This is a genomic window from Streptomyces chattanoogensis, from assembly GCF_001294335.1.
Classification (GTDB): Bacteria; Actinomycetota; Actinomycetes; order Streptomycetales; family Streptomycetaceae; genus Streptomyces; species Streptomyces chattanoogensis.
In genome coordinates, this window is record NZ_LGKG01000113.1 from 55599 (window position 1) to 112069 (window position 56471).

Annotated in this window: 51 protein-coding genes and 1 riboswitch (2 of these 52 cut by a window edge); of the genes, 30 read left to right on the forward strand and 21 right to left on the reverse strand. The window is 72.2% G+C overall.

What is annotated here, in order from left to right:
• Nucleotides 1-660: the 5' portion of an alpha-ketoglutarate-dependent dioxygenase AlkB gene (locus ADL29_RS14470; protein ID WP_078970997.1), read on the reverse strand. Its footprint begins 9 nt before the window's first position; 660 of the gene's 669 nt are visible here — the first part of the coding sequence; the start codon lies at nucleotides 658-660; the stop codon falls past the left edge of the window.
• A gap of 118 nt (nucleotides 661-778) precedes the next feature.
• Between ADL29_RS14470 and ADL29_RS14475 the strand changes: the two genes are divergently transcribed.
• Nucleotides 779-1516, forward strand: a complete 738-nt coding sequence (locus ADL29_RS14475; RefSeq protein ID WP_053924071.1) for an SDR family NAD(P)-dependent oxidoreductase — start codon at nucleotides 779-781, stop codon at nucleotides 1514-1516.
• Between the two features lie 313 nt (nucleotides 1517-1829).
• Here the strand turns inward: ADL29_RS14475 and ADL29_RS14480 are convergent, their stop codons facing one another.
• Nucleotides 1830-2930: a calcium:cation antiporter gene (locus tag ADL29_RS14480; RefSeq protein WP_053924072.1), complete on the reverse strand. Its 1101-nt coding sequence runs from the start codon at nucleotides 2928-2930 to the stop codon at nucleotides 1830-1832.
• Nucleotides 2931-3009: 79 nt separating this feature from the next.
• Entirely contained in the window at nucleotides 3010-3753 is a 744-nt protein-coding gene (locus ADL29_RS14485; protein ID WP_046925286.1) for a hypothetical protein, read from the reverse strand.
• A gap of 158 nt (nucleotides 3754-3911) precedes the next feature.
• Between ADL29_RS14485 and ggt the strand changes: the two genes are divergently transcribed.
• The 3 genes from ggt (at nucleotide 3912) to ADL29_RS14500 (ending at nucleotide 7807) form a co-directional block, all read left to right on the forward strand.
• The gene (gene ggt, locus ADL29_RS14490; protein ID WP_053924073.1) at nucleotides 3912-5720 is read left to right on the forward strand and encodes a gamma-glutamyltransferase; all 1809 of its coding nucleotides are present in this window, start codon (nucleotides 3912-3914) and stop codon (nucleotides 5718-5720) included.
• 142 nt (nucleotides 5721-5862) lie between these two features.
• Nucleotides 5863-7323 (forward strand): amidase, encoded by a 1461-nt coding sequence (locus tag ADL29_RS14495; protein WP_053924074.1) that lies wholly within the window; start codon nucleotides 5863-5865, stop codon nucleotides 7321-7323.
• A gap of 37 nt (nucleotides 7324-7360) precedes the next feature.
• Nucleotides 7361-7807 (forward strand): ASCH domain-containing protein, encoded by a 447-nt coding sequence (locus tag ADL29_RS14500; RefSeq protein ID WP_053924075.1) that lies wholly within the window; start codon nucleotides 7361-7363, stop codon nucleotides 7805-7807.
• Nucleotides 7808-7874: 67 nt separating this feature from the next.
• Here ADL29_RS14500 and ADL29_RS14505 read toward each other — a convergent pair whose 3' ends face one another.
• Genes ADL29_RS14505 through ADL29_RS14515 form a run of 3 tightly spaced genes read right to left on the reverse strand, consistent with a single transcriptional unit; the run spans nucleotide 7875 to nucleotide 10368 of the window.
• Nucleotides 7875-8429: an isochorismatase family protein gene (locus tag ADL29_RS14505; protein ID WP_053924076.1), complete on the reverse strand. Its 555-nt coding sequence runs from the start codon at nucleotides 8427-8429 to the stop codon at nucleotides 7875-7877.
• Between the two features lie 47 nt (nucleotides 8430-8476).
• The gene (locus tag ADL29_RS14510) at nucleotides 8477-9940 is read right to left on the reverse strand and encodes an MFS transporter (protein ID WP_078970998.1); all 1464 of its coding nucleotides are present in this window, start codon (nucleotides 9938-9940) and stop codon (nucleotides 8477-8479) included.
• Nucleotides 9937-10368, reverse strand: a complete 432-nt coding sequence (locus ADL29_RS14515) for a MarR family winged helix-turn-helix transcriptional regulator (protein ID WP_053924077.1) — start codon at nucleotides 10366-10368, stop codon at nucleotides 9937-9939. The genes ADL29_RS14510 and ADL29_RS14515 overlap by 4 nt, the downstream gene beginning before the upstream one ends.
• A gap of 170 nt (nucleotides 10369-10538) precedes the next feature.
• On the opposite strand from ADL29_RS14515, the gene ADL29_RS14520 reads away from it, so the two are divergent.
• From ADL29_RS14520 to ADL29_RS14530, 3 genes are all read left to right on the forward strand, one after another.
• The gene (locus tag ADL29_RS14520; RefSeq protein ID WP_053924078.1) at nucleotides 10539-11876 is read left to right on the forward strand and encodes a hypothetical protein; all 1338 of its coding nucleotides are present in this window, start codon (nucleotides 10539-10541) and stop codon (nucleotides 11874-11876) included.
• A gap of 137 nt (nucleotides 11877-12013) precedes the next feature.
• Nucleotides 12014-12856: a nitrilase-related carbon-nitrogen hydrolase gene (locus ADL29_RS14525; protein ID WP_053924079.1), complete on the forward strand. Its 843-nt coding sequence runs from the start codon at nucleotides 12014-12016 to the stop codon at nucleotides 12854-12856.
• Nucleotides 12853-14166 carry an aspartate aminotransferase family protein gene (locus ADL29_RS14530; protein WP_053924080.1) on the forward strand — a complete coding sequence of 438 codons (1314 nt, stop codon included), beginning with the start codon at nucleotides 12853-12855 and terminating at the stop codon, nucleotides 14164-14166. Before ADL29_RS14525 ends, ADL29_RS14530 begins: the two co-directional genes overlap by 4 nt.
• Before the next feature lie 149 nt (nucleotides 14167-14315).
• On the opposite strand, the gene ADL29_RS14535 is transcribed toward ADL29_RS14530, so the two are convergent.
• Nucleotides 14316-15200: a substrate-binding domain-containing protein gene (locus ADL29_RS14535; protein ID WP_053924081.1), complete on the reverse strand. Its 885-nt coding sequence runs from the start codon at nucleotides 15198-15200 to the stop codon at nucleotides 14316-14318.
• Nucleotides 15201-15677: 477 nt separating this feature from the next.
• On the opposite strand from ADL29_RS14535, the gene hydA reads away from it, so the two are divergent.
• The 3 genes from hydA (at nucleotide 15678) to ADL29_RS14550 (ending at nucleotide 19929) form a co-directional block, all read left to right on the forward strand.
• A complete protein-coding gene (hydA, locus tag ADL29_RS14540) occupies nucleotides 15678-17087 on the forward strand; it encodes a dihydropyrimidinase (RefSeq protein ID WP_053924082.1) in 1410 nt (469 codons plus the stop codon).
• 90 nt (nucleotides 17088-17177) lie between these two features.
• Entirely contained in the window at nucleotides 17178-18197 is a 1020-nt protein-coding gene (locus tag ADL29_RS14545; RefSeq protein WP_053924083.1) for a TIGR03842 family LLM class F420-dependent oxidoreductase, read from the forward strand.
• 148 nt (nucleotides 18198-18345) lie between these two features.
• Nucleotides 18346-19929, forward strand: a complete 1584-nt coding sequence (locus ADL29_RS14550; RefSeq protein WP_053924084.1) for an NCS1 family nucleobase:cation symporter-1 — start codon at nucleotides 18346-18348, stop codon at nucleotides 19927-19929.
• Nucleotides 19930-19973: 44 nt separating this feature from the next.
• Here the strand turns inward: ADL29_RS14550 and ADL29_RS14555 are convergent, their stop codons facing one another.
• Complete coding sequence (locus tag ADL29_RS14555; RefSeq protein ID WP_053924085.1) at nucleotides 19974-20783, reverse strand: LysR family transcriptional regulator; 810 nt, start codon at nucleotides 20781-20783, stop codon at nucleotides 19974-19976.
• A gap of 67 nt (nucleotides 20784-20850) precedes the next feature.
• Between ADL29_RS14555 and ADL29_RS14560 the strand changes: the two genes are divergently transcribed.
• Entirely contained in the window at nucleotides 20851-21747 is an 897-nt protein-coding gene (locus ADL29_RS14560) for an NAD(P)H-binding protein (protein ID WP_053924086.1), read from the forward strand.
• Nucleotides 21744-22433 carry an SDR family oxidoreductase gene (locus tag ADL29_RS14565; RefSeq protein ID WP_053924087.1) on the forward strand — a complete coding sequence of 230 codons (690 nt, stop codon included), beginning with the start codon at nucleotides 21744-21746 and terminating at the stop codon, nucleotides 22431-22433. Before ADL29_RS14560 ends, ADL29_RS14565 begins: the two co-directional genes overlap by 4 nt.
• 158 nt (nucleotides 22434-22591) lie before the next feature.
• On the opposite strand, the gene ADL29_RS14570 is transcribed toward ADL29_RS14565, so the two are convergent.
• Entirely contained in the window at nucleotides 22592-22990 is a 399-nt protein-coding gene (locus tag ADL29_RS14570; protein WP_053924088.1) for a hypothetical protein, read from the reverse strand.
• Nucleotides 22991-23636: 646 nt separating this feature from the next.
• Between ADL29_RS14570 and ADL29_RS14575 the strand changes: the two genes are divergently transcribed.
• Together ADL29_RS14575 and ADL29_RS43480 are read left to right on the forward strand one after the other, a co-directional pair.
• Nucleotides 23637-25199 (forward strand): FAD/NAD(P)-binding protein, encoded by a 1563-nt coding sequence (locus ADL29_RS14575; protein ID WP_078970999.1) that lies wholly within the window; start codon nucleotides 23637-23639, stop codon nucleotides 25197-25199.
• On the forward strand, nucleotides 25196-26455 hold the full coding sequence (locus tag ADL29_RS43480) for an MFS transporter (protein WP_053924090.1): 1260 nt from the start codon (nucleotides 25196-25198) through the stop codon (nucleotides 26453-26455). Before ADL29_RS14575 ends, ADL29_RS43480 begins: the two co-directional genes overlap by 4 nt.
• A 107-nt stretch (nucleotides 26456-26562) precedes the next feature.
• Here ADL29_RS43480 and ADL29_RS14585 read toward each other — a convergent pair whose 3' ends face one another.
• A complete protein-coding gene (locus ADL29_RS14585; RefSeq protein WP_053924091.1) occupies nucleotides 26563-27807 on the reverse strand; it encodes a GNAT family N-acetyltransferase in 1245 nt (414 codons plus the stop codon).
• Nucleotides 27808-27877: 70 nt separating this feature from the next.
• Here ADL29_RS14585 and ADL29_RS43485 point away from each other — a divergent pair, with 70 nt between their 5' ends.
• Nucleotides 27878-28102: a hypothetical protein gene (locus ADL29_RS43485; RefSeq protein WP_157878493.1), complete on the forward strand. Its 225-nt coding sequence runs from the start codon at nucleotides 27878-27880 to the stop codon at nucleotides 28100-28102.
• A 161-nt stretch (nucleotides 28103-28263) separates the two neighbouring features.
• Nucleotides 28264-29550: an NAD(P)/FAD-dependent oxidoreductase gene (locus ADL29_RS14590; protein ID WP_053924092.1), complete on the forward strand. Its 1287-nt coding sequence runs from the start codon at nucleotides 28264-28266 to the stop codon at nucleotides 29548-29550.
• Nucleotides 29551-29589: 39 nt separating this feature from the next.
• Here the strand turns inward: ADL29_RS14590 and ADL29_RS14595 are convergent, their stop codons facing one another.
• Complete coding sequence (locus tag ADL29_RS14595; RefSeq protein WP_046925263.1) at nucleotides 29590-29964, reverse strand: hypothetical protein; 375 nt, start codon at nucleotides 29962-29964, stop codon at nucleotides 29590-29592.
• Between the two features lie 165 nt (nucleotides 29965-30129).
• A riboswitch (cobalamin riboswitch) is annotated at nucleotides 30130-30365 on the forward strand.
• 126 nt (nucleotides 30366-30491) lie between these two features.
• Here ADL29_RS14595 and ADL29_RS14600 point away from each other — a divergent pair.
• Complete coding sequence (locus ADL29_RS14600) at nucleotides 30492-30947, forward strand: acyl-CoA thioesterase (protein WP_053924093.1); 456 nt, start codon at nucleotides 30492-30494, stop codon at nucleotides 30945-30947.
• A 96-nt stretch (nucleotides 30948-31043) separates the two neighbouring features.
• Here ADL29_RS14600 and ADL29_RS14605 read toward each other — a convergent pair whose 3' ends face one another.
• Nucleotides 31044-31940 carry a LysR substrate-binding domain-containing protein gene (locus ADL29_RS14605; RefSeq protein WP_245689401.1) on the reverse strand — a complete coding sequence of 299 codons (897 nt, stop codon included), beginning with the start codon at nucleotides 31938-31940 and terminating at the stop codon, nucleotides 31044-31046.
• 134 nt (nucleotides 31941-32074) lie between these two features.
• Here ADL29_RS14605 and ADL29_RS14610 point away from each other — a divergent pair, with 134 nt between their 5' ends.
• The 4 genes from ADL29_RS14610 to ADL29_RS14625 all read left to right on the forward strand — a co-directional run bounded on the left by ADL29_RS14610 (nucleotide 32075) and on the right by ADL29_RS14625 (nucleotide 36508).
• Nucleotides 32075-32989: a 4-hydroxy-tetrahydrodipicolinate synthase family protein gene (locus ADL29_RS14610; protein ID WP_053924095.1), complete on the forward strand. Its 915-nt coding sequence runs from the start codon at nucleotides 32075-32077 to the stop codon at nucleotides 32987-32989.
• A 593-nt stretch (nucleotides 32990-33582) separates the two neighbouring features.
• Complete coding sequence (locus ADL29_RS14615) at nucleotides 33583-34353, forward strand: AfsR/SARP family transcriptional regulator (protein WP_245689403.1); 771 nt, start codon at nucleotides 33583-33585, stop codon at nucleotides 34351-34353.
• Between the two features lie 206 nt (nucleotides 34354-34559).
• Nucleotides 34560-35279, forward strand: coding sequence for a DUF5819 family protein (locus ADL29_RS14620; RefSeq protein ID WP_245689405.1), 720 nt, complete (start codon nucleotides 34560-34562; stop codon nucleotides 35277-35279).
• Nucleotides 35276-36508 (forward strand): HTTM domain-containing protein, encoded by a 1233-nt coding sequence (locus ADL29_RS14625; protein WP_053924097.1) that lies wholly within the window; start codon nucleotides 35276-35278, stop codon nucleotides 36506-36508. Before ADL29_RS14620 ends, ADL29_RS14625 begins: the two co-directional genes overlap by 4 nt.
• A 278-nt stretch (nucleotides 36509-36786) precedes the next feature.
• Here ADL29_RS14625 and ADL29_RS14630 read toward each other — a convergent pair whose 3' ends face one another.
• From ADL29_RS14630 to ADL29_RS14640, 3 genes are all read right to left on the reverse strand, one after another.
• Nucleotides 36787-37353, reverse strand: a complete 567-nt coding sequence (locus ADL29_RS14630) for a hypothetical protein (protein WP_053924098.1) — start codon at nucleotides 37351-37353, stop codon at nucleotides 36787-36789.
• Between the two features lie 271 nt (nucleotides 37354-37624).
• On the reverse strand, nucleotides 37625-38386 hold the full coding sequence (locus ADL29_RS14635; RefSeq protein WP_053924099.1) for an SIR2 family NAD-dependent protein deacylase: 762 nt from the start codon (nucleotides 38384-38386) through the stop codon (nucleotides 37625-37627).
• 37 nt (nucleotides 38387-38423) lie between these two features.
• Nucleotides 38424-39404, reverse strand: coding sequence for a hypothetical protein (locus tag ADL29_RS14640; protein ID WP_053924100.1), 981 nt, complete (start codon nucleotides 39402-39404; stop codon nucleotides 38424-38426).
• A gap of 53 nt (nucleotides 39405-39457) precedes the next feature.
• Here ADL29_RS14640 and ADL29_RS14645 point away from each other — a divergent pair, with 53 nt between their 5' ends.
• From ADL29_RS14645 to ADL29_RS14660, 4 genes are all read left to right on the forward strand, one after another.
• The gene (locus tag ADL29_RS14645) at nucleotides 39458-41326 is read left to right on the forward strand and encodes a gamma-glutamyltransferase family protein (protein ID WP_053924129.1); all 1869 of its coding nucleotides are present in this window, start codon (nucleotides 39458-39460) and stop codon (nucleotides 41324-41326) included.
• 81 nt (nucleotides 41327-41407) lie between these two features.
• Nucleotides 41408-42334, forward strand: coding sequence for an inositol monophosphatase family protein (locus ADL29_RS14650; RefSeq protein WP_078971002.1), 927 nt, complete (start codon nucleotides 41408-41410; stop codon nucleotides 42332-42334).
• A gap of 49 nt (nucleotides 42335-42383) precedes the next feature.
• The gene (locus ADL29_RS14655; RefSeq protein ID WP_078971003.1) at nucleotides 42384-43796 is read left to right on the forward strand and encodes a phytoene desaturase family protein; all 1413 of its coding nucleotides are present in this window, start codon (nucleotides 42384-42386) and stop codon (nucleotides 43794-43796) included.
• Nucleotides 43797-43914: 118 nt separating this feature from the next.
• Nucleotides 43915-44436 (forward strand): O-acetyl-ADP-ribose deacetylase, encoded by a 522-nt coding sequence (locus ADL29_RS14660; protein WP_053924132.1) that lies wholly within the window; start codon nucleotides 43915-43917, stop codon nucleotides 44434-44436.
• Nucleotides 44437-44611: 175 nt separating this feature from the next.
• Here the strand turns inward: ADL29_RS14660 and ADL29_RS14665 are convergent, their stop codons facing one another.
• Complete coding sequence (locus ADL29_RS14665) at nucleotides 44612-45256, reverse strand: TetR/AcrR family transcriptional regulator (protein ID WP_053924101.1); 645 nt, start codon at nucleotides 45254-45256, stop codon at nucleotides 44612-44614.
• A gap of 252 nt (nucleotides 45257-45508) precedes the next feature.
• Here ADL29_RS14665 and ADL29_RS14670 point away from each other — a divergent pair, with 252 nt between their 5' ends.
• From ADL29_RS14670 to ADL29_RS14680, 3 genes are all read left to right on the forward strand, one after another.
• Nucleotides 45509-46129 (forward strand): ABC transporter ATP-binding protein, encoded by a 621-nt coding sequence (locus ADL29_RS14670; protein ID WP_053924102.1) that lies wholly within the window; start codon nucleotides 45509-45511, stop codon nucleotides 46127-46129.
• A gap of 88 nt (nucleotides 46130-46217) precedes the next feature.
• Nucleotides 46218-47090 (forward strand): metal ABC transporter permease, encoded by an 873-nt coding sequence (locus ADL29_RS14675; protein WP_053924103.1) that lies wholly within the window; start codon nucleotides 46218-46220, stop codon nucleotides 47088-47090.
• Nucleotides 47039-47845, forward strand: coding sequence for a metal ABC transporter substrate-binding protein (locus ADL29_RS14680; RefSeq protein WP_053924104.1), 807 nt, complete (start codon nucleotides 47039-47041; stop codon nucleotides 47843-47845). Before ADL29_RS14675 ends, ADL29_RS14680 begins: the two co-directional genes overlap by 52 nt.
• Here the strand turns inward: ADL29_RS14680 and ADL29_RS14685 are convergent.
• From ADL29_RS14685 to ADL29_RS14695, 3 genes are read right to left on the reverse strand one after another with little or no spacing between them, the layout of a single operon-like run.
• A complete protein-coding gene (locus ADL29_RS14685) occupies nucleotides 47815-48453 on the reverse strand; it encodes a hypothetical protein (protein ID WP_063788474.1) in 639 nt (212 codons plus the stop codon). The genes ADL29_RS14680 and ADL29_RS14685 overlap by 31 nt on opposite strands.
• A 52-nt stretch (nucleotides 48454-48505) precedes the next feature.
• Entirely contained in the window at nucleotides 48506-50209 is a 1704-nt protein-coding gene (locus tag ADL29_RS14690) for a class I adenylate-forming enzyme family protein (RefSeq protein WP_053924105.1), read from the reverse strand.
• Nucleotides 50206-51957, reverse strand: coding sequence for a CoA transferase (locus ADL29_RS14695; RefSeq protein WP_078971005.1), 1752 nt, complete (start codon nucleotides 51955-51957; stop codon nucleotides 50206-50208). Before ADL29_RS14695 ends, ADL29_RS14690 begins: the two co-directional genes overlap by 4 nt.
• 260 nt (nucleotides 51958-52217) lie before the next feature.
• Between ADL29_RS14695 and ADL29_RS14700 the strand changes: the two genes are divergently transcribed.
• A complete protein-coding gene (locus tag ADL29_RS14700; RefSeq protein WP_245689409.1) occupies nucleotides 52218-53393 on the forward strand; it encodes an acyl-CoA dehydrogenase family protein in 1176 nt (391 codons plus the stop codon).
• Here the strand turns inward: ADL29_RS14700 and ADL29_RS14705 are convergent.
• The gene (locus ADL29_RS14705) at nucleotides 53383-54483 is read right to left on the reverse strand and encodes a hypothetical protein (RefSeq protein WP_053924106.1); all 1101 of its coding nucleotides are present in this window, start codon (nucleotides 54481-54483) and stop codon (nucleotides 53383-53385) included. The two genes, ADL29_RS14700 and ADL29_RS14705, sit on opposite strands and share 11 nt — an antisense overlap.
• Nucleotides 54480-55784 carry an MFS transporter gene (locus ADL29_RS14710; protein ID WP_245689407.1) on the reverse strand — a complete coding sequence of 435 codons (1305 nt, stop codon included), beginning with the start codon at nucleotides 55782-55784 and terminating at the stop codon, nucleotides 54480-54482. The genes ADL29_RS14705 and ADL29_RS14710 overlap by 4 nt, the downstream gene beginning before the upstream one ends.
• Nucleotides 55785-55949: 165 nt before the next feature.
• Between ADL29_RS14710 and ADL29_RS14715 the strand changes: the two genes are divergently transcribed.
• Nucleotides 55950-56471, forward strand: the 5' portion of a protein-coding gene (locus ADL29_RS14715; protein WP_053924107.1) for a hypothetical protein. 33 nt of this gene lie beyond the right edge of the window; 522 of the gene's 555 nt are visible here — the first part of the coding sequence; the start codon lies at nucleotides 55950-55952; the stop codon falls past the right edge of the window.

Genomic DNA, 56471 nt, shown 5'->3' on the forward strand with positions numbered 1-56471 from the left:
AGAGCCGGGCTCCCCCAGCGTACGGAACGTCACCGACACCCGCCGCTCCCGCGGCACCCGGCCGCCCGCCGGACCCGGGTCGCTCTTGCGCGCGGCGATGGCATGCCGCCAGGTGAACCGGGCCGGTCCCGTCATCACGCACAGACTGCCCGGGGCGAGCGGCACCGCCACCTTCGCGCCGGTCCCGGGATCGCTGAAGTCCATGACACACCGGGACCCCAGCGACACCGCCGCCACCACCGGACCGAAGCACGGCACACAGTCCACATGGGCACTGATGCCCTGCCCCGGCCGGTATTCGTTGACGATGACCTGATCCGCCTGACGGTCCATCACCTCTTCGCCGGCCAGCCGCGCGGCAAGGTCCCGCAGCCATGAGGGAACCGGCGGCGCGGCCGCGGCCCGCGCATCCGCCGCCACGCTGCGCCGCCCGTAGTCGTACCGCCGCCCGTAGTGCTGCACCCGCCGTTTCAGCTCCGTCGACCATGCGCCGGCGTCGATACGGGCGAGCAGCACACCGCACGCCTCCGGGGCGAGCCAGTCGGCGACATAGCGCAGGCCGGGGACGGGAACGGCAACCGTCCCCTCCGCGGCGACGGGGAGGGGGAGTTGGCCGACTCGGCCGAGTGGATCGGGTCCGAATTCCGGTTCCGCAGACATCCGTGCACAGTAGCCAGCCGCGCGGCCGCCCGCCCCTCGCCCGCCCCGGAAGCGGCCCCTGCCACTGCGTACGATTGCGGTGATCAAGCACGGGCGAGCAGGGTGAGGGTGAGCGCGCATGAGCCGGGCGGTGCTGGTGACGGGGGCCTCGCGGGGGATCGGCCGGGCGGTGGCGGAGCGGTTCGCCGCGGCCGGGGACCGGGTGGCGCTGCACTACGCATCGCGCCGGGAGGCGGCGGAGGAGGCCTTTGCGGCGCTGGCGGGGAGCGGGCACGTCCTGGTGCAGGGGGATGCGGCGACGCCGGACGGCGCGGCCGCGATCGTCGAGGCGGCGGTGGACGGGCTCGGCGGGATCGATGTGCTGGTCAACAATGCCGCGGCGAATGTGGCGCACCCGCTGGACCGGACGTCGTTCGAGGAGTGGCAGCGCGCCTGGCGGGAGATCGTGGACGTGAATCTGCTGGGGGCGGCGCACCTCTGCTACTGCGCGGCGCGGAACATGATCGAGCGGGAGGTGGCGGGCCGGATCGTCAACATCGGATCGCGGGGCGCGTTCCGGGGCGAGCCGGACCATCCGGCGTACGGGGCGTCCAAGGCGGCGCTGCATGCCATGGGTCAGTCGCTGGCGGTCCATCTGGCGCCGTACGGGATCGCCGTCGCCTCGGTGGCGCCCGGTTTCGTGGGCACCGAGCGGGTCGCGGACCGGATCACCGACGAGGTCCGGCAGCAGAGCCCGTTCGGCCGGGTCGCCACACCGCAGGACGTGGCCGCCGCCGTCCACTACCTCGCCTCGCCCGAGGCGGTCTGGTCCTCCGGCGCGGTGCTGGATGTCAACGGGGCATCGCACCTGAGGTGAGTGCTGGGGCGCGGCGCGCCCGTGTGCCGGCAGGGAGGGGCGGGAAAAAGGGAGGCCCCGGCCGAACGGGGGAATTCGGCCGGGGCGGCCCCGGCCGAACGGGGGAATCAGGCCGGGGCGGTTTGCGGGGGAGGCGTTCGGAATTCGGTTTCCGTAGAACCTCCGATTGAACGGTAAACCATCAAGCGGCGTTCCGGTTCTCTCACCCCGGGTGACGCTCGTCACCCGGTCCCGGGACCGGCGGACCGGCGGCGGGGGCGTACGCCCGGGAAATCGGGGACGCCCAGAGAATCGGGGACGTATCCCCACGACATCAGGGACTGACCGCCAGCACGATGTACGCCGCCAGCAGGGCGAGATGGACCCCGCCCTGCAAGGGGGTGGCGCGGCCGGGGATCACCGTCAGGGTGCCCACCATGATGGTCAGCGCGAGCAGCACCATGTGGGTGGCGCCCAGGCCCAGATAGAGCGGGCCCGCCAGCCAGACGGAGGCGACCGCGACCGCGGGGATGGTGAGGCCGATGCTGGCCATCGCCGAGCCGAGGCCGAGGTTGAGGCTGGTCTGGACGCGGTCCCGGCGGGCGGCCCGCACGGCGGCGATGGTTTCCGGCAGCAGCACCAGCAGGGCGATGACGATGCCGACGACGGAGGCGGGCAGGCCCGCCGCGGCCACGCCGGACTCGACGGCCGGTGAGACCCCCTTGGCCAGCCCGACCACCGCGATCAGCGCCAGCGCCAGCAGCCCGAGGCTGGTCAGCGCGGCCCGCCGGGACGGGGGACGGGCATGGTCCTCGGTGTCGATCACCTCGCCGGACGAGGTCACGGGGAGGAAGTAGTCCCGGTGCCGCAGGGTCTGGGTGGTCACGAACATGCCGTACAGCACCAGTGCGGCGATCGCGGCGAAGACCAGTTGCGGGGTGGAGAACCGCGGCCCGGGGGTGGTCGTGGTGAAGTTCGGCAGGACCAGGCTGAGGCCGGACAGCGTCGCCACCGTCGCCAGGGCGGCGCCGGTGCCCTCGGAGTTGAAGACGGCCACCCCGCGTTTGAGGGCACCCACCAGCAGACACAGGCCGACGATGCCGTTGCAGGTGATCATCACCGCGGCGAAGACGGTGTCCCGGGCCAGCGAGGCGGCCTTGTCGCCGCCGTCGGCCATCAGGGTGACGATCAGCGCCACCTCGATGATCGTCACCGCGACCGCCAGGACGAGGGACCCGAACGGCTCGCCCACCCGGTGCGCGATCACCTCGGCGTGATGCACCGCGGCCAGCACGGCCGCGGCCAGAAAACACGAGACCAGCACGACCAGGGCGACCGGCAGGGTCGCCCCCCACGTCAGCGCCAGGAGCACGACCGCCAGGACCGGCACCGCACCGGTCCAGTGCAGGAGGGCGGCGCGCAGGCGGGCGATCATGCCCCGAGCCTCGCAGATCCTGTGGGCCGCCGCCCGCCGAGTGCGCCGGGCCGGTGGACGCCTCGGGGCGCCGCCTGCCTCAGGCCGCCGCCCGGTGGCCCTTCGGCTCGGCGGGCGAGGTCGCGGCCTTGGTGACATCCGCGACCAGCTCGACGACGTCGGGCCCGTACGCCTGCGAGTTCACGACCTTCAGCAGCAGCGCGAACTGGCCCCCGGTGCCGTGCTTACGGGCCAGCTTGGCCCGGTTGCGTACGAGGTGCCGTACCGCGGCCCGGTGGGTGACCGGCCGCTGACCGGCCGCCAGGAACACCGGCCGGTCGCCCTCACCGGCCGTCAGCCGCGCCAGCAGGACGTACTCGACCGCACCCGGCTCCATCCGGTACGCCGTGCCGCCGATCGTGAACGTGCCGCGGCCCGCGCCGGACTCGTCGCCCGGGTGCACCGCGACGCCCGGCAGCAGATTGGCCATATGGGCCGCCAGCCGGCGGTGCGCGGTCGGGTCGCCGACGCAGAACTCGGTGCGCGCGCCGAAACCCTGCAGCCCGGTGTCGTGCGGCGCGACCTCCGGGTGCGCACCGCAGTTCTCGATCACCCCGGCCAGCCCGAGCAGCGCCATCGCGTCATGACGCGGGATGCTCCAGTGGGCCGAGGAGTTGTCGCGGTGCGTGACCAGCACGCACTCCGAACCGTCCGGCAGCCCGAAGAAGTCTTGCTCGCGGGTCAGCTTCCGGCGGGCCGCCGCCGATTGCACGGCCCAGCCGGCCGCCAGGCCCACCACGAGGGCCGCGACCGCCACGGTCAGGAGCAGCAGGGTGTCGTCCATGGCGGGCGAGCGTAGCGGCTGCCCGGGTGTGCGTTCGAGGGCGGCCCGGGGGATGGGGCGGCTTGCCCCGCTATGCCCTCTGCCGAGGCGATGCCTCCGCGAGTAGGCTCCGGGCCCCTGTCGCCTCCCGCCGCGCACGCCTTGGAGGTCAATCCGGTATGTCCCACGTCCGACGTCTCACCGTCCTGGGGGCCGCCGCCGCGCTGGCCGGCTCCCTGCTGACGGTCCCGGCCGCCGCCCGCTCCACCCCGCCCCCCGGCCCCCCGCCCCAGGGAAACACCAAGACCCCGGTCGCCGTCGGCCACGGCGGGGCGGTCGCCAGCGTCGACGCGGACGCCTCCGCCGCCGGCATAGCCGTCCTCAGAAATGGCGGCAACGCCGTGGACGCCGCGGTCGCCACCGCCGCCGCCCTCGGCGTCACCGAGCCCTACTCCGCAGGCATCGGTGGCGGCGGCTACTTCGTCTACTACGACGCCAAGACGCGCACCGTACGCACCCTCGACGGCCGGGAGACCGCCCCGCGCTCCGCCGGCAAGAACCTCTTCCTGGAGAACGGGGCACCGATCCCGTTCGAGGAAGCCGTCACCAGCGGCCTGAGCGTCGGCACCCCCGGCACCCCCGCGACCTGGGACACCGCCCTGCACAAATGGGGCAGCCGCTCGCTCGGCCAGGTGCTCCGGCCCGCCCGGAAACTCGCCCGGGACGGCTTCACCGTCGACGAGACCTTCCGCCGCCAGACCGCCGCCAACGAGGCCCGCTTCCGGGACTTCCCCGCCACCGCGGACCTCTTCCTCCCCGGCGGCAGGCTCCCGGCCGTCGGCTCGACGCTCAAGAACCCCGATCTGGCGCGCACCTACGGGGAGTTGGCGGCCAAGGGCGTCCGCGCGCTCTACGCCGGCGACCTGGGCCGCGATCTCGTACGGACCGTCCGCACACCGCCCGTACGCCCGGGATCGGACCGCCGCGTACGGCCCGGCGACCTGACCGCCGACGACCTCCGCAGCTACGAGGCCCTCGGCCAGGCGCCCACCCGCACCGCCTACCGCGGCCTCGACGTCTACGGCATCGGCCCGTCCTCCTCCGGCGGCACCAGCGTCGCCGAGGCGCTCAACATCCTTGAGAAGACCGGCCTTTCCCACCTGACCGAAAAGCAGTACCTGCACCGCTATATCGAGGCCAGCCGGATCGCCTTCGCCGACCGCGGCCGCTGGGTCGGCGACCCGGCGTACGAGGACGTCCCGACCCACGGCCTCACCTCGCAGCGCTTCGCCGACTCCCGCGCCTGCCTCATCCACGACGACAAGGCCCTGACCAGCCCGCTCGCCCCCGGCGACCCGCGCGACCCCAAGCCCTGCGGCACCACCGGCAAGGCCGCCCCGACCACGTACGAGGGCGAGAACACCACCCACCTCACCGTCGCCGACAAGTGGGGCAATGTCGTCGCCTACACCCTCACCATCGAGCAGACCGGCGGCAGCGGCATCGTCGTGCCCGGCCGGGGCTTCCTCCTCAACAACGAGCTGACGGACTTCTCCTTCGCGCCCGCCGACCCGGCGGTACACGACCCGAACCTGCCCGGCTCCGGGAAGCGCCCGCGCTCGTCCATCTCCCCGACCATCGTCCTGCGGCACGGCAAGCCGGTCGTCGCCCTCGGTTCACCCGGCGGCGCCACCATCATCACCACTGTCCTGCAGAGCCTGCTGAACTTCCTGGACCGCGGTCAGCCCCTGGTCGACGCCATCGCCGCGCCGCGCGCCAGCCAGCGCAACGCGGCGGCCACCGAGCTCGAACCGGCCCTGTGGAACAGCCCGCTCCGCGGCCAACTCGAGGCCCTCGGCCACACCTTCAAACAGAACCCGGAGATCGGCGCGGCGACCGGCGTCCAGCGGCTGCCGGACGGACGCTGGCTGGCGGCGGCCGAAAAGGTACGGCGCGGCGGCGGCTCGGCGATGGTGGTCCGGCCATGACGCAGAGCGCGCCACCACCGGCCGCTGTGCCGTCCGTGTACCGTCCATGTGGCCTACCGCGCGGCGTCATTGCTGGCCATGGTGGTGACGACTAACCTCCTGGGACCGTTCGTCGAGAACGGTCCCAGGGAGGGCGCGCACCGTGAGCGTTGACGAGAGCCAGGACAGCGGAACCGGGTCCCGCCGTACCGGTTCGCCGGCCGGAGGACCGGAAGGGCTCGCCGAACAGGCGCGGGCGCTGGCCGAGGGGCGGATCACCTCCACCGCACTGGTACGGCGTTCCCTGGAGCGCATCGAGGCCACCCAGAACACCGTCAACGCCTTCCGGCGGGTACGGGCCGAGGCGGCGCTCGCCGAGGCCGCGGAAGCCGACCGCCGGCTGGCCGCCGGCGAACGGCTGCCGCTGCTCGGGGTGCCCGTCGCGGTCAAGGACGACACGGATGTGGCCGGCGAGCCGACCGCGTTCGGCTGTGCGGGGGAGTTCCCGCCCAAGGAACACGACGCCGAGGTCGTACGGCGGCTGCGCGCGGCCGGCGCGATCATCGTCGGCAAGACCAACGCCTGCGAACTGGGCCAGTGGCCGTTCACCGAGGGCCCGGCCTTCGGCGACACCCGCAACCCCTGGAACCTCGACCACACCCCCGGCGGCTCCTCCGGCGGTTCGGCCGCCGCGGTGGCCGCGGGCCTGGTACCGGCCGCGCTCGGCACCGACGGCGCGGGCTCGGTCCGTATCCCCGCCGCCTGGTCCCACCTCATCGGCATCAAACCGCAGCGCGGCCGCATCTCCACCTGGCCGGACGCCGAATCCTTCCAGGGCATCACCGGCATCGGCCCGCTGGCCCGCACCGTCGAGGACGCGGCGCTCCTCCTGGACGTCGCGAGCGGCAACCACGCGGGCGATCTGCACCGGCCCCCCGCCATCGCGGCGCACGCCGCCGCCGGCCGGGACCCCGGGCGGCTGCGCATCGCCCTCTCCTGGAAACCGGCCCTCACCTTCACCCGCAAACCGCTGCACCCGGACGTCCGGGCCGCGGTCACCGGCGTGGCCCGCACCCTCTCCCGGCTGGGCCACTTCGTCGAGGAGGCCGAACCCGACTACGGTCTGGTCGGTCTCTCCTTCGTCCCCCGCGCCACCGCCGGCGTCGGCGAATGGGCCGCCCGCGTCCCCGACCGCACCCTCCTCGACCCCCGCACCCGCGGCTCCGTCCGCATGGGCCGCATCCTCGGCGGCCCGGTCCTGCGCCGCGCCCGCGCCGCCGAACAGCGCCAACAACGCCGCATCGGCGCCCTGTTCGGCCCGTACGACATCCTGCTGACCCCGACCACCGCCACCCCGCCGCCCCGCATCGGCACCCTCGCCAAACTCAACGGCTGGCGCACCGACCAGGCCATGATCGCCGCCTGCCCCTACGCCTGGCCCTGGAACGTCCTGGGCTGGCCCGGCGTCAGCATCCCCGCCGGATTCAGCAAGGACGGCCTGCCCCTGGGCGCCCAGCTCCTGGGCCCGGCGCACGGCGAGCCGCGGCTGATCTCGTTGGCGGCGCAGCTGCAGGACGATCTGCGGTGGCACGAGCGCAGACCGGTGGGACATCCGACGTCCTAGGTCCTCTCCGGCGGCAGGCGGCTCGTACGCTGGGCCCATGCCCACCTCAGCGGACCACCTGCCCCCCTTCGAGCTGGCCTTTCCCGGGCCGCTGCGCGACAAGTTGGTCGCCGCGGTGCTGTCCGGCGCGAAGACGGCGACGACGGGGCTGCTCGCAGGATACGAAGCTGAGAACGAACCGCTGCCGAAGCCGGGGGAGCGGTCTGCGCTGCTCGACTCCCAGGAACGCCGGGTCGCCGTCCTGGAGATCACCGACGTGCAGGTGCTGCCGCTCGGAGAGGTCGGGCTGCGGCATGCCGTCGACGAGGGTGAGGGATACGGGTCCGTCGCCCAATGGCGGGCCGCGCACGAGCGGTTCTGGCACGGCGCCGAGCTGCGCGAGTTCCTTGGGGACCCCGAGTTCACGGTGTGTGACGAGACCTTCGTCGTCACCGAACGCTTCCGGGTCGTGGCGCGACTGCGGTCCGCGGGCGGTGCGGGCTAAGGCCTGGTCCGGCGGATCGCGGCGGCCTTTCCGACCCCGGTCCGCCGGACAGGCCCCGGACCCCGACTCACCCCAGCAGCCCGATGATCTCCTCCGTCGTGCCGGTCTCGCCCAGCCGCGGGAAGATCTTCTCCAGGCTGTTGCGGTGCGCCGCCTCGTCCAGGTCGGTGACCGCGTCGGTGGCGACGGTGACGTGGTAGCCGTGCTCGTGGGCGGCGCGGGCGCTGGATTCGACGCCGATGCTGGTGGCGATGCCGGCCAGCACGACCTGGGTGATCCCGCGGCGGCGGAGTTCCAGGTCGAGGCGGGTGCCGTAAAAGGCGCCCCACTGCTGCTTGGTGACGGTGATGTCGGAGGGCTGCCGGTCGAGTGCGGGGACCAGCTCGGCCCAGTCGGCGGGCGGGGTGAAACCGCCCGGGCCGGATTCGGTGCGGCCCGGTGCGCCGCCGGTGACGTTCACCAGGACGACGGGCAGCTCGCGGGCGCGGAAGGCGGCGGCCAGGCGTGCGCCGCGCTCGATGACCTCGGCGGACGGTTGCGGGGCGGTAGGCAGGGCGGCGATGCCCTTCTGCAGGTCGATCAGGACCAGGGCGGTGCGGGCGTCGAGGGTGGTGGCGGGCACGGGGGCTCCTTGAGTCGTGAGGGAGGTGAACCGGCTTGGATATGCGGTCAGTTGGTGGCCGCAGCGGGGCTTCCGGCGCGCAGGGTGCGGTCGGTCAGGGTGAGGGCGAGGAGGAGCGCGCCGAGGCCGAGCCCGATCGCGGCCATGTGGTGCAGGCCGGGATCGGAGGCGCGCTGTCCGTACAGGACGCCGATGAGGCCGGAGGCCGTGATGGCTCCGAGGTACTGGGCGGTGCGCTGGAGCCCGGCGGCCGCGCCGACGCCGTCGGCCGGGGCCTGGGCGTAGACGGCGGCCTGGTTGGCGGTGGACGCCAGGCCCTGCGGGATGCCGAGCAGGGCGCCGGCGCACAGCAGCGCGAGGAGCGGGCTGGTGCCGTGCACGACGAGGAGGACCGCGCTGCCGGCCGCGAGACAGAGCGCGGCGAGGGTCAGTGGCGCGCGGATCCCTTTCGTACGGGCGCCCGCGATCGAGCAGAAGGCGGCCACGCCGGACATCGGCAGCATGATCAGTCCCGCGTGGAAGGACGAGTAGCCGTGCACCTGCTCCAGCCACTGGCTGAAGCCGTAGAGCGCGCAGTAGATGACGAGGTAGGTGAGGCCGTGGCGCAGGTAGGTGCGTACCAGCCCGCCGTTGGCCGCGAGCATGCGGAGGTCGAGAAACGGGGCCGGGTGACGCAGCTGCCACCAGACGAGGACGGCTGCCAGGACGGCAGCGGGGGCGAGCAGGAACCAGCGGGGATCCGCGAGGTCGTTGAGGAAGAACATCGTGGTGGTGAGCGTGGCCGCGAAGAGGGCGATGCCCAGGGGGTCGAGGGCGCCGGCGCGGGCGGAGTCGCGGCCGGACCTCTCGTCGCGGGCGGCGTTGGCGTCCCGGGTGGACTTCTCGTCGCGCGGCAGCCACACCAGCGCGAAGACCAGAGCCAGCAGCGCCAGCGGCACATTGACGGCGAAGACCGCGCGCCAGCCCGCCGTGGCGGCGAGCAGGCCGCCGAGCGTGGGGCCGACGGCGGCGCTCGCCAGCGCGGCGAGCGAGAGCCGGCCCAGAACGGCGCGGGGCGTGGGCCGGCCGGTCCGCCGCGACTCGGCGCGCAGCATCGCCATCGCGGCGGGGTAGGCGGCCGCCGTGCCGATGCCGAGCACGACCCGGGAGACGATCAGCAGGGTGAAGACGGGGGCCAGCGCCCCGATCAGCCCCGCCGCGCAGACCATCAGCGCACCGGCGACGAACACCCGCCGCGGCCCGACGCGGTCGGCGAGCCGCCCCATCGACGGCTGCCCCACCGCGCTGGCCAGATACATCGCGGAGAGCAGCCAGGCGGTGTCGGCGGGCCCGACCCGGAAGTCCTGCCCGATGGCCACCAGAGCGGTGGCGATCATCGTGGAGTTGATGGGGTTGAGGAGCGAGCCGAGGAGCAGCGGAGTCATCAGGCGCGCGCCGAAGGCCCGGTGGGGGACGCCGGCGGGTGTACCGTCCAGGCCGGCGGGCTTCGTCGAACGGCTCGGCGCGCTCATTCCTGCGTCAGCCGTCGTATCAGCGCGGTAGCCGCGGTCAGGGTGCGCTGTTCCTCCGGGGTCAGCCGTTCCGCGATGGTCACGGCGAGCCAGTTCTGCTTGGCCTGGCGTGCGGCCTTGAGCAGCCGGCGCCCCTCCTCGGTGAGGGAGAAGACGACCTGCCGCCCGTCGGTCGGATGCGGGCTGCGGGCGAGGACGCCCATGTCCTCCAGCGCGCCCACGGTCATCCGCATGGACTGCGGGCGGACCAGCTCGGCGCGGGCCAGCGCCGCGGTGGTGGCCGGCCCGTCGGCGTCGATCCGGGCGATGACCGAGCGCTGGGTGGGGCTCAGCTCACCCTGCGGCGACGCCGCGCGCAGGCGTCGCATCAGCACGCCCACGGCCGCGCCCAGATCCGTGGCGAGGCGTTCCTGGTTTTGGTCCGGCATGGCGCCAGCGTATGTAATCGACAGGGAAACTTGCAAGTTTTCCTGTCTTCTTTTCGTTCCTGTGCGCGGTCTGTAACGCGTGCGTAGCGCGCCGTCGCCGCCGTCGAAACATTTGCGGTGTGCCATGCGGACGAGGGGGCAAGTCCGGCCGAGGGGGAGCTGCTCAGTCCATGTCGGGAACTCAACTCCGGGATCCAGTCCAAGAGTTCGCGTACTTCCTGGTCTGCCTCACCCAGCGGCTCAATCCCTCCGCGGGGTGGTACGGCGTCTTCGCCCGGCGCGATCCCGAGGGGCTGCGGGCGTGCCTGGAGGGGCGGGACGTACCGCCCTGGGACGTGGTGGAGTCCCTGCTGTACGACCTCTCTGAGCTGCCCGGCGAGCATGCGGTGACCACCGCGAGCGCACGGGCCCGCCAGCTGCACGCGCAGGCGGTGGCCGTCCACGACGCGCGGCCGGGCGGCCGCCCCGCGCTCCAGGAGCGGCTGCAGGTGATGCTGCGCGAGGAGCGGCGCACCGCATTCCGTGTCCGTGAGCTGGAGGCGGCCCTGGCCGTGGCGGGCCCCCGGGAGGCGGACCGGCAGGCCGAGGACCTGGCCTGGGCGCGCGACGACCATCTGCGCGCGGGCGCCCGGGTCGGCGAGCTCCGCGCCCGGCTGGAGGCGCTGGGGCGGAACGAGGGCAGGCGCCAGGGGAAGATGCGCTCCAGGCGTCGGGCCAAGCCCCCTGCCCGCCCGCGCGGCGCCCGCTTCGCCGGGCTGGAAGTGCCGGAGGAAGTGCCGGAGGAAGAGACGGAGGAAGAGACGGAGGGTGATACGGAAGCGGAGTGGCAGGTCGAGCCGGCGGCCGAGGAGTACGAGAGCGCCCCGGCTCCCGCACCCGCCGCCCCGCGCGGCGCCCGCTTCGCCGGAGCGTACGGCCAGGACCCGATGGGCGACGTCGAGCCGGCGGACGGCCGCGCCCACCCCGCGCCGGCCCCGGCCGTCGCCGAGGCCCGCCGCGCCGCCGCCACCGCCGTCGCCCGTCTGGCCCACCTCCGCGCCACCACCGACGGCGGCCTCGTGTACGCCGAACTCTGCGCCGCCGCCAGCCGTCCCGCACAGGAACTCCCCTTCCTCATCGAGGAGTTGGAGCGCGCCGGACTCGCCTCCGACGTCCCCACCCTGCTCTGGGAAGCGGCCTGCCTGCCGCCCGCGGGGCTCGCCGCGGCGGCCGATGCGCTGGCCGCCGCGGGCCGTACGGAGGACGGCATCCAGCTGCTGCGGCAGTGCGTGTCCCGCCCCGTCGGCGAGGTGGCGCAGGCCGCGCTGGCGCTGCTCGAGCGGGACCGCACCGCGCAGGCGCTGGAGCTGCTGGCCGCGCTCGTGCGGTCCCGTACGCCGGACGAGGCCGCCGCGGCGGAGGCCGTGGCGCCGGACACCCTCGGCCCACTGCTGCTGGCGGCCGCCGAACGCGTCTCCCCGCACCGGCACAGCGATATCGCCCATGCCCTCCGCGTCGCCCACCGCTGAGCGCTCCGTGGACGCGCCGCGCTGAGAGATGGTCTTGCCACCGTGCGTGACGGGGCTTACGGTCACCTCCACACGCGTAGATCGCGGCGCAGATCCCGCGTGGGCTGCAGGCTGACGCATCGACAAAGGAGCAGCTCATGGCCGATGTTGTGCGTGCCGCACTGGTCCAGGCGACCTGGACCGGCGACACCGAATCGATGATCGCGAAGCATGAGGAGCACGCCAGAGCGGCGGCCGCCCAGGGCGCGAAGATCATCGGCTTCCAAGAGGTCTTCAACGCCCCGTACTTCTGCCAGGTCCAGGAGCCGGAGCACTACCGCTGGGCCGAGTCCGCGCCCGACGGCCCGACCGTACGCCGGATGCAGGCGCTCGCCCGCGAGACCGGCATGGTCATCGTCGTCCCGATCTTCGAGATCGAGCAGTCCGGCTTCTACTACAACACCGCGGTCGTCATCGACGCCGACGGCTCCCTCCTGGGCATCTACCGCAAGCACCACATCCCGCAGGTCAAGGGCTTCTGGGAGAAGTACTACTTCAAGCCGGGGAACATGGGCTGGCCGGTCTTCGACACGGCCGTCGGGAAGGTCGGCGTCTACATCTGCTACGACCGCCACTTCCCCGAAGGCTGGCGGCAGCTCGGTCTCAACGGCGCCCAGCTGGTCTACAACCCCTCCGCCACCTCCCGCGGCCTGTCCGGCTACCTCTGGCAGCTGGAGCAGCCCGCGGCCGCCGTCGCCAACGAGTACTTCATCGCGGCGATCAACCGCGTCGGGGTGGAGGAGTACGGCGACAACGACTTCTACGGGACCAGCTACTTCGTCGACCCGCGCGGTCAGTTCGTCGGCGAGGTCGCCAGCGACAAGGAGGAGGAACTCGTCGTCCGCGACCTCGACTTCGGGCTGATCGACGAGGTCCGGCAGCAGTGGGCGTTCTACCGGGACCGCCGCCCCGACGCGTACGGGGGGCTGGTGCAGCCGTGACTCACGACTCCGCGGGCCTGTACGCCCGCCACCGCGCCGTCCTGCCGTCCTGGCTGAGCCTCTACTACGACCGGCCGCTCGAACTCACCCACGGCGAGGGCCGCTACGTCTGGGACGCCGAGGGCAACCGCTACCTCGACTTCTTCGGCGGCATCCTCACCACCATGACCGCCCACGCACTGCCCGAGGTGACCAAGGCGGTCGGCGAACAGGCCGGCCGCATCATCCACACCTCCACGCTCTACCTCTCCCGCCCCATGGTGGAACTGGCCGAGCGGATCGCGGCACTCTCCGGAATCCCCGACGCCCGGGTCTTCTTCACCACCTCCGGTACCGAAGCCACCGACACGGCCCTGCTGCTGGCCACGTCCTACCGCCGCTCCAACCAGGTCCTGGCGATGCGCAACAGCTACCACGGCCGGTCCTTCTCCGCCGTCGGCATCACCGGCAACCAGAGCTGGTCGCCCACCAGCCTCTCGCCCCTCCAGACGCTGTACGTACACGGCGGGGTGCGCAGCCGCGGCCCGTACGCCCGTCTCTCCGACGCCGACTACATCAAGGCCTGCGTCGCCGACCTCGAGGACGTGCTCCAGCAGACCGCGGGCGGCGTCGCGGCGCTGATCGCCGAACCGGTCCAGGGGGTCGGCGGCTTCACCGCGCCCCCGGACGGCCTCTACGCCGCCTTCCGTGAGGTTCTCGCCCGCGAGGGCATCCTCTGGATCAGCGACGAGGTGCAGACCGGCTGGGGCCGCACGGGAGACCACTTCTGGGGCTGGCAGGCGCACGCCGACAACGGCCCGCCGGACCTGCTCACCTTCGCCAAGGGCATCGGCAACGGCATGTCCGTCGGCGGCGTCGTCGCCCGCGCGGACGTGATGAACTCCCTGTCCGCGAACTCCATTTCCACCTTCGGCGGCAGCCCCGTCACCATGGCCGCCGGCCTCGCCAATCTCACCTACCTCCTCGAACACGACCTCCAGGGCAACGCCCGGCGCGTCGGCGGCCTGCTCATCGAGCGGCTGCGGGCGATCTCGGCCGGACTCGAGGTGGTACGCGAGGTGCGCGGCCGCGGCCTGATGATCGGCGTCGAGCTGGTGCGCCCCGGTACGGACGAGCCCTCCGCCGAGGCCGCGTCCCTGGCCATCGAGGCCGCCCGGGAACGGGGTCTGCTGGTGGGCAAGGGCGGTCACGGCGGCGCCACGCTGCGGATCGCACCCCCGATGACGCTCACCGTCGCGGAGGCGGAGGAGGGGGCGGAGCTGCTCGCCGAGGCGCTGCGGGCGGCGCAGGGGAGGCTGGTGGGTTCGTAGCGGGACCGTGTGGAGGGGTGGGCGACTGCGGTGGCCTGCCCCTTTGTCCCAGCAGATCAACTCCCGCTCGTCCACGGCAGATTGAGGCCGTCCGTGGTGGGCTCCGGGAGTGGGGGGTTCCGGTTCCCGGGGCCCGCAGGTGCGGTGCGCTAACGTCCCGTCACCACCTCCCGTACGGCGTCCGCCACCAGCGTGAAGAAGCGGGTGTGCGCGCGGCGGCTGCACGGGGCCTCAGGGTTCCACGGCAGCAGCCGCGCCACGGCCTCCAGGGCGCGCCAGTGCTCGTCGGCCCGCAGCTGCGCGGGCCGGGCGGCGTTGGCCCGTTCGTCCGACAGCACGATGTCCGGGCGCATGCCGGCGGCCTCCGCCCAGCCCACCGTGGACCAGTTGGCGCCCGATCCGGCGGCCGGCTCCAGCAGGTCGACGCCGTGCTCGGACAGCGCCCGCAGATCCGGCCAGGCATTGGGCCGGGCCAGATGGACCCGCTCACGGCCACCGGGCGACAGCGCCAGCACCCGGGGCCGCACCGGCCCCCCGGTCACCTGCCGCAGTACGTCCTCCGCGGCGTCCAACTCCCGTGCCGCGCCCAGCGGTTCACCCTTCCCCAGCGAACCGGCGAGCGCCGCGAACCGTTCCCGTACCTCGGCGAGCCCGCGCCCGGGACCCACCGCGATGGCCGCCACCGGGACATGCGCCTCCAGTTCCAGCGCGGTCTTCGGCTCGAGCCCGTAAATCTGCTCGCCGTCGTACGTGACGGCGACCACGAGGTCCGGCCCGGCCTCCAGCAGCGCGTCCGGGTGCAGCGTGCCGCCCGACCCCAGAAACGGGATCTCCGCCAGCGGCAGCTCACCGGCCTTGGACGGGTCGGGCGCGGGGCCGTCGTGCTGGGACCCGAAGAGCCCCACGGGGCGGATGCCGTGGTCCCACAGCGTGGCGCCCGCCTGTATGTAGGTGACGATCTTCAATGGTCGGTTCCCGGCCACCGCCAGGCGCCCGCGGTCGTCGGAGAACTCCCACGGCGTGCTCTGCTCCATGACGTGTCGCCTTTCTGATGTCCTGTTTCGTGTCCTGGTCCGTGTCGTATTCCGCGTCCTGATCCGTGTCCTGTTGTGGTGTCCGGTGCCCGTGTCCCGTTCCGGTGTCCGGGTTTCGGTGTCCTGCGTGAGGTCGGCTGCCTGTGGGCGTGTGTCGCCCTAGGTCCGTCGTCCCGGCCGCCCCCCTTCCTGACGGGTCGTGCGCCCCGCCGCCCGCGTCCCGTTCCGGCGTCCTCGTTCTGCCCGCCGCGGCGCCCCCGCATCCCTCCCGGGCCGGTCCCCCACAAGCGGTGTGCCGCGCTCCGATCGCGCCCGGCGTTCAACCGTCCAGCTGATCGTCGGCGCAACACGGCCGTCGCCCATGATCAACGGTCACGGTATTGCCACGGTGGGTGACATGCTTCTACGGTGTCTCCTTCTCGACCGGTATCTACGGGTGTAGACCAGCTATGACGTGGCGTCAGGTAGGGAGCAGCGATGGTGAGCCGTACGGTCATCCGAGGCGGACTGGTGATCACCGCCGCCGACGAGATGCACACCGATGTCCTGGTGGAGGAAGGACGGATCGCGGCCCTCGCCGCACACGGGAGCCCCCATGCGGAGAGCTGGAGCCGGTCGGCCGACCGCACCATCGACGCCACCGGCAAATACGTCATCCCGGGCGGGGTCGATGCGCACACGCACATGGAGTTGCCGTTCGGTGGCACCTTCGCCTCGGACACCTTCGAGACCGGCACCCGCGCCGCCGCCTGGGGCGGCACCACCACCATCATCGACTTCGCCGTCCAGACCCGCGGCCATTCGCTGCGCCAGGGCCTGGATGCCTGGTACGCCAAGTCCGACGCCCAGTGCGCCATCGACTACGCGTTCCACATGATCGTGTCTGACGTCAACGATGCGACGCTCAAGGAAATGGACGGCCTTGTCGCCGAAGGCGTGAGCTCGTTCAAACTGTTCATGGCATATCCGGGGGTCTTCTACTCCGACGACGGCCAGATCCTGCGTGCCATGCAGCGAGCCGGCGAGAACGGCGGCCTGATCATGATGCACGCCGAGAACGGCATCGCGATCGATGTGCTGGTGAAGCAGGCGCTGGAGCGAGGCGAGACCGACCCGCGGTATCACGGCGAGGTCAGGAAGGCGCTCCTGGAGGCGGAGGCGACGCATCGCGCGATCAAGCTGGCCCAGGTCGCCGGGGCGCCGCTGTACGTCGTGCACGTGTCGGCACAGGAAGCCGTCGCCGAGCTGGCGCGCGCCCGCCACGAGGGTCTGCCGGTCTTCGGCGAGACGTGCCCGCAGTACCTGTTCCTGTCGGCGGACAACCTCGCCGAGCCCGACTTCGAGGGCGCAAAGTACGTCTGCAGTACGCCACTTCGCCCGAAGGAGCACCAGGCCGCGCTCTGGCGCGGCCTGCGCACCAACGAGCTCCAGGTGGTGTCGACGGACCACTGCCCGTTCTGCTTCTCGGGGCAGAAGGAGCTGGGCCGCGGCGACTTCTCCAAGATCCCGAACGGGCTGCCCGGCGTCGAGAACCGCATGGACCTGCTCCACCAGGCCGTCGTCGACGGACAGATCTCGCGCCGCCGCTGGATCGAGATCGCCTGCGCGACACCGGCCCGGATGTTCGGCCTGTATCCGAAGAAGGGCACGATCGCGCCGGGCGCCGACGCCGACATCGTGATCTACGACCCGCACGCCGAACAGACCCTTTCGGCGGCCACCCACCACATGAACGTCGACTACTCGGCCTACGAGGGCAAGCGCCTGACCGGACGGGTGGAGACGGTCCTGTCGCGCGGCGAATTCGTCCTCACCGACCGGGAGTTCACGGGCCGGGCCGGGCACGGCGCGTACATCCCGCGCGGCACCTGTCAGTACCTGCACTAGCCGGATCAGTACCTGCACCAGCCGGACCTGCACGTCGCGTGCTGCGGACGCGCCGATTCGTACTCGATCAGTAAGGGGCGTACACCAACCATGGACTTCGGACTCGTCCTGCAGACCGACCCGCCCGCCTCCGCGGTCGTGGAGTTGATGAAGCGTGCGGAGGATGCCGGCTTCACGCACGGGTGGACGTTCGACTCGTGCGTGCTGTGGCAGGAGCCGTTCGTCATCTACAGCCGCATCCTCGCGGAGACGGACCGCCTGACCGTCGGCCCGATAGTGACCAACCCGGGCACACGGACGTGGGAGGTCACGGCCTCCACCTTCGCCACGCTGAACGACATGTACGGCAACCGGACCGTGTGCGGCATCGGCCGCGGGGACTCCGCGATGCGTGTGGCGGGCCGTAAGCCGAACACGCTCGCGCGGATCAGCGGGGCGATCAAGGTGATCCGGGCGCTCGGCCGCGGCGACGAGGCGGATCTCGGCGGCACGGTGGTCAGGTTCCCGTGGGTACGGGAGGGGGCCGAGCTTCCGGTATGGATGGCGGCGTACGGCCCCAAGGCGCTGAAGATGGCCGGTGAGGAGGCCGACGGCTTCATCCTCCAGCTCGCGGACCCGTTCCTGACGGAGTGGATGGTGAAGGCGGTACGGGACGCGGCGGTGGCCGCCGGACGCTCGGTGGACGACGTCAAGATCTGTGTCGCCGCGCCCGCGTACGTCACGCAGGACGACTCCCCCGAGGCCCTCGCCCACGCGCGTGAGCAGTGCCGGTGGTTCGGCGGGATGGTCGGCAACCACGTGGCCGACCTGGTGGAGAAGTACGGCGCCGACTCCGGCGTGGTGCCGCAGCAGCTGACGGATTACATCAAGGCGCGTGAGGGGTACGACTATGCGCACCACGGCCGCTCCGGGAACCCGGACACGAAGTTCGTACCGGACGGGATCGTGGACCGGTTCTGTCTGATCGGCCCGGTGTCGGCGCATGTCGAAAGGCTGCGTGCGCTGCGGGCGCTGGGTGTCGACCAGTTCGCGGTGTATGCGATGCACGACGCGAAGGAGAAGGTCATCGACGAGTACGGCCGGCACGTCATCCCCGCACTGACCTCATGACCGGCGCGTTACCGGCCCCCTCGGCACCACCCTCTTCAACCAGCCTCTCCCGCACGGCAGTTCACGGCACCCGCACGGCCAAGCTCCCGCGTCCCCCGTAGGGCCTGCGCACCGGCCCTTCACCGGTCCCTCATCGAACGGACTGCCCATGACCGACGCCCTCCCCTCCCCGTCCTCGTCTCCGATACCGGCCGAAGGCGCCGGCGTCGAGCTGACCGCCGATGTCTGTCCTTCCGGCAGCCGCTACGCCAATGAGGACCTGCGTCCCGTCCCGCTCGCCGAACGCCGCTGGACCACATACAACTTCGTCGCCCTGTGGATCGGCATGGCCCACTGCATCCCGTCCTGGACCCTGGCCTCCGGGCTGGTCGCGCTCGGCATGGACTGGAAGCAGGCGGTCCTCACGATCGCCCTCGCCAATGTGATCGTGCTGCTGCCGATGCTGCTCACGGGCCATGCCGGACCGAAGTACGGCATACCCTTCCCGGTCCTGGCCCGGGCTTCGTTCGGCATCCGCGGCGCGAACCTGCCCGCCATGGTGCGGGCCGCGGTGGCCTGCTGCTGGTTCGGCATCCAGACGTGGATCGGCGGCCAGGGCATCTTCGTACTGCTGGGGAAGATCTTCGGGGGGTGGGCCGACGCGGGGAAGATCGGCGGCTACCCGTGGACGCTCTGGCTGTGCTTCGTCATCTTCTGGGCGCTCGAACTGGCCGTCATCCACCGGGGGATGGACACCCTGCGCCGCTTCGAGAACTGGGCGGCGCCGTTCGTGCTCGTCGGCGCCGTCGTGCTGCTGGTCTGGATCGCGAACAAGGCGGGCGGCTTCGGCCCGTTGCTGCACGAGCCGTCGAAGGTGGGGTGGGGTGCGGACTTCTGGAAGGTGTTCTTCCCGGGGCTCATGGGCATGATCGGCTTCTGGTCGACCTTGTCGTTGAACATTCCTGACTTCACCCGCTTCGGGAAGGGCCAGCGGGCGCAGGTCTGGGGCCAGACCCTCGGCCTGCCGACCACCATGACCGCCTTCGCCCTCATGTCGGTGCTGGTGACGGCCGGTTCGGAGAAGGTGTACGGGGCGGCGATCTGGGACCCGGTCGAGCTGGCAGGCAAGACGGACAACGTGTTCGGCCTGCTCTTCGCACTCGTCACCGTCTTCGTGGCGACGATCTCCGTGAACATCGCGGCCAACGTCGTCTCCCCTGCCTACGACCTTGCGAATCTCGCGCCGAAGGTCATCACCTTCCGTACCGGCGCGATCATCACGGGCATCGTCGGTGTGCTGGTCATGCCATGGAAGCTGACGTCCACGCCCGAGCTGTACATCTTCACGTGGCTCGGCGTCGTCGGCGGGCTGCTCGGCACGGTGGCCGGGATCCTGATCGCCGACTACTGGATCATCCGGCGGACCGTGCTGCACCTCGCCGACCTGTACGTGGCGGAGGGAAGGTACTGGTACGGCGGTGGGTGGAACTGGCGCGCCGTCGTCGCGTTCGCGGCCGGGGGTGTGCTGGCCGTCGGCGGGTCCTACTCGACGCTCGACGCGAAGGGGAACAAGGCCGGGCCGTTCCCGGCCGACGGACTGATCCCGTCCCTCAAACCGCTCGCGGACTACGGGTGGGCCGTCGGGCTCGGGGTGTCGCTCATCGTCTATGCGGCTCTGATGGCAGCAGAGCGGCAGAGGGGATCCGCCGGGCACGTGACTGCGGCGGATTCTCACGCACCGGACGGCGGGTGACCACGTCGAAGGTTCGGCCGGCCGTGGCCTCGCGCGCTGACCGCTCAGGTCTGCCGCAGTGTCGCGGTGGCGATCTCCAGGAAGTCGCGTAGCAGCTTCTCGTGCCGGTCCGCCGCAACGGCCAGGCAGCTCTCGATCCCTGGGGCGTCTGTGACGGGGAGGTGGGCGAGGTCGGGGCGGGAGTAGGACCGCGCGACGCTCAGCGGGATGAGCGCGATGCCGTGCCCGGAGGCGATGAGCTCGAACTTCTCTTCAAGCGTCGACGTCCGCCGCTTTGGTATGTCGAGCATCCGCTCGCCGTCGAGGTCCGCGGAGGTGAGTTCCTGACGGCATGCCAGCGGGTGTGCCGCGGGCATGCAGGCGACCCTGGGCTCGTGGCCGATGGGAATGATGCGCAAGCCCGCGTCGTCGAACGGCCGCCGCAGGTAACCGACCTGGGCACGGCCGTCCCGGAGCGGCCGGTCCTGCTCCCACCAGCGTGCCGGGACGACGTCGGTCTCGACGTCCGGGTGGCGCGAGGCGAACGCCCGGATCGCATCCGACACATGGAGCCCGGGGGAGAAGGCGACCACGAGCCGTTGGACGCCCTGACCGACGTCGTGCACGCGCCCCACCGCCGCGGTGACCGACGGGAGGATCTGCTGCGCCTCCTCGTAGAGCTGTTTCCCGGCGGCGGTCAGCTCCACGCTGCGGGTGCTCCGCACGAACAGCGTGCACCCCAACTCCTGTTCCAGGGACCTGATCTGACGGCTGAGAACCGGCTGGGTGATGTAGAGCTGCTTCGCCGCGCGGCCGAAATGCCGGTGCTCGGCCACCGTGGCGAAGTAGCGGAGCTTGCGCAGATCGAGATCCATGCCCTGAAGGTATCAATTGCCGGAAAGGGTATTGGACGCCGCGGATGGCCGCCCCAAGACTTGACGCATGATCGTCATTACCGCTCCCACCGGCCAGATCGGCAGCCGGCTCCTGGAGATCCTCCTCGGCGAGAGCCACACACGCGGCGAAGAGCTGCGCGTCATCGTGCGTGACCCCGGGAGACTTCCCGGCGCGGTCCGCGCGCGCGTCGACGTCGTCACCGGCTCGCACGGCGACGCGGAGGTCGTCGACCGGGCCTTCGCCGGTGCGGACGCCGTCTTCTGGCTGGTCCCCCCGAACCCGCAGGCGCCGAGCCTGGACGCCATGTACTCCGGGTTCACCGGCGCCGCCGCGAAGGCGTTCACGACCCACGGAGTCGGACACGTCGTCGGCGTCTCGGCGCTCGGCCGGGGCACCCCCGTCGCCGGCCGCGCCGGGCACGTGACGGCGTCGCTGGCCATGGACGACCTCATCGCGAGCACGGGCGTGGCCTACCGGGCGCTCGCCAACCCGACGTTCATCGACAACCTGCTGTGGCAGGCGGCTTCGATCCGCGACGACGGCGTGTTCACCGGCACCGTCACCGCCGACCGCAAGGCACCGACGGCCGCCACCCGGGACATCGCCGCGGCCGCCGCCGGCCTGCTGCTCGACCGCTCGTGGACGGGGACGGGCGAGGTCCCGGTGCTGGGCCCCGAGGACCTTTCGCCGAACGACCTGGCGCGCATCATGTCCGAGGTGCTCGGCCGCCCGATCCGCTACGAGCGGCAGACGCTCGACGCATTCCGCACCTCACTGGCCGGACACGGCATCGGGGACGCGCTCGTGCAGGGCTACCTCGACATGATGCGGGCCAAGGACGAGGGCCTCGACGACGGGGTGCGGCGCACTCCGGGGACCGCGAGCCCGACGACCTTCCGCGCGTGGTGTGAGCAGGTCCTCAAGCCGGCGGTCCAGGCGTGAGCGCCGGGACCGCCCTCATCGTCGGGGCGTCCCGGTCCCTCGGGCTCGGTCTGGCCACCGCGTACGCGCAGCGGGGTTGGGACGTCATCGGGACGGTCCGGGGCGATCGGCGCACCGGCCTGCACGACCTGGCCGAGGCATCGGACGGCCGCGTCACCGTCGAGTCGCTGGACATGACGGAGCCGGAGGAGATCGCCGCGCTGCGCGAACGCCTGGCGGAGCGCACCCTCGACCTGCTGTTCGTCAACGCCGCCATCACGCGGGGCAACATTCCCGTCGGCGAGGTCCCGACGGAGATGTTCGCCGAGGTCATGGTCACCAATGCGCTCAGCCCGATGCGCGTGGTCGAGTCCTTCCGCTCGCTGGTCGCGCCGACCGGGACCATCGGCGTCATGTCCTCGCGCCAAGGCAGCCTCGGCCTGAACACCAACGGCGGTCACGACGTCTACCGCGCCAGCAAGTCCGCCCTGAACCAGCTGATGCGCAGCTACGCCGCCCGGTACGCCGACGCCACGCACACCCTGCTGCTCATCTGCCCCGGCCACGTCCGCACCGAACTCGGCGGACCGGACGCACCTCTGACCATCGGCCAGTCCGTCCCGGGCGTCGTGGACACGATCGACCGCCACGGCGGCGAACCGGGCCTGAAATTCCTCAACTACCAGGATCAGCCGGTGCCCTGGTAGAGGCCCGGCTCACCGCCCTGCGCTGCTTCACCTGGTGAATCGGGCGAACGTTGCCTGATGCGGCACCAGGGCCTTCCTCCGACGGGTCGGAGGAAGGCCCTCGCTCGTGCTGCACCCCGTCGAGGGAAGGGGGTGTCGGGGAACTGGGCCGCGAACACCTAGTCCCGTCGGCGGAAGCCGCTTTGGGAACCGGTGAGCCGAAGCCGCTGGACCATGCCGGCCAGGGGGTGCGGGGTGGTCCGTGGGTCCAGGAACGCGAACGGCTCGATGCCGATGCCGTCGGCCGAGGCGCCCTCGATGTACCACTGGCGCTGGGCGTCGGTGGTCAGGCTCCACGCGGAGTCTCCGTCGCCGGGCAGGAACGCGTCCACGTAGTCCACCGAGTCGATCCGCTCAGGGACCCGGTCGGCGGCTCCCCTGACGACCATTCCGGCATCGCCGATACCGGACAGGGTCACGCAGTGGGCCGCGTGCCCGTGCCGCCGCAGCTCTTTCGCAAGCGGCTCGAAGTACCAACCGCCGTGGCAGGCACCCGGGATGAGTGTGAAGGTGATCACGCTCCCCATCATCTCGCGGGCGGTACTTGCCTGAGGGGGAAACTGCCGCCCTCATCCCGCCGGCCATGTCTGTGGGGCGAGTGAGGCTTTCGGAACCCGGCTGGCGCATTCCCACGTGGGATACGGCTTGAAGGTGTACAACCTCGCCGCAGAGTGACGGGCGTCACTCGACCCCGTGAAGCGATTCGCCGTTTTTGCTCCATGAGTGTCATCCGCGGGGCTTGTGGGCGGTTGGGGGTGCGCTTACCTTCTTGCGCACAAGTTCTTCATAGAACCTTCACGATTGTGGGCGGGGGGACGATGGTGATGTCCGTCTGGGTGCGTCGAAGCGGCTTATGTCGCGTGATGTCGGCGGGGATGGGCGGGTTCGTGGCCGCAGGCGTAAGCGACCTCCCTGCATGGTGAGTTGGCCGATCTCGCGGCTACTCCTGACCGCAGGCTTCAAGCCCGGCACTCCCTGCGCCCAGTTCGGAGACCGCCGCTGGGGACTGAGCGCGGCGGGCAAGGGTTCGCACGTCGATGTACCCCTGCTCGCCGGCTCCGGCCACCCACGTCATGAGGCCCCCACCTCAACAACTCCCGTGGTTCTTCCGCGAGGTGGAGCCACCGAGACCAGGCATGCCCTGACGAGTCCAAAGGAGAGAACGTGATTTCCGCGCAGTCCACAGTGCCCTGTCCTGCACCAGCCGGAAGCGCCCCGCATCAGCGGCGGCGGATCGCCGTGATCGGTGGCGGCGCTTCGGCTACGGCGTTCCTGGTCGCCCTCGTGAAGCAGATCTCGGCCGAGTCCGTTGTGGAAGCTCCCGACGTCGTGGTGTTCGAACCGGACGGGCCGTGCGGGCCGGGCTTCGCCTACCGGGACGACACCGACAGCGCTCTGCTCAACCGGCCGGTCTCCGCGATGTCGGTGGACTACGGGGACCGCGGTCACTTCCGGCGTTGGCTCGGGCAGCACGGGCCGGCGACCGCCCGCACCGATGCCGGAAGCGCCCTGTTCGCACCGCGATCGAGTTTCGGCAGATATCTGGCAGACGTGTTCGCCACGGCCTGCCGTGACTTAGGCAACCTCGGCGGTTCCGTGGAGGTCGTCCGAGAGCCGGTGCGCGAGGTGCAGCCCACCGCGGAACGGTGCGCGGTCGGTCCCGAGAGGTCCGCCCCGCGCTGGGTGGATGACGTGATCCTTTGCCTGGGATCGCTGCCCGCACGTGACGTGTACCGGCTGTCCGGCGCGCCGGGCTACCTCCACCAGCCCTATCCCGTGCAGCAGAGTGCGCATGCCGTACCGCACGGCGGTGAGGTGCTGGTGCTCGGCTCCGGACTGACGGCGATCGACGTGGCCCTGGAGCTGGGGCGCAGAACGGACGGAGTGCGCGTCACACTTGGCTCGCGCAGCGGTGCGTTGCCGGATGTGCGCTGCGACCTCGGGGCGGGCGACTGCGCCCGGGAACTCGTCGAGGACGTCCGGCGCATGCTCGCCCAGCGGGAGACCATCAGCCTGAAAGACCTTGCCGGGCTTCTCGACGGAGAGCTGTCGCGCCGGGGTACGACCCTGCGGGAAGCGCTTCGCCCCTTCCTGGCCCGGACCGGCGGCGACGAGCTGCTTCGCACCCGGCTCGGCGAACCAGGCCCCGCGGCTGCCGTACAGCGCTGCATCGTCGCGCTGACCCCCTGGTACTCGCGGCTCTGGAGAGCCCTGGACCCGGCGAGCGGCAAGGCGTTCACGCGGCACTACAGCCGGGTCTTCACCTGCCTGCGAAGTCCGATGCCTCCCGTCAACGCCCGGCGGCTGCTGGCACTGGCCGACTCCGGAAGACTCTCGTTCCGCGCCGGCATCCTCGACGTCCGCGCCGAAGACCGCCACTTCCGGGCGCTCTACCGCGGCGGACAGGAACGGCGCTACGACGTGGTGGTCAACGCGACGGGACGGGGCATCGACGTGAGCGCCGCCCGCCCCGGCACCCTGGTCGAGACGCTCACCCGCAGCGGATTCGCCCGCCCGCACCCGCTCGGCGGACTGGACGTCGACCCCGACACCAACGAGGTGCTCGATGCCTGCGGGGTGCCGATCCCCCGGTTGCACATCGTCGGAGACCTCTCGTCCGGCGTGCACTTCCACACCAGCTCGATGGAGTACGCGGCCACCCAGGCGGGCCGGGTCGCGGAGCGGGTCGCCTCCCGTCTTCCCACCCGCGCCGGAGTGCTGCTGTGAACCCCGATGCGGTCCCCGACCGGTCCACCCTGCGCACCTGTCTCATCCTGCTGGTCGTCGTGCCGCAGGCGACGCTGGCGGCGTTCGTACCCGCCGTGCCGCACATCGCCGGGGACCTCGCGACGTCGCCCGCGGCCATCGACCGCAGTCTCGTGCTGTACATGGCCGGGTACGCCCTGGCCATGGCCGCGGCCGGGATGCTGGCCGCGCGAACGGGTCCCCGCACGGTGCAGCTAGCTGCCTTGGTACTGCACATCGTGGCGTCGGTGGCGGTGGCGGCCGCGCCGGATGTCCGCACACTGACCGCCGCCCGGGTACTGCAGGCGTTCGGTGGCGGCGCAGGCACCGTCCTCGCCCGGGTCTACGTGCAAGAAGCCCTTCCGGAACGCCAGAGGCTGGCGGCACTCACGGGGTTGTCCACAGCCATCGCCCTCACCCCCGCGCTCACACCCCCCGTCGTCGGGCTGCTGGTCGACCACCTGTCATGGAGGCCGATCATGCTGGGGCTCGGCCTGCTCAGCGCCGGTACGTTCCTCGTCGCCCGGCGCACCCTGCCCCATTCGGAGGCCCGGACCGCCGACAACGGACCAGGGCTGCGGCAGGTCCTCGCCAGGCCCCAGTACTGGTGGTTCACCGCAGCGATCTGCCTGGCGTGGTGCGTGTACTTCACGTTCACCACCTTCTCCAGCCACACCCTCCAGGTGCGCCTCGGCACCACATCAACGGTCTTCAGTCTCCTCTACGCGCTCGTGGTCGCCGGATACATCGTGGGGAGCAGGACCGCCCGGAGAATGCATCAGCGCCACAGGCTGGAGCGGATACTGCTCGTCTCCGGCCTCGTGTCCCTGGCCGCGACGGCGGCAATGACCCTGGGCGCGTACCTGTTCCCGCGCGAACCTCTCGTTCTCGTCGTGCCCATGGCCGTAGCGATGACAGGCATCGGCGCCGCCTTCCCCGTCTGCCAGGCCGGCATGCTGCGCTCGGTGGGAGCCAACGCCCGCAGTGCCTCCGGCCTGTTCTTCTTCCTGCAGATGACCAGCGGTGCCGCCTATACGGGTGTGCTGTCCTGGGCGGACCCGACCGAAAGCGTCGCGCTGAGCCTCGCGGTACTGGCCCCGGCTGCGGCGCTCGCCGTGTTGGTCACCGCCGTTCGCCCGCCACGGAATATCCCAGGCAGCACGGCGTCCCGCCCGGCCCGCACCGGCGGGTCGGCATGGCCGCGGCGAGACTCCCACCGCTCGCCCGCCCAGAAGTGAGCCTTGAACGAGCCGCAGCACAACCGGCTCAAGCCCTGACCGCCCCGGGACCGGTCCAGTGGAAGACGGCGCCTGACGAGACGTGTGCAGGGTCGGCGAGCGCGCGGTCAGAACCAGTGCAGGCAGTGCGGGGAGCGCTCGGCGCGGAAGAGGGCGTCGGCGAGGGCGGCCGCGCCCGGGCGGTGGGCCCGGATGTGTCCGGCGCGCACGAGCGTGCTCGGGGCGGTGCCGCCGAGGTAGACGGAGCCCAGGTCGCGCACGTCCAGGGACAGGTCGGGCTCCCGGTCCGTCGGTACGCAGTCGGCCTTGCCGTCCCGGACGGTCAGCAGGTAGCGGCCGTGCTCGCCGAGGAACGGGTCCTCGACGTCGAGGACGAGCTCGCCGTCCATGAACCAGCCGCGTGCGGTCAGCGCACGCGGGACGTCCAGCAGCCGCACCCAGAGCCAGTCGGTGTCGCCGCTCACCTCGCCGGCGCGGAAGTCCGCGAACTGCCAGCGCAGCGGGTGCTCGGGCGGGATGTGCTTGAACACGACCTGAGAGACCAGGTCGTGTCCGAGTACGAACCGGGCCAGGGCCGTGAAGACCGCGTCGTCGGCGGCGATGGTCTCGTCGACCGTCAAGGTCTGGGGCTCGCCGATCGAGTAGCTGGCGTACCCGTCCGGGACGCCGTCGGCGTCCCGGTGAACGGCGACGTAGCGCGGCGCCGGCGATATCGGGGGCTGCCCCGCGCGCAAGGCCCACCAGCGGTGCGGCCGGGACAGCGCGCCGGGCCGGGCGCGGCGGTACCGGTCGTAGACCTCTTCCAGGATCTCGCCGCACTCGGCACGACGCAGCACCTCGACCGAGCCGGTGTCCGAGTCGCCGTCCGGGCCGGTCGCCGGGGTGTCGGCCGTTCCGCGCGCCCGGGGGACGGCAAGGGCGGCCTGGTGGCGTGGCACCGTCAGCTGCTGCGTGTAGGTCGCAGGTCCGTAGCCGAACCTGCCGTAGATCGGGGCCTCGGAGGCCAGCAGTACGGAGAGGAACTCCCCGCGGGCCCGCAACTCGGCGAGCTGATGCCGCATCATCGCGCTGAGCACGCCCTGGCGTCGGTGCGAGGGTATGACGCCGACGGCGGTCACCCCGCCGGCCGGGGCGAGGATCTCACCGGGCAGGGTGAGCTCGAAGGAGTACGCACCGGCGGTGCCGACGGGCCGCCCGTCCGCCGTCAGGGCGAGCAGGCAGCGGTCCATTTCGAGCGCCGACCACCAGAGCCCGCCGCCCTCGGTCGGGGATTCCGGGAAGCGCCCGAACGCGGCATGGAGTGTGCCGACGAAGACGTCAAGGTCCTGGTCGGTCGTGGGACGGATCTCCATTGCTGCCGCTGCCTCCTCGAAATGCCGGCACCACGACGCGTGGTGTCTGGCCACAGTGCAGCGTTGACCCATGGCCAGGGCAACCGAATTACGGCCGGGCCCGCGGCCGGTCACCGCACTGTCCGCCGGGCTGGTGGCCGGGCTTGGTGGCGCCCCTTTCCAGCAACTGCCTCTCGGCTTCCCGGACGTCCTCGACCACCTCCGCGCCCTCGCCCACCGCACGCTGCGCGCCATGCACCGACCCCATCACGGCCACCGCCGTTCGCTGAACTGCACGGCGCAGGAACCCCGTTGAAGGGTGTAGGGGCGGGGATGCCGAACGCACGGCGGAGGCCACCGCAGCCAGATCACCCATCACCCGATCCATAACCCTTGACAATCGATCATGTTCCTGACAGCAGTGGCACTGCACGACTCCCACGAACCGCACCACACCCCGAAGGGGGCGATCAGCGCATGACCAAGCCTGAGAGCGCGGGATACGACTACGACGTCGTCATCAGCGGAGCCAGCCTCGCCGGCAGCGCCGCGGCGATCCTGCTCGCCCGGCGCGGTGTCCGCGTCGCACTGCTGGAACGCCGCGCGGACCCCGAAGCGTACAAGGCGCTGTGCACCCACTCCATCACGGCCAACGCGTACCCGGTGCTGGACGAACTCGGCGTCATCCCCGCTCTCGAGAAGGCGGGAGCCGTCCGCAACGAGGCCCGCTGGTACACCCGCTGGGGATGGATCGAGCCGAGGGCCGCGCCGACGGGCCCCGAGCTACCGTACGCGTACAACATTCGGCGCAGCACCCTCGACCCGTTGCTCAGGTCCCATGCGGCCGAGACCCCTGGCGTCGATCTGCTCCTCGGTCACCGTGTGACCGGGCTGGTCCGGGAAGCCGGGCGCACCGTGGGGGTGCGCACGGCGACACCACAGGGCGAGCGCGAGATCCGGGCCCGCCTGGTGGTCGGCGCCGATGGCAAGGACTCGGCCGTGGCGAAGTTCGCCGGGGTACCGGCTCGGCTGTACGAGAACGCGCGGTTCGGCTATCTCGCGCACTTCCGCAATCTTCCGCTGCCCGGCGGGATCGGTCACGTCTGGTTCCTCGAGCCCGACATGGCGTACGCGTTTCCGAACGACGACGGGGTGACGGTCCTCGCGGTGCTCCCGGACAAGAAGCGGCTGCCGGCCTTCCGGGAAGACCTGGAGGGCAGCTTCTCCGCATTCGTCCGCGCCCTGCCCGAGGCACCGCCCATCGACTCCGCCGAGCGCATCACGAAGATCACCGGCGCCGTCAACTACCCGCTTCACAGCCGCAAGCCGACCGCACCGGGCGTCGCGCTGATCGGCGACGCCGCCCTGACCGGCGATCCCCTGTGGGGGGTGGGATGCGGGTGGGCCCTGCAGTCCGCGCAATGGCTGGCAGAGGCGGTCGCCTTGGCCGCGAGCGGTCGGGGTGACCTCGACAGGTCGCTCGTGGTGTACGCCCGCAGACACCGGCGCCGGCTGCGCGGTCACCAGTACCTGGCCGCCGACTTCGCCACGGCACGCCCGTTCAATCCCTTGGAGCGGCTGGTGTATGCGGCGGCAGCGCGCGACGAGTCGGTGGCGCGGCACATGTATCTCTTTGCCTCCCGCCTGATCGGTCCGCTGCGCTTCTTGAATCCCGTGGTGCTGGCCAAGGCTTCGGCCGTCAACATCAAGCATCGCCGGGCGGCCGCAGTACGGCTTGGCGGCCCGCCATCGCCGACGCCCTGACGGCTTGCGCGCGGGCGGATCAGCCTGGGTCGCCCGACCTCAGCGGTCCTCGCAGGCAAGTGTCAGGCACAGCATCAGCGGCTCGTAGGGAGTGCTGTCGCTCTGCGCGGTGGACGTCTTCTCGGAGTCGGCCACGAACCGCCACTGCGACGGCTGGGCGTGCGTGGTCTCTCCCTTCTTCTCCACCTCGACGTGGAGCGTGCGGGCCTGCGGATCGTTCGTCTCGACGAGCACTTCGTCGCTGTCGACCGAGAAGTGGTCGTGTAACAGGACCAGGCCGAACCGGTCCAGGTTTCCGTGCTTCTCCAGCACGGCCTTGATTTCCCGGGCGAACTCCGCGTCCTGCGGGCCGAGCGGTTCTGCGTCTTCGAAGCGAGGAAGGCTGTGCGATGCGCGGCTGGTCTGCGTAGGCATGAGCATCTCCCTTCGACCGCGCTCTGCGGTCTCAAGTAACCATAGGCCAATGGTGAGTTGGGGCAGAAGTGCCCGAAGGGGACGGGGGGGCCTTGTGCGGGCGTATCCCTTCGGGGCGAGTGGGGCACTCGGGGCACATCCCGCGAGGCCGTGCCCTCGTTGCGGTTACCCTGGCGCTGCAGCTGGTTCACCCCGTCAGCCAGACGGGCGTGTCGTAAGAGGGAACCCGGTGGGAATCCGGGACTGCCCCGCAGCGGTGAGCGGGAACGACCGCCGTCATACGCACTGGGCCCACGCTCGAGCCCGGGAAGCGACGGCCAGTAGATGCCTCGCACGTACGACTCGTTCGTACGCGAGGCGTGCCCGCGAGTCCGAAGACCTGCCGCTGCCCGTACGCCACGGGCGTGCGGTGATCCCGGCGGCTCGACGGAGACCGGCCGGCGGCTCCGGGCACGCGGCGTGCCCCTCCGCCGTCGTCTCCTTCGCGCCCCGGGCCTGCCTGCCGCGACTCGCGAAGGAGAGTTGACGTGGCCGACCGAACCGTCGCGCTGAACTCCGCTGCCAAGAAAACCCCGGCCGATTCCCGGGTCACGCTCGCGCACATCATGAGCGAGCACGACACCAACCTCTACGGCACCATCCACGGTGGCGTCGTGATGAAGCTCATCGACGACGCCGCTGCGGCCGCCGCCGGGCGCCACGCCGATGGCCCGGCCGTGACCGTCTCCGTCGACCGGATGACCTTTCTCGCCCCGGTGCGCGCCGGGGACCTGCTCAGCGTGCACGCCACACTCGAACGCGCCGGCCGGACATCGATGACAGTGGCGGCGCGCGTCACCGCCGAACGCTGGAACGCCGCCGGGCCCGTCGCCGAGGTGGCCACCGGCCGGCTCACCTTCGTCGCGATCGATGCCGAAGGCGCGCCGCGCCCGGTTCCTGCTCTCGACGACGGGACGAACGCGAGCGGAGACCCACTCGCCTAGCAGCATGGGCACGTGTGGCTCCGTCCGGGCCAGTTGCACCGTGGTCTCGCTGCCCCGGGGCTCGTCCGCGCTCTCCGTCAGCTCGTCTGTGAAGGGTCAGCGGTTGCGCAGTCCGCCTTGGCGCGTCGCGGTCTTCTCATCCGGCCCTGGACCCCTCATGCAGCTCACTGCCGCTCGTGCCGCGGCCACGAAAGCGGCGATTGCCGGATGAGTGCCGCCGCCCGCGCGGAAGGCGACCTTCGAACGACGGAACAACGGCAACTTGGTCAGCACCACGCCTGAGGGGCCTTGCGCAGTGGCCATTTCCGGTACGAATCCGGCCCCTTGCCCGGTGGCGGCCAGGGCCAGCACGGTACGGAAATCGTTGACCTGGTGGCGAATTCTCGGCTGAAACCCGGCCGCCTGGCAGGCGCGTACGGCCATCGCATGACCGGTCGTGCCGTCCCGCGCGGTGATCCACGGGGCCTCGGCATAGGGGCCGAGCAGCTCTGCCAGCGTGTCGCTCGGGCCGGTGTTCTTGGCCGCGGTACGGGTGACGAGGTACATCGGCTCTTCCAGCAGGGGCACCTCGTCCACTGTGGTGTCCGGCGACGCGGGTACGAAGTCGTAGTCGTGGACAAGGGCCACGTCGAGTTCGCCGGCACGCAGGCCGTCGGACACACGGGCAGAGTCGATTTCTTGCACCATCGGCTCCAGAGCGGGATGCCGTTGGGTCAGCTCGGCCAGCGCGGCGGGCACGATGCTGTGGCCGCCGGAGGGGAAGGTCCCGATCCGCAGCGGCCCCCCGATGCCGTCCCGCGCGCCGGCCAGCTCGGCGACCGCCAGTTCGAGGCGTTGCAGCACGGCGTCGGCGTGTGCGACGAGGGAGCGGCCCGCGGGCGTGAGGACCACACGCCTGCCGCTGCGTTCCAGCAAGGCCACGCCTGCCTCGCGTTCCAGTACGCCCAGCTGCTGGGAGACGGCGGATGCGGTGAAGGTCAGCGCCTCGGCCACGGCCGCGATCGTGCCGCGCCGGTCCAATTCGCGAAGCAGGTAGAGACGACGAACATCGAGCATAAGTTCAGCTTAGGCATGAACGTAGAAATCAGAAATGGATCTACCGGGTCGGTGTGAGCCAGGGTGGGACCATGAAGCCCAATCCCCTCTTCGACGGCCTGTATGTCCCCTTGGTGACTCCGTTCACCCATGACCTGAGCCTGGCCCCCGATGCGCTCGCCCGGCTCGCCGACGAGGCGCTGTCGGCCGACGCCTCCGGACTCGTCGCCCTCGGCACCACCGCGGAATCGGCCACGTTGACCGCGGAGGAGAAGCAGACGGTGGTGCGCATCTGCGCGGCCGCCTGCCGCGCTCACGGCGCCCCGCTGATCGTCGGGGTCGGCACCAATGACACCGCCGCCGCCATCAAGTCGCTGCGCGAACTGGCGGCCACCGGTGACGTAGCTGCGGCGCTGGTTCCCGCGCCGCCCTACATCCGGCCCGGTGAAGCGGGGACACTGGCGCATTTCACCGCGCTGGCCGAACACGGCGGCCTCCCGCTGATCGTGTACGACATCCCCTACCGCACGGGACAGACGCTCGGCGTCGCCACGATCGCAGCACTGAGCCGCCTGCCGGGGATCGTCGGGATCAAGCATGCGACCGGCGCGATCGACGCGACCACGGTGGAGTTGCTCGGCTGCCCCCTGCCCGGCTTCGCCGTGCTCGGCGGCGACGACGTCGTCATCTCACCGCTTGTCGCGGCGGGCGCCCACGGCGGAATCGTCGCATCGGCCAATGTGCGCACCGCCGACTACGCCGAGCTGATCTCGTTGTGGCGTCGCGGCTCCGGTGAACCCGCCCGCAAGCTCGGAGCCGAGCTGGCCCGGTTGTCCGCGGCCCTCTTCGCCGAACCGAACCCCACGGTGATCAAGGGGGTACTGCACGCTCAGGAACGCATTCCCAGCCCCGCCGTCCGGCTGCCGTTGCTGGCCGCCTCCACCGGTACGGTCCGCCGGGCGGCGCTCCTGGCCGGCAGCCGTGCACGGCACGCGTCCCCGGCCTGACCTCAAGCCAGGGGTCGTTTGGGTGGGCCAGTCGCTTGACGGTCGTGGCAGGGGCCGTTGAGCGGCCGGCGCCTGATGAGTTGTGGGAGGTGTTCCGGATGGACCTCCTCCACCCGGGCGTTGTGGAGGGCCGGGTCGAGACGGTCTTCTCGCGCGGTGAACTCCTCGTCGACGAGGGAGAGTTCGCCGGGCGCGCGGGACGGCGGCCACCGGGTCCGTATCCCCTGGATCGGGAACGGCAGGCGCCTCCGGCTCGCCGACTCCTTGCTCGCCGAGTGGACTTGCCGACAACCCCGACGCGGCCTTCGTGCCGGACGCCGTCGTCGGCCGCGGCCGGTCCGTTCGGTGTCGTACGGTCGTCTCGCCGAACCAGGAAACGCGCAGGTCAGAGGCGCCAACGTCAAGCTCTGGTCGCTGCGATGGCGCAGCACCGGAGGTGGTATATCGGGTCCACGTCGTACAATTCGACAACCTTCCACGGGCGGAGCACCATGATGTGTGGGAGGTGCACAGATGATTGCGAACCTCGGGCAACGGCGGCGCGGCCGGTGGGGTGTACGCCGAGCAGACGGGCCCCTCCGCGATCACCGCTCATGAGCTCAGATGAGCTGATGTTCTCCACGCCGCACGTGAATCACTGGCCGTCCGTGCGCATCGCCCTTCTCGGTGGTTTCGACCTCGTGGTCGGCGATGTCCCGGTGGCGGTCCCCGTCGGCTCGAAGCGCCTTCTGGCCTTCATCGCGCTCACCGGCCGCACGGCCGTCCCTCGGTCTCTGATCGCCGGCAGCCTCTGGCCCGAAGCCTGCGAGCAAAGCGCGTACGCGAACCTGCGGTCGGCGTTGTCGCGCCTGCGCGACAACGGCAGGAAAGCCCTGGAGGTCAGCCCCGCCGACGTGCGTCTCGCGCGGGACGTGAGCGTCGATCTGTACCACGCTCGGTCACTGGCCCAGCGCATACTCGATCCCGGAGTCCCGGCCGATGAGCTCCCTCTCACCGCGGCGACCGTCGACCAGCTCTCCGGCGACCTGCTGCCCGGCTGGTACGACGACTGGGCATTGCAGGAGGCGGAACGATGGGAGCAGCTTCGCCTGCACGCCCTTGAGTCGCTGGCGGGTGTGTTCATCGACGCGAAGCAGTTCGCCGGGGCGGTGGCGGCCGCCGGCGCGGCCGTACAGGCGAATCCGCTGCGGGAGAGCGGTCAGGCCTCGCTGATCCGCGCCCATCTGGCCGAGGGCAACCTGTCCGAGGCGCTGGACGACTTCGAACGCTACGAGCACCGCCTCCGCGACGAGCTCGGCCTTCGTCCCACACAGCGGCTGCGTCACCTGGTGGACGGGCTGCAGCGGTCACACCCCGGACGGTGACGAAACCGGGGGGGGGCGGTGTGGCGCCGCCTGCGTCGCGCACGGTCCTCTCGCACGGGACCGCCCCGTCAGCCATTCGGCCCAGTAGAGCGTTTATGTACTAATGGGTTTATTTATTCTGATTTGGTGGCGGTGATCGCCTGAACGACCAGGTGATCCGTCAGTGAATTCGCCGAATGTCCGGGACCCGTGATCGGGGGAGCGCTGTGGAGCCACACGAGGCCTCGGACGCGACCGGCTCGGACGGCGCCGGCGACGGCCAGGCGCCCGGAAAGCCCGCAGCCGTCCGCGCGCTGCCGCCCGCGCCGAACGGGTCCTGGCCGCTGCCGTCGCGGATCGTGATCGTCGCGACCATCGGGGTGCTGACGATCGGCGTCACGCTCCACCTGCTTCTGGTGTTCCTGTTCGTCGCCCCGTTGAACGCCATCAGCAAGGAGTACAACGGGCTGATCAAGGGCTACGTCTATCCGGAGTTCGATCAGAACTGGCAGCTGTTCGCCCCGAATCCGCTCCAGTCCAACATCGACGTGCACGCGCGCGCCGAGGTCGCGTTCCCCGACGGCTCCCGGCGTACGACGGGCTGGCTGTCCCTGACCGAACAGGACCTCCGCGAGATCAGGCACAATCCCGTGCCCAGTCATGCGCACCAGAACCTGCTGCGTCAGGCCTGGGACTTCTACAGCAGGACGCACGACGTCAAGGGGCGGGCGATCGGCGCGCGCGGCGAACTCTCCGAGGACTTCGTGCGCCGGATCGCGGCTCACCGGCTCGGGCCGCGGATCGACGGCGGCCAGGTGGTCAAGGTGCAGATCTACGCGTTGTACACCCCGATCATCCCGCCCAAGTGGAGTAGCGACCGGGGGAGCACCGAGAAGACCTCCCAGGTGCTTCCATGGTGGCCGGTCTCCAAGAAGGAGTTCCCGTGAGCGTCGAGAAGGAGACTGCCCGGACGTCCTCCCCCTTCACGGGCATGGGCACCAAGCTCGACGTGGCGATCGCCAAGGGCCTGAACAAGATCACGAGTGCGGCACTCGCGCCGTACCAGGCCGCGGTCGTCCGCATCGGCTTCTCCCTGACCTTCGGGCTCTACCTCCTCCGCGAATGGCCGTACCGGCTGGACCTGTACGGCACCACCAACCCATGGGGGTTCGACCTGGCCCAGCGCCTCACCGGATCGAACCACGCGTTCACCGTCCTGCTGTGGTCGAACCACAGGCTGTGGTTCGAACTGGTCTACCACGGGGTGATCGTCGCGAGTCTGCTGCTGCTCCTGGGGTGGCACACCCGCACGATGTCGATTCTGTTCATGGTCGGGGTGTTGTCACTGATGAACCGCAGCATCCTCCTGGGAGACGGCGGCGACACCCTCATCCACCTGATGGCGAGCTATTTGCTGCTCACGCGGTGCGGGCAGGTGTGGTCGCTGGACGCCCGACGGCGGGAGCGCACGGCGACGCCGCGTCCGGACGGCTGCGACCGGGTGAGCGTGGCGCTGTGGATCCTCGCCGGCGCGGGCCTCGCCCTCGCACAGGCGACGGGGTTCGCGAAACTCCCCTGGGGCTGGGTAGCGATCCTCTGGGGACTGTGGTCGGTCCAGGCCCTGTGGTTCTGGGCAGGGCGGCGTCGTTCCCCGGAGGTGCGGGCGCTGTTGGATGTCGTTGCCAACCTCGTCCACAACGCGGCGATGCTGGTGATCGCCGCCCAGGTATGCCTCCTCTACGCCACGGCCGGCTGGTACAAGATCCAGGGCGCCCGCTGGCAGGACGGAAGCGCCCTGCATTTCCCGCTTCATCTGCACTACTTCAGCCCGTGGGCCGGTCTGTCCCAGGCGCTCGACAGCCGCTCCATCATGGTCACGCTGATCACCTACGGCACCGTGATCGCGCAGGTCGCCTTTCCCTTCACTCTCCTCAACCGACGGGTGAAGAATGTGCTGCTCGCGATCTTGATCACCGAACACGCGACCATCGCGGTGATCTGCGGCCTGCCGTTCTTTTCGCTGGCGATGATCGCCTCTGACATGGTCTTCCTGCCGACGAACGCCCTGCGATGGGGCGGGTCGAGGATGGCGGCCGCGCGGGACCGCATCACGGCACGACTACGCCGGGGCAAGGGCCCGGGCAGCCGTGACGAGGACCGGCGCGTGACCATCTGACGCGCCGTGCGAGCCGACGGACCGGCCGTGTCAGCCCGGAGGACCGTACGAGCAGGCGGCCACGATGCTCGGCGCGCGGCCCTCCGGAGGAATCGGCCAAAGGGGGCGCGAACCGCCGGAGGGTTTGCGGGAGTTCGGATCGACCGTCCCGCGGACGGTGAACGGCACTCCCGGGCAGGAGGATTGCGTTCGCCCCTCAGCAGGAGCCGAGAGCTCTGCCGAGTGCGTGGCCTGCCTCGGTCGTTGCCGGCCTGGCTGCCTGCGCTGACGCCATTCGCTCACTTGCCGGTAGTGGTGGTTGTGGTGGCGGTGGTGCCTCCGATTCCGCTGCCGGTGGTGGTCTGGGAGACGGTGGTGGACTGGGAGCCGGTCGTCGTGCCGGCGGTGGTGGTCTGGGCTCCGGTCGTCGTGCCGGCGGTGGTGGTCTGGGAGCCGGTGGTGGTCTGGGAACTGGTGGTGGTCTGGGCGCCGGTTGTTGTCTGGGCGCCGGTTGTCGTGCTTGCGCCGGTGGTGGTGCTGGAGCCGGTCGTCGTGGTGCTGCCGCCGGTTACGGTGGTGCTGCCGCCGCCCCCGCCTCCGCCGCCTCCGCCACCCCCGCCGCCCCAGCTGCCTCCGCGGCACAGGGCCCTGACCGAGCCCGGAGCGACATTGATGACCTTGCCGTTGACCTTGCTGATGCAAAGCAGCGCCGGTGCGGCTGCTGCCGAATGCGCCGATTTTGTCGTAGCCTTCGCAGGCGCTGTTTCAGCGCCCGTCGCGCCTATCGCTCCCATCGTTCCGGTGAGTGCCGCAACCAGGAAAGCTGCGCCGACCACGTGGGGAAGACGCTTCCGGATGTTTGTCATCGCTGTGCCTCCTCTTCTCTGGAGAGGCCATGGATGTTTCCAGCGTGGGGGGGCGGCCATGACCGCGGCGTTGAACCGGCGTGACCCTCGCGTGACACCCTTCCGCGTGGCGGGGGAGCCGACGCCATGTGCGGTGACGGTGCGCGTGGACGGGCCGTGCCGATCGGGCTCGTGGCGGCGTTGCCCTGTTCAACCGCCATAGGGCGGGCGGTCTTTCTCCCTCCTGAAGGGTTCCGCCGCTACGGCCACGGGCGCGCCGCGGCCACGGCCGTCAGCCCAGCCCCTCCAGCAGCCTGGGCAGGGCGCTGCCGATGGGCTCGCGGATCACCTCGTCGGCGAGTGCGTCGTACGGCGTCGGCTCGGCGTTCACGATGATCAGACGGGCACCGTGCTCGGCGGCCACGCCGGCGAGTGAGGCGGCGGGCTGTACCTGCAGCGTGGTGCCCACCGCGAGGAAGATCTCGGCGGCCTTGGCCACGCCCAGGGCCGTACCGAGCACCTGGGGATCCAGCCGCTCCCCGAACATCACCGTGGCCGACTTCAGGACGCCGCCGCACACCAGGCACGCCGGGTCCGGATCACCCGCCGCCACCCGCTCCAGCGCCTCCGCCATCGACGACCGGGCGTGGCACCGGGTGCAGGTGACGGCGCGCGCGGTGCCGTGCAACTCCAGGACCTTGCGCTCGGGCAGGCCGGCGAGCTGATGCAGCCCGTCCACGTTCTGGGTGATCACCCGCACCGGCGTCCCGGACCGCTCCAACCGTGCCACCGCCTCGTGCGCGGCATTCGGCCGGGCCCGGAACGCCGGGCTCTCCAGCCGCATCCGCCACGACCGCCGCCGGATCTCCGGATCGGCCATGTAGGTGTCGTAGGTGACCAGCTTCTCGGCCTCCGGGTCGCGCCGCCACAGCCCGTTGGGGCCGCGGTAGTCGGGGATCCCGGAGTCGGTGGAGATCCCGGCGCCGCTCAGGATCGCCACGAGGGGGCGGTGGGACGGCTGGTCGGGGGACGGTTCGTGGTCGGTGCCGGTCATGGCGTGAGCGTACGCAGGCGACGCGTCTGCCGTCCTGTCAGTTTTCGGTGTCGGGGCGCCAGCCGGGGGCGTGGGTGCGGGCCAGGTCCTCCCAGGCGTTTACGCCGCCGGGCAGGGGCCAGGAGCGGGTGAGATCCGGGGTGGCGTCGAGGTCGTGCAGCTGCTGCCCCAGTTTGCGGCCGGCCGCGCCGGCGAGGACCGTTGCCAGCGCATCGCCGTCCGCGCAGGCACGTTCCAGGGGCGCGAGGCGGCGTTCGTAGTCGTCGATGACGGGCCCGGCCATCCACCTCACCCACCGTTCCGATGTCTCCCGGGCGAGGGCGAGGACGGCGGGACGGCCGCCCTCGGCGAGCGCCGCCGCGAGCCGGTCGTGCCCGTCCACCAGCACCAGCGAGTCGAGGCCGCCGACCCACCAGAGCAGGACGGGCGGCAGCACGCCCTCGCGGTACTGGCGGCGGTACGCCTTCACCCGCGGCGCGTCGGGCGCGGACAGCGGACGCAGCGGGAGGAGGTCGCGGCGGTCCTCGTCGGGGTCGCCGTAGCCGAACCAGGTGATGTGACCGATGGCCGGGTCGTGGTGCGGCAGCCGTTCCCAGTTCTCGGCCACGTCCCACCGGGGCGGCATCCCCCGCGTCATCTGCCAATCGCCTTCGTGCAGCGGCCCGTTGGCGCTGTCCCGCAGTCCGTCCGCGAAGTGGTTGGCCCAGCGGGCGAACCAGGCGTCGTCATCGTCCGGGCAGGCCTCCCGGTGCGTGCGGGCGAGGCCGGCGCGCAGGGGCGGCAGCGGCGATGCGTACCGGTCGGTGCGGGCATAGTGCACCCCGCGGTGCGTGACCCGCTGCCGTGCCAGCACCACGACCCGGTCTCCCCGGTCGCCGCCCTGGAGCAGCACCAGTCGGCGTCCGTCGGCGACCTCCCAGCGCAGTGGCGGTCGAGCCGGTCCGTCGACGGTCAGGGCGAGCCCGTCCCAGCGGACCCCCTGGGCGGCTCGGGGGAGGGTGGTGCGCTGCACGGCCATGAGGGGAAGACTAGCCGGGCGTTGATCGTCACCCCGTGGACGAGGAGCCGCCCGTGTTCACCACCCGCCCCACCCTCCAAGGCACCTTCGGGATGGCCTCCACCACCCACTGGCTGGCGTCGCAGTCCGCGATGGCGGTCCTGGAGGACGGCGGGAACGCCTTCGACGCGGCCGTCGCCGCCGGGTTCGTGCTGCATGTGGTGGAGCCGCATCTGAACGGCCCGGCGGGCGAGGTGCCGATCCTCCTGGCGCCGGCCGGGGGGCCGGTGCAGGTGCTGTGCGGTCAGGGGCCGGCGCCGGCCGGTGCGAGCGTGGCGCACTACACCGCGCTCGGGCTCGACCTGGTGCCCGGCACCGGGCCGCTCGCCGCCGCCGTACCGGGCGCCTTCGACGCCTGGATGCTGCTGCTGCGCGATCACGGGACCAAGTCCCTGCCCGAGGTCCTGCGGTACGCCATCGGGTACGCGGAACACGGCCACCCGGCCGTCGAGCGGATCGGCGAGACGGTGGAGACGGTACGCGGGCTGTTCGAGACGGAGTGGACGAGCTCGGCCGAGATCTATCTGCCGGGCGGCCGGTCCCCCGTTCCCGGTGGCCTGCTCAGAAACCGTCCGCTCGCGGCCACCTGGCGGCGGCTGGTCGCGGAGGCGGAGGCCGTCGCGGCCGGCCGGGAGGCCCGGATCGACGCCGCGCGCAGGGTGTGGCGTGAGGGGTTCATCGGCGAGGCGCTCGCGGACTTCGCGGCCCGCCCGGCCATGGACACCTCGGGCGAGCGCCATGCGGGCACCCTCACCGGGGACGATCTGGCCGCCTTCGCCGCCATCTACGAAGCCCCGGTCACCTACGACTGGCACGGCTGGACCATCGCCAAGGCGGGCGGCTGGTCCCAGGGCCCGGTGTTTCTGCAGCAACTCGCCCTGCTGCCAACGGAGTTGCCGGCCTACGGCGGTCCGGATTACGTGCATCTGCTGATCGAGGGCTGCAAACTCGCGATGGCCGACCGCGAGGCCTGGTACGGCGATGCCGGGAACGGGGACGGCGGGGCCGGCAGGGCCGGGGGTGCCGGCGCGGTGCCGCTGGGGACGTTGCTCGGCGCGGACTACAACGCCGCGCGCCGGGCGCTGATCGGCGAGCACGCCTCGTACGCGCTGCGGCCCGGCCGCCCGGATGGCCGTATCCCGCGGCTGAGCAAGCACGCTTCGGCGGTCGCCTCCGGCGACGGCGGTTCCCTCGCCAGGGGGATCCCGGGGGATGGGACGGGCGAGCCGACGGTGGGACGGGCGGGGTCCGTGCCCGGGGTCGACCGGAACGGCGCCACCAGGGGCGACACCTGCCATCTCGACGTCGCCGACCGCTGGGGCAACCTGGTCTCGGCCACCCCCTCCGGCGGCTGGCTGCAGTCCAGCCCGGTCATCCCGGCCCTCGGCTTCCCGCTCGGCACCCGGCTGCAGATGGCCTGGCTGGAGGAGGGCCTGCCCAACACCCTCACCCCCGGGCGGCGCCCCCGTACGACCCTCTCGCCGTCCCTCGCGCTGCGGGACGGGGTCCCGGTGATGGCCTTCGGCACGCCCGGCGGCGACCAGCAGGACCAGTGGCAGCTGCACTTCTTCCTCGCCGTGGCGCTGCGCACGACGGTCCGCGGCGGGCTCGATCTGCAAGGCGCCATCGACGCCCCGAACTGGCACAGCGACTCCTTCCCCGGGTCGTTCTTCCCGCGCGGGATGCGGCCGGGAAGTGCCACGGTGGAGTCCCGGATCGGCACGGCGGTGATCGAGGAGCTGCGACGGCGTGGTCACCGCATCACGGTGGGTGATGCCTGGTCGGAGGGGCGGATCTGCGCGGTGGCGCGGGACCCGGAGACCGGGGTGCTGTCGTCGGCGGCGAATCCGCGGGGGATGCAGGGGTACGCGGTCGGGCGCTGACCCCGTCCCGTGCCCTCCGCGGCACCTGGAGTTCACTTGAGGTCCAGTCGCGGTGTCAGTGCCTCGTGTTTCCATGGACACATGATCGAAGCACTTCGTACCGAAGATTCGGGAGATACCACGAACATCACCGACGCCGTCGCGACGGCCTCCGCCACGCTGACCGCCACGCCCGCCCCCGATGCCCCCGACCTCTCCGCGCTGGACCTGGCCGCCGTGGAGGCCGCCGTCCGGCGGGCCGCGGCCGACGAGATCATGCCGCGCTTCCGGCAGCTCGCCGCCGAGGACATCGTCCAGAAGAACGGCCCGCACGACCTCGTCACGATCGCCGACCGGCTCGCCGAGGAGCACCTCACCCGTGCGCTCACGGCCCTGCTGCCCGGCTCCCGGGTCGTCGGCGAGGAGGCCGTGCACGCCGACCCCTCGGTGCTGGACGCACTGCACGGCGACGCCCCCGTCTGGATAGTCGACCCGGTCGACGGCACCCGCCAGTTCGTCCACGGCGATCCCGGATTCGCCACGCTCGTCGCGCTGGCCCACCGGGGCGAGGTGCTCGCTTCCTGGACGTACGCCCCGGCGCTCGGCCTGATGGCCATCGCCCGCCGAGGCGCCGGCGCCGAGCTGAACGGCGTACCGCTGCGGGCCGGATCCCCGGCCCCCGATGCCGTCCTCGACGTCGCCACCTCCCACTTCGACTTCACCGACGACGACCAGAAGCGGGTCCTCGCCGCCCTGGACACCGGCGGGATCGCCCCGCGCCCCTGTGGTTCGGCCGGTCTGGAGTATCTCCACATAGCCCGCGGCGACCTCGATGCCACGGCCTTCAGCTGGGAAAACGCCTGGGACCACGCCGCCGGGCTGCTGCTGGTCCACGAAGCGGGCGGCGCCAGCGGTACGGTCGCCGGGCAGCCGTTCCGGATCGAGGGCGGCAATGCGCTGCCGTTCACCGCGGCCCGGGACGCCGAAACGGCCCGGCGTATCCTCGGACTGCTGGCAGCCGCCAACTGATCCTCACCGACGAGGGTCGGACTTGAGGGGAGTGGCGCAGGTGCCGAGGATGCTCGATGCCGTCGTGATCGGGGCAGGACCCAACGGCCTGACGGCGGCGGTCGAACTGGCTCGCCGCGGGATGTCCGTCGAGGTCTTCGAGGCCCGGGACACCATCGGCGGCGGAGCCCGTACGGAGGAACTGACCCTTCCGGGCTTCCGCCACGACCCCTGTTCGGCGGTGCATCCGCTCGCCGTGGGCTCGCCCGCGTTCACCGCCATGCCCCTGGAGCGGTACGGCCTCGAGTGGCTGCACCCCGATCTGCCGCTGGCCCACCCGTTCCCCGACGGCACGGCCGGGGTGCTGGCCCGCTCCGTGGGCGAGAGCGCGATGTCCCTCGGGCCGCGCGACGCCGGGACCTACCGCAGGCTGATGGCGCCGTTCGTCGGCAAGTGGGAGTCCATGGCCCATGACTTCCTGCGCACCCAGTGGCTGGGCCTGCCCATGGACCCGGTGACCTACGCCCGCTTCGGCCTGCTCGCCGCGCAGCCCGTCAGCCTCTTCAACCGCCGCTTCCAGGACGAGAAGGCCCGCGCCCTGATGGCCGGCCTCGCCGCGCATGCCATCGCCCCGCTCGGCAGCTTCGGCACCAGCGGCATCGCCCTGATGTTCGCGCTCGCCGCGCATGCGGTCGGCTGGCCGGTCCCGCGCGGCGGTTCCCAGGCCATCCCCGACGCACTCGCCGGACTGCTGCGCGCCCACGGCGGCGCGGTGCACACCGACTTCGAGGTCAAGCGGCTGGACGACCTGCCGCCGGCCCGTGCGTACATCTTCGACACCTCACCGACCGCGCTCGCCCGGATCGCGGGCCTGGGCAACGCCTACCGCGACGTGAAGTACGGGCCCGCCTCCTTCAAGATCGACTATGCGATGGCGGAGCCGGTGCCGTGGACGGCCAAGGAGGCCCGCCGGGCGGGGACCGTCCACATCGGCCCCACCAGCGGCGAGATCGGCGCCGCGCTCGACGCCGCCGCGAACGGCCGGGACCCGTCCGTACCCTTCCTGATCACCGCTCAGCCCAGCCTGATCGACGACAGCCGCGCCCCCGAGGGCAAGCACACCTTCTGGGCGTACGGCCATGTCCCCAACGGCTGGGAGGGCGACGCCACGGACGTCATCGAGCGGCAGATCGAGCGCTTCGCGCCCGGCTTCCGCGATCTCGTCCTGGCCCGCGCGGTCGCCGGGCCGCCCGGGATCGCCGCCCGTAACGCCAACTACGTCGGCGGCGACACCGCCAGCGGCTCCGCGGCCGGGCTGCGCCTGCTCATCCGCCCCAAGCTCGCCCGCGTCCCGTACGAAACCGCGCACCCCGCCGTCTTCCTGTGCTCCCAGTCCGCCCCGCCCGGCCCCGGCGTCCACGGGATGTCCGGCCACTACGCCGCCAAGGCGGTGTGGCGCAGGCTGGTTGGGAGCCGTCGCTGAGGTGCGGCGGCGCGTCCGGTGCGCGCTGCGCCTCAGGCGGCGCCGGGCGATCGTGCGCACCGCCGCCCCGCCCGAAAAGGCCGGCCGCCCCCTGCCCGCCTGCCTACGATCAGACACCATGAGCACCTCCCGCACCTCCCTCACCCTCGTCCAGGGCGATATCACCGAGCAGTCCGTGGATGCCGTCGTCAACGCCGCCAACTCCTCCCTCATGGGCGGCGGGGGAGTGGACGGCGCGATCCACCGCCGCGGCGGCCCCGAGATCCTCGACGAGTGCCGCGATCTGCGCGCTTCCCGGTACGGCCGCGGCCTGCCCACCGGCGCGGCGGTCGCCACCACCGCCGGCCGGCTGCCCGCCCGTTGGGTGATCCACACCGTGGGGCCCCGCTTTTCCCGCGAGGAGGACCGGTCGGAGTTGCTGGCCTCGTGTTACCGGGAGTCGCTGAAGGTGGCGGACGCACTCGGGGCGCGTACGGTGGCGTTTCCGGCCGTCTCGGCCGGCATCTACGGGTGGCCGATGGAGGACGCCGCCCGGATCGCGGTGGAGACGGTGCGGGGCACGGAGACATCGGTCGAGGAGGTCAGGTTCGTCCTCTTCGACGACCGGGCATACGAGGCGTTCGCCGCGCAGCTGGGGTGATACCGGTGCGGCGCAGCCGCGATGCGGTGCGCTTACGGGTGCGCTGACGGCAGGTCATCGGCGCGCGGCGGCGCCCTCGGTCGTGCTCGGACGCCCTCGAGCCGGAAGCCGCCGGTGAGTTCGTGGATCCGTCAGGGACGCGAGGTGGGTGAGGTGCCTGCGCTGTTCGGCCGCCTCATCCGCCGGCCTGCCCGTCCTGGTCTGCCGGCGGCAGACCGAGCAGCCCCCGGACCGCCCGCTCGGCGAGCTCGGTGTCGTAGGGCGCCTGACCGGCGAGATGGATCCCGACCGCCTCCACCACGCCCAGATAGGCGTGGGCCGTCTCCTGGGGCGGCGGTCCGGCGGGGATCGCGCCGCTGCTGCGTCCGGCGCTGATCAGAGCGGCGCAGTGGGCGATGAACTCCTCGCCGATGTCGCTGATCGCCCGGCCGACCGGATGGCTCTGCCCGGTGAACTCGACGCGCAGGGTCAGCATGACGCGGGCCACCTCGCGGCGGCAGTAGACGGCGTGCCCCCGTGCGAGCGCGATCAGTGCGGCGACCGGGTCGGGTGCGGCGTCCGCGAGGTGGCGCACCTCGGCGTTCCAGGTCTCCTCGACCCACTTCACGACCGCCAGCGCCAGGTCTTCCTTGTTGGCGAACAGGTGGTACAGGGCGCCGCGCGTATAGCCGGCCTCGCTCGCCACCCGCTCCAGCACCAAGTTGGCATACCCGTACTCGGACAGCCCGCGCGCCGCGGCCTCCAGCAGTGCGCTCCTGGTCCGGGCGCGCCGGTCCGCCTGCGTCCGGCGGGGGCTCTCCGGGGTCTCCGCCGTCGTCACGGCAGCTCACATACACGCATGTCTGTATGTTACACGGGTCAGGCCGGTCGAGTGCGGGGCCGGGGCGGCGCGAACCCGTGGCCGCGCCACGGCATGTGGCCCCGGCGCCGCCCCCGCACCCCGTTCCGGGGAAGTTTCCTTCTGGCGGGAACTCGACGGCCCGGCGCACCGACTAAGTGGGCTGTGGGACGGAGCGAGGATCGGCCAGGGGCCCCGGAGGGGCGGCAGGGGAGCGGTTCGGGTGGCCTCGACGTGCGGCTTCGGGGCGTGGTGTGCCGGCACGGCCGTCTGGAGGCCGTGCGGGGGGTCGAGTTGGAGGTGGCCGCCGGGGAGCGGATCGCTCTGACCGGTACGAACGGGTCGGGCAAGACGACGTTGCTGCGGGCGGTGCTCGGGCTGCACCGGCGGTTCGAGGGGGAGATCCTGGTCGGTGGCCGGGGGTGCCGCAGCGCCGCCGAGTGGGCCTGGCGGCGGCGGGCGTGCGGCTGGATACCGCAGCGCCCGGCGGCCGGCCGGTTCCCGTTGCTGGCCGGGGAGTTGCTGGCGAGCAGCGGTGCCCCGGCGGAGGCGGCAGTTGCTGCCGGACGGCTGGGGGTGGGGGGTCTGGCGGACCGGCCGGTGGGCAGTCTCTCGGGCGGCCAGCTGCAGCGTATGCACCTGGCGCGTGCGGTGGGGTGTGTGGCGGCCGGGGCGGGCGTGCTGCTCGCGGACGAGCCGACCGCGGCGCTGGACTTCGCGGGGCAGGAGGAGGCGGCCGAGGTGCTCACCTCGCTGCCGGTGACGCTGCTCGTGGTGACCCACGACCGGGCGATGGCGGCGCGGTGCGACCGGACGCTGGAGATGGCTGCCGGACGGCTGCGGGAGGTGTCGTGAGCGCCGTGCCCGTGGCCGCCGGGCCGCAGTCGAGGACGAGAGTCGCACCTCTGCGCCGCGGGGGCGGAGAAGCGAACAAGGGGGCACGGTGAGCACGCTCGGACAGATCGGTGACCTGCTGCAACTGGTCCCGGTGCAGCGGGCCGGGGTGGGGCTGCTGCTCGGCGCCCTCGGGCTGCCGGTGGTCGGTGTGGTGATCGTCGGCCTCGACATCATGCCGGTGCGTTTCGCGATGATGCATGTGGCCCTGCTCGGCATCGCCATAGGTCAACTCGTGGGCCTGGACCCGGTGTTGTGTGCACTGGTGGCATGCGGGCTGGCCGGGGCGGGGGTTGCGCCGCTGGCTCGTACCGCCGAGGGCCTGTCCGGGGCGATGGGGCTGCTGATGAGCCTGGCGATCGCCGCCGCATTGCTGATGCTGGCGCTCTCCGGGGTGAACGCCAACGGGGCGTTCGCGCTGCTGTGGGGGTCGATTCTGGCGGTGGGGCCGGCCGATCTCGTCGTCCTGGGCGTGCTGGCAGCGGCGGTGCCCGCGCTGTTTCTCTGGAGCCGCCGCGATCTCGCCCTGCTGCTGCACGACCGGGAGCTGGCGATGTGCTCCGGCGTGGCGGTGCAGCGGCTGACCGTGGTGCTGCTGGTCCTGGTGGCGGTCGCGGTGGCCGGTGCCATCCGTCTGACAGGCGCACTGCTGGTGGACGCGCTGACGCTGCTGCCCGCACTCGCCGCCCGCCGCCTCGGCCGTTCGCTGGTGTCGATCACGCTCTGGGCGATCGGCATCGGCGTCGCCGTGAACGTCGCCGGTTTTCTGATCTCGCTCGCCTGGGACCTGCCGCCCGGTCCGGTCCTCGTCCTCGCCGCGGGGGCGGTCGCCCTTGCCGCGCATCTCGTACCCGAACGGAGAACCTCCTCATGGCGCACATCCGTCTCCTCGTCCGCCCCCTCGCCGCAGTCACCGCACTGAGTGCGGGGCTGGCCCTGCTGACCGGCTGCGGCGACGGTTCCGGCACGTCCGGCGCATCGGGCCCGGCCGCGTCCGGCCCCGTCGTGGTCGCCACCTCGACCTGGGAGGCGGCGCTGGCGAAGGCGGCCGGGGCGAAGAACGTCACTTCCATCGTTCCCGCATCGATCCGCCATGCGCCCGACTACGACCTCAAGCCGTCCGACCTGACGGCGGTCGCCGGGGCCGACTACGTCGTCTACGCGTCCTTCGAGCCCTGGGCCGGGCGGATCAAGGAGGCGGCGGGCTCCAAGGCCAAGCTGGTCGAGGTGAACCTGGACAACACACCCGCGGCGGCCAAGGCCGAGGTGACGAAGCTGGGTGCGAAGTTCGGGACGGAGCGCGCCGCGGCCAAGTGGAACGCCAGGTTCACGACGGAGTGGAACGCCCTCGCCCGGCAGGTGAAGGCCACCTGGCCCGGTGGCAAGGCCCCGGCGGTGGCGGCCCAGATGTTCACCACGTGGGCCGCGAAACTGGCGGGGGCCAAGACGGTCGGTATGTACGGACCCGAGGCGGTCACGCCCGCCCAGCTGTCCGCGCTGTCGGCGAAGAAGCCCCAGTACGTGCTGGAGAACGCGAACATGTCGGCCGGGACCGTACTGCCGGGCTCGGGAGCCAAGCAGCTCGACATCGTCAACTATCCCGGGAAGGACCTCGATCTGCTGGCGGTCTATCGCAACGCGGCCGGTCAGATGGAGAAGGCGTTCTCCGGTTCCTGACCGGCCGGGTCGGCCAAGGGCTCGAAGGCCAGGCCGAGGCTCTTCCCCAGCGCCTCCGTCTGTTCGGGCGTGGCGAGGACCACGATGGTGTCGTGGAGGCGCCACCTCGTGCCCTCGAAGTCGACGACGCGGAAGGAGCGGGGATCGTCGTCGGGGGAGACCGCCTCGACGCACTCGAGGGCCGCCCCGATGTCGTAGTAGTCATCCGAAAGGTGTTCGGCCGAGAGGGATATGAGCCGGCCGTTGCGTTCGAACTCCAGACGGTCCCAGCGCGGAAATTCGCCGTCCCAGTCCTCTTCTTCGTGCAGCCGGACGTGGGCGACGGTGACGGCGCCTCCGGTGAGCGCCGCCGCGTCCTGCAGAAGGCTTTCGTCATCCGATTCCAGGAAGTCGAGGTCTTCGGTGTGGAGGGAGACCGCCACACCGAAGACCTCGAGGGCCTCCGCGACTTCATAGGGATTGAGCGTGTCGCTCGTACAGTCGGCGCATTCCCGAAGGACGCTGTGTGCCTTCTCCTGGGACAGCATGCCGATCTCCTGGAGGACCGCCGCTACCTGGACATACGTCATCGGCGGTGCGGTGGGTGCGGTGCGCGGTGTGGTCGACATGGTGGCAGCCTGCCAGCCGAGGGACTCCCTCGTGGCGGGTTCGGCCGTGCCACTACGACTGGCCCTCCCGGCCGTCTCCGGTGGGGAACTCGGCGGCCGCCCTCTCCCGTAGCGCGGCGCGGTCGGGCTTGCCCGCCGGGGTGAGGGGCAGTTCGTCGGTCACCAGCAGCAAGCGCTCCGGATGTTTACGGCGTTCCAGCCCACGCGCGTCCAAGTGGGCGCACAGGCCCTCCAGTTCGGGCTTGCGGCCGGGCCTCGGTACGACGCAGGCCGCGAGCCGTTCGCCCATCAGCGGATCGGGGACGCCGACGCACATCACGTCCCGTATGTCGGGGTGGGAGGAGAGCTCCCCCTCGACCTCGGCGGGGCTGATGTTCGCACCCCCGCGGATGACGATGTCCTTCAGACGGCCGACGACGCGCAGGGTGCCGTCGGCGCCCAGCATGCCGAGATCGCCGGTACGGACCCAGCCGTCCGCCGTGCGGTAGCGCAGGTTCAGCTCGGGTGCGCCGACGTAGCACAGCGGGGTCATCGGGCCGCGCGCGAGGATTTCCCCGGTTTCCCCGGAGGTGCCGGAGGACAGGGGGTCGATACGGATCTCGCAGACGGCCGGATCCGGCCGGCCCACCGCGATCCCCGGGCCGTTGTCGGGGGTGCGGCAGGCGGTATCCGGGCCGGTCAGGCCGCCGTGGCAGTTGACGCCGTCGGCGGAACCGTAGAGGTTGACCACCGCACAGCCGAAGGCCCGGCGGGCCTCCTCGCGGGTGGCCGCGTCGAGCGCCGAGCCGCCGAGCACCAGCGCGGTCGGCCCGGCGGGCACCTCGGGTCCGGGCGCCATCCGGTCGAGCATCATGCGCACCATGGTGGGCACGCCCAGCACATGGGTGGGCCGGTGGGCGCGGATCGCCTCCAGGGCGGCGTCGGGCGTGAAGCGGTCGAGCAGGACGAGGGTTCCGCCGTGCCGGGCGAGGGTGACCGCGGTTCCCGCGCTGCCGAAGGCCGAAGCGAGCGGCCCGAGGAACAGACAGCGCGGCGGGCTGCCCTCGTGCAGCAGAGAGGCCAGCGTGTTGCCGCGCCCGCCGGCGAGCGCATTGTGCGAGTACGCCACCATCTTGGGCTCGGCCTCGGAACCGGAGGAGACCAGGATCCGGGCCGCCGTGTCGGGGTCGGGGCGGGCGGGGGAGAATCCGGTCGCGTCGGTACGCAGAAGACCGGCCAGCGACGGACAGCCGTCGGGGACGGGGCCCGGGCCGGCCGCGATCACCGTGCGCAGGGCGGGCAGTTCGCCGGACGCGGCCAGCCCGGCCAGTTCCCGTGCGTGCGCGACGCCCCGGTGCCCGGTGGCGGCGATGACCGCGCGGGCACCGGAGCGGCCGAGCAGCGAATGGGCCTCCCTGCCGCCCCGCCCGACCGGGAACGGCAGCGCCACGGCGCCGAGCGCGGCCAGGGCGAGGTCGGCCGCCACCGCCTCTCTGGTGTTGGGGAGCTGGACGCCCACCACATCGCCGGGACGGATGCCTGCCTCGGCGAGCCCGGCGGCCAGACATCGTGCCCGGCGGTCCAGTTCGGCGTAGTCGACCTCACCGTGTGCATCGATCACGGCGGTACGGCGGGGACCGGCGATCCGGTGGGCGCGGAACAGCGAGTAGAGGTCCAGATCCGGGCAGTGGCCCGCGGCGGCCCAGGCGCGCCGCAGCGATGCCGGGACCAGATCGCGAAACGGGCCGGACGGCAGGGACCGAGCGGGAGACGTCATGCGAACCTCCAGGGGGAGGGGACGATGAGGGAGCCGTGCGGATCGCGGGTGAAGGCCCCGCGCAGGCGCGGGTCCTCCGGCAGCGCGGTGAGGTCGGTGATGACAGCGGTCGCGGACAGGCCCCGTTCGCGCAGGACGGCGACCGCCTGATGTGACGTCAGTTCCCGGATGCGCGCCGACTCCGCCGCTGCCTCGGCCGAGGAGCCGTCGGCCGGTGCCAGCCATCCGTCGGCCGTCGGCAGCGGCCGGCGGAATCCGGCCGGGCGGCGCGGGTCCCGGCCGGCCGCGGCCCGACGCACCGCGGGCGCGGTGAGCGTCTCCGCGGCACCGAGCAGCGAGGACTCCACCGCCACACCGCGGCCGGTGCGCTCGCGCAGCAGCAGGCCGGCCAGGACGGCCTCGGCGCCGACCAGCCCGCCGAGCACATCGATCAAGGTCATGAGGGACGGGGCGGGCGGCTCGTCGGCGGGCCGTACCGCCTCGCCGACGCCGGTACGGGCCTGCACCATGAAGTCGGTGCCCATGGGAGCGCCGGGCAGCCGGCCCGCCCAGCCGCTGGTGTACGCGTACACCAGGCGCGGGTTGACGGACGCGAGAGAACCCGCGCCCAGCCCCAGCTCCTCCGCCTTGCCCGGGGCCCAGTTGTGCAGGAAGACATCCGCGCCGGCCACCAGCTCGCGCAACCCGGCCCGCCCGGCCGGGGACTTGATGTCGGCCTCCACGGCGCGCTTGCCCCGGTTGAGGGCGAGCCACCGGGCGGAGATCCCCGAGGCACACGGCGGCATACCGCGCAGCGGATCCCCGCCGGGCGGTTCGATCCGTACGACGTCCGCGCCGAGCAGGCCCAGCAGATGGGCGGCGAGCGGGGCCTGGATGCGGCGGCCCGCCTCCAGCACGGTCAGACCGGAGAGGGGGAGAGCGCCGGAGGGAGGCGAGGGGGCGGCCGCTGCGGGCTGCGCTCCGGCGTACGGCGTCAGGGTCCAGGGGGCGCCGGGGGCCGCCTCCGCCACCCGCTCGGCCAGCGTGTGCAGGGCGCACACCTCGGCCCCCGAGGCGGCCGCGGCCTCCCGGATCCGCGTCCAGGAAGCGGCGCGCGCCGTCCGGTGCAGCGCCTCGGGCAGCGGCGCGCAGGCGGTGGCGTAACGGAACTGGAAGGCGGGCCAGCCGGTGCGCAGCGCCTCCTCCGGCGCGCCGAGCGCCCGCCAGAACCGGGCCCAGGGGGCGGGCTCCAGCGCCTCCAGCTCGAAGCGGGTGCCGCAGGCGGCGGTGAACGGCGGGCCACCGGGAGCCGAGGGCACGGCCTCCGCCTCGGGCACGTTCGCCGCCGCCGCGTACTGGGAAACCGTCAGCAGTGCCGCCCGGTCGGCCCCGGTGGCCACCTCCGCGGCGACGCCCCCGCCCCGCGCCCGGCCCAGCAGCGCGGCCAGCAGTCCCTGCACGGTGAGGACGGACGCACACGTGGCGGCGTAGTCGACGGCGAGTCCCCGGGGCCCGCCGTCGCGTCTGCCGTGCACCTGCATCATCCCGGTGGCCGCCTGCACGGTCGCCTCGTCGGCGGCGTCCGCATCCGGCAGGACATCGGCCCAGGCGGTGTGCGCGGTGACCGCACCCGCTCCCGGGCCCGTTGCGGCGAACCGGGCGGCGCCCGGCCGCCCGCCCGGCGACTCCCGTACTGTCGCGCCGAGCGCCCGCAGACGGCCGAGCGCCGGTGCGGTGAGCGCGGCCGGCCCCGACACCCGGAAGTCCACGTCCTCCAACGGCCGTTGAGTACCAACGGCAGCGGGCCGACCCACGGCATGCACGGCATTCACGGCAACCCCCTCCGGCGGCGGCACTGCGCCCCGTGTCTCGCACAGCTGCAGATGTACGGGAACCGGACGACGACCGGGGCCGACCAACTCCACGGCCAGTAAGTCGGACCGTCGGTTCACCGAGTTCCCGGTGAATGCGGAGGAAAGCCGTGAACCCAGTGAATCCCGTGCACCGCACCCCGAGCCCGAACCCGCCGCTGGGCCCCGCCCCGTCCGGGCTGCCCGAGTGTCCGCCCGAAGCGGCCGAACTGCGCGGCCGGGTAGCGGCGTTCGTACGGGAACGGGTGGTACCCGGCGAGCCGGTACTGGACGCGGGAGGCCCGGCCGCACGCACCGCGCTGCGCAGGCTCCAACGGGAGGCGAAGGACGCCGGGCTGTGGGCGCTGCCGCTGCCGGCCGAGTCCGGCGGAAAGGGGCTGCCACTGTCCCGGTACGCACACCTCGCCGAGGCCGAAGGGGCCAGCGACCACGGCCCCGCCGCCCTCGGTTCGGCCTCCCTGCTGGACGTGCTGATGCTCGGCCGGCACGCCACCGAGCCGGTCCGCGAGCGCCATCTGCAGCGCATCGCCGCGGGCGAGCTGCGCACCTGCTACGCCATGACCGAGCCCGGCACACCCGGCACCGACCCCGCGCTGACCGCCACCCGCGCCGAAGCCGGGCCCGGCGGGACATGGACCCTGCACGGCCGTAAATGGTTCATCAGCGGCGCGGGCGACGCCGACCTGGTGACCGTGCTGGCCCGGACCGGCGAGGGCGATGATCTGTCGCTGCTGCTGGTGCCCACGTCCGCGCCCGGGTTCAGCGTGCTGCGCGAACTGCCGGTCCTCGGCACGGGCGGCCAATGGGAGATCGCACTCGACGGCGTCACCGTGCCCGCGGACCACCTCGTCGGCGAACGCGGCCGGGCCCTGCGGATCGCCGGGGAGCGGCTGCGGCTCGGCCGCGTGCTGCGCTGCCTGCGCTGGCTCGGACAGGCCGAGCGGGCCTTCGACCTGATGTGCGCCCGCGCCCGGTCACGGACCCAGACCGCCGGGCCGCTGGCCGACCGCCAGCTCGTCCAGCAGCTGGTCTTCGATTCCCTGCTGGCGATCCGCACCACCAGACCGCTGGTGTACGAGGCGGTGGCCCGCCTGGAGGCGGGTGACGACGCCCGGGTGGAGACCGGGCTCGCCAAGGTCGCGGCGGCCCGGATGCTGCAGCAGGTCGCCGATGCGGCGATCCAGGTGTACGGAGCGGCCGGGCTCGGGCCGGACACCGCACTGCCGGGACTGTTCCGGACGGGCCGCGCGGCGCGGCTGCTGGACGGTCCGGACGAGCTGCACATCGCCTCGGTGGCGCGGCGGGTCCTGCGCACCTACGACGTCACATCGTGAACGGCCCGGCCCGCCCGGTGAGCATCGCCAGACCCCATGCGAAGAAGAAGTCCCCCCAGATCAGTTCATGACGGGTGGCGAGGCCGCGCCCGGCGTCGTAACAGCCGTCCAGCAACGCGCCCGACGGGGACCGGTGCTCCGCGGCCAACCGGTGCAGGATCAGGCGCCCCCGGTCCGCCAGGCGGTCGCCCTCTGGCCCGTCGCCCGCTTTCCGCGCGAGGGCGGAAAGCTTCAGCGCGGCCACGGCCTCGACGGCGGCGGCGGAGGTATCCACCGGGCCGCTCGGGCGGCCGTCCTGGGCGGGCGGCACAATCCGGGAACCGGGAGCGAGGCGCAGTGCGATCAACTCCCTTGCCGACCGCCCGAGTTCACCTGCTGACGGCCCGAGTTCACCGTCCCCGCACCAGTGGATGCCGTCGGCGACCGCCAGCAGCAGCCACGCCACCGTACGGCTCCAGCCGGGTGCCGGTTCGGAGCGGGCCGCCCATGTACCGTCCGGCCGGGGCTGCCACGCGGGACGCGGCGGATCCTCGGCGAGGCACAGGCCGAGATGCCGGGCGAGATGGCCGCGCGCGGCGGCCTTCCCGCCGCCCGGCGCATGGGCCAGCAGCGGTACGAGCCCCGGCACCCCGTCCGCGCGCGCCAGCAACCGCGGACCGCCGAAGGCGCCGCCCCACGGCACCAGCCCCCACTCCGCGTCGTACGCGGCCAGACAGGCCCGCGCCGCATCCGTGCGCAGCCCGCCCGCCGCCTCGTCGCCACCCGGGCCGGCGGCCAGTGCGGTGCCGTACCAGAGGATCAGGCCGCGGGTGGCGGTGTCCTGCTCGACCCAGTACCGCAGCCGCCGGGTGCAGTCGGCGGCCGCCGCCCGGTGCTCCGGGGCGCCCGACGACAGCGCGCGCAGCCACAGCAGCCCGGCCCAGAAGCCCCCGGTCCACGAACCGCGCGAGGCGGACGTCCAGGACCCGCTGTCCGGATCCGCGTACAGGGGAAAGCGCGGGCCGACCTCGTCCGCCGTCACCGACACCCGCTCCCACAGGGCCGCGAGCGCCCGCTCGGCCCAACGCGCGTCACCCGGCGACGAATTCACCGCTGCTCACCGGACCCCGACTTCGGTTCCCGTCCCGATCCCCGTCCCGATCCCCGTCCCGATCCCCGTTCCGACTCCCGTTCCGCTTCCCGCCGACGTCGTGACATCAGCGGAACGGCGACCACCGCCGCCGCCGCGAACTCGGCGGCCACCAGCAGCCATCCCGGCCAGTAGCCGGAGGCCGAGACCAGGCCACCGAACAGCGGCGGGCCCACCGCGAACCCGGCGAAGAAACCCGCCGACACCAGCGCCGAGTCCTGCCCCGCACGGCCCGGCGCCGCTCGTTGCATCACCAGCACCATGGACACCGCATTCGCCGACACCGCGAACGAACCGACGGCGATCGCGGCCACCCACACCAGCGGATGCACCAGGACCGCGACCGCGAGGAGCAGCGCGGCACCCACCGCACCGACCGCCAGCAGCGCGGGCAGCGCCTCGGCCCGTCCCGGCCGCCCCGCCGCCCGCGACCACCCCACCCGCCCGCCGATACCGGCCACGCCCAGCACGGCCACCAGCGCGGCGGCCGTGGTCGGCGCGAGCCCCAGCTGCTGCGAACCGAACAGCGCCAGATAGGTGTTGACCGAGGCGATACCGCAGCCGAGCAGAAGGGAGAAGACGGCCAGCCGCCTGGTGACGCCGTGCGGGGGCGATGCGGGGCGCCGGCCGGGAGCCGGTGCGGCCGCGTCGGGCGGCAGTACGCGGGCGGCCCACACCGCGGCCAGCGCCGCCGCGCCCGCCGCCGTCCACACCGCACCGCGCCAGCCCACCCCCGCGGCCAGCACCGACAGCGGAAGCCCCGCCGCGAAGGCACCGACCTGCACCCCGGACTGCTTGAGCCCGGTGACACCACCGCGGCGTGCGGCAGGAACGGCGGCCAGGATCACCTTGTTGGTGGCCGGGTTGGCCAGGGCCTGCGGCAGCCCGCCGAGCGCCACCGCCGACAGCAGCGACGCCGCCCCCGGAGCCGCCCCGATCAGCGCCAGCGATACGGCGGCGAGCAGCAGCAACGCCACCAGACAGCGCCGCGGACCCACCCGGTCGACCAGCCGCCCGGCCACCGGCGACAGCACCGCCGCCGCACCGAAGCCCGCCGTCGTGGTCAGGCCCAGCACCGTACGGGAGATCCCCCATTCGGCAACCAGGCGCGGGCCGAGGGCCCCGATCAGGAAGAGCTGCAGCATCGAGAACGCCATCGCGGAGGTCAGCAGCGACGTCACCGCCCGCCCGGATTCCCGCGACCGCACCGCGTCGCCGTCGGTCCCGGCGGCCACCGCTTCCGTATCCTGCTTCGCCCGCACGCAGCCCTCCCGGAGACTCCGCCCCTTACGGGGCCCCGGTCCAGTCAGTCGTACGGGCCGGGCGCCCGGTTCCCGTTCGGCGGTAACGTGGCGAACTCCTCGAACTCGTCGGTTTCCCCGGGCCCCAGGCTCCCTTTCGCCATTCCAGAAATACAGGAACAACAATTGACCCCCTATTCCCTCGCGTTCTACATCGACGTCGTCACCTCCGGAACCGTGCTGGGTGCAAAGCCGACCGACGCTCCCGACCGGGTCACCAAGGTGCTGGGGCCGGACTTCGCCGAGAACTCCTCCGGCGATCACGGTATGTGGCGCGATTACGGCATGGCGGAGTTCTTCTGGGACCGCGAGGCGCCCGGCCACCCGTGGACGGGCCACCACTTCACCCTGCAGGTGCACCGGCTTGCGCAGGGGCCGGGAAAGGTCGTCAACGAAACGATCCGGGCCCGGTACGGGAGATTCGACCGACGGCTGCGATTCGAGAAACTGCAGCGACTGCTGGCGAAGCGCGGCACACCTCTGCGGGAGATTCCGGAGCATCCGGTGCAGTCGTCGTACTACTGCACGTACTGGCAGCCGGATTCGCTGACGTCCCTCACCGTCGTCGCGGCACGCGGGGAGTACATGACCCCGGACGGTCTGCGGATCGGCGATGTGCTCAACATCAGCGCCCCGCTGACCCCGGAA

Bases quoted from the DNA above. Each gene is read 5' to 3' on its own strand.
- ADL29_RS14475 (WP_053924071.1), top strand. From the start codon at position 779: ATGAGCCGGGCGGTGCTGGTGACGGGGGCCTCGCGGGGGATCGGCCGG.
- ADL29_RS14480 (WP_053924072.1), bottom strand. From the start codon at position 2,930: ATGATCGCCCGCCTGCGCGCCGCCCTCCTGCACTGGACCGGTGCGGTG.
- ADL29_RS14485 (WP_046925286.1), bottom strand. From the start codon at position 3,753: ATGGACGACACCCTGCTGCTCCTGACCGTGGCGGTCGCGGCCCTCGTG.
- ggt (WP_053924073.1), top strand. From the start codon at position 3,912: ATGTCCCACGTCCGACGTCTCACCGTCCTGGGGGCCGCCGCCGCGCTG.
- ADL29_RS14500 (WP_053924075.1), top strand. From the start codon at position 7,361: ATGCCCACCTCAGCGGACCACCTGCCCCCCTTCGAGCTGGCCTTTCCC.
- ADL29_RS14510 (WP_078970998.1), bottom strand. From the start codon at position 9,940: ATGAGCGCGCCGAGCCGTTCGACGAAGCCCGCCGGCCTGGACGGTACA.
- ADL29_RS14515 (WP_053924077.1), bottom strand. From the start codon at position 10,368: ATGCCGGACCAAAACCAGGAACGCCTCGCCACGGATCTGGGCGCGGCC.
- ADL29_RS14520 (WP_053924078.1), top strand. From the start codon at position 10,539: ATGTCGGGAACTCAACTCCGGGATCCAGTCCAAGAGTTCGCGTACTTC.
- ADL29_RS14525 (WP_053924079.1), top strand. From the start codon at position 12,014: ATGGCCGATGTTGTGCGTGCCGCACTGGTCCAGGCGACCTGGACCGGC.
- ADL29_RS14535 (WP_053924081.1), bottom strand. From the start codon at position 15,200: ATGGAGCAGAGCACGCCGTGGGAGTTCTCCGACGACCGCGGGCGCCTG.
- hydA (WP_053924082.1), top strand. From the start codon at position 15,678: ATGGTGAGCCGTACGGTCATCCGAGGCGGACTGGTGATCACCGCCGCC.
- ADL29_RS14545 (WP_053924083.1), top strand. From the start codon at position 17,178: ATGGACTTCGGACTCGTCCTGCAGACCGACCCGCCCGCCTCCGCGGTC.
- ADL29_RS14550 (WP_053924084.1), top strand. From the start codon at position 18,346: ATGACCGACGCCCTCCCCTCCCCGTCCTCGTCTCCGATACCGGCCGAA.
- ADL29_RS14555 (WP_053924085.1), bottom strand. From the start codon at position 20,783: ATGGATCTCGATCTGCGCAAGCTCCGCTACTTCGCCACGGTGGCCGAG.
- ADL29_RS14560 (WP_053924086.1), top strand. From the start codon at position 20,851: ATGATCGTCATTACCGCTCCCACCGGCCAGATCGGCAGCCGGCTCCTG.
- ADL29_RS14585 (WP_053924091.1), bottom strand. From the start codon at position 27,807: ATGGAGATCCGTCCCACGACCGACCAGGACCTTGACGTCTTCGTCGGC.
- ADL29_RS43485 (WP_157878493.1), top strand. From the start codon at position 27,878: ATGGCCAGGGCAACCGAATTACGGCCGGGCCCGCGGCCGGTCACCGCA.
- ADL29_RS14590 (WP_053924092.1), top strand. From the start codon at position 28,264: ATGACCAAGCCTGAGAGCGCGGGATACGACTACGACGTCGTCATCAGC.
- ADL29_RS14595 (WP_046925263.1), bottom strand. From the start codon at position 29,964: ATGCCTACGCAGACCAGCCGCGCATCGCACAGCCTTCCTCGCTTCGAA.
- ADL29_RS14610 (WP_053924095.1), top strand. From the start codon at position 32,075: ATGAAGCCCAATCCCCTCTTCGACGGCCTGTATGTCCCCTTGGTGACT.
- ADL29_RS14615 (WP_245689403.1), top strand. From the start codon at position 33,583: ATGAGCTCAGATGAGCTGATGTTCTCCACGCCGCACGTGAATCACTGG.
- ADL29_RS14630 (WP_053924098.1), bottom strand. From the start codon at position 37,353: ATGACAAACATCCGGAAGCGTCTTCCCCACGTGGTCGGCGCAGCTTTC.
- ADL29_RS14635 (WP_053924099.1), bottom strand. From the start codon at position 38,386: ATGACCGGCACCGACCACGAACCGTCCCCCGACCAGCCGTCCCACCGC.
- ADL29_RS14640 (WP_053924100.1), bottom strand. From the start codon at position 39,404: ATGGCCGTGCAGCGCACCACCCTCCCCCGAGCCGCCCAGGGGGTCCGC.
- ADL29_RS14650 (WP_078971002.1), top strand. From the start codon at position 41,408: ATGATCGAAGCACTTCGTACCGAAGATTCGGGAGATACCACGAACATC.
- ADL29_RS14655 (WP_078971003.1), top strand. From the start codon at position 42,384: ATGCTCGATGCCGTCGTGATCGGGGCAGGACCCAACGGCCTGACGGCG.
- ADL29_RS14660 (WP_053924132.1), top strand. From the start codon at position 43,915: ATGAGCACCTCCCGCACCTCCCTCACCCTCGTCCAGGGCGATATCACC.
- ADL29_RS14680 (WP_053924104.1), top strand. From the start codon at position 47,039: ATGGCGCACATCCGTCTCCTCGTCCGCCCCCTCGCCGCAGTCACCGCA.
- ADL29_RS14685 (WP_063788474.1), bottom strand. From the start codon at position 48,453: ATGTCGACCACACCGCGCACCGCACCCACCGCACCGCCGATGACGTAT.
- ADL29_RS14690 (WP_053924105.1), bottom strand. From the start codon at position 50,209: ATGACGTCTCCCGCTCGGTCCCTGCCGTCCGGCCCGTTTCGCGATCTG.